This is a genomic window from Pseudomonas sp. PDM03, from assembly GCF_014852385.1.
Lineage (GTDB): Bacteria > Pseudomonadota > Gammaproteobacteria > Pseudomonadales > Pseudomonadaceae > Aquipseudomonas > Aquipseudomonas migulae.
In genome coordinates, this window is record NZ_JACVBM010000004.1 from 57,672 (window position 1) to 113,220 (window position 55,549).

57 protein-coding genes and 1 pseudogene (1 of these 58 running past the window's edge) are annotated in these 55,549 nt (G+C 59.7%); 21 read left to right on the plus strand and 37 right to left on the minus strand.

What is annotated here, in order from left to right; translation table 11 throughout:
- Positions 1–190 precede the first annotated feature (190 nt).
- The 6 genes from IB254_RS08760 (at position 191) to IB254_RS08785 (ending at position 6,711) form a co-directional block, all read left to right on the plus strand.
- Complete coding sequence (locus IB254_RS08760; RefSeq protein WP_192417044.1) at positions 191–1,318, plus strand: glycerophosphodiester phosphodiesterase; 1,128 nt, start codon at positions 191–193, stop codon at positions 1,316–1,318.
- A 185-nt stretch (positions 1,319–1,503) separates the two neighbouring features.
- Positions 1,504–1,809 carry a PepSY domain-containing protein gene (locus tag IB254_RS08765; RefSeq protein ID WP_192417045.1) on the plus strand — a complete coding sequence of 102 codons (306 nt, stop codon included), beginning with the start codon at positions 1,504–1,506 and terminating at the stop codon, positions 1,807–1,809.
- Between the two features lie 185 nt (positions 1,810–1,994).
- Positions 1,995–3,017 carry a transporter gene (locus IB254_RS08770; protein WP_192229145.1) on the plus strand — a complete coding sequence of 341 codons (1,023 nt, stop codon included), beginning with the start codon at positions 1,995–1,997 and terminating at the stop codon, positions 3,015–3,017.
- A 229-nt stretch (positions 3,018–3,246) separates the two neighbouring features.
- Entirely contained in the window at positions 3,247–4,860 is a 1,614-nt protein-coding gene (locus tag IB254_RS08775; RefSeq protein WP_008038529.1) for an inorganic phosphate transporter, read from the plus strand.
- Positions 4,861–5,125: 265 nt separating this feature from the next.
- Positions 5,126–5,992, plus strand: a complete 867-nt coding sequence (locus IB254_RS08780) for a hypothetical protein (RefSeq protein ID WP_008038531.1) — start codon at positions 5,126–5,128, stop codon at positions 5,990–5,992.
- Positions 5,989–6,711 carry a TylF/MycF/NovP-related O-methyltransferase gene (locus IB254_RS08785; protein ID WP_056725897.1) on the plus strand — a complete coding sequence of 241 codons (723 nt, stop codon included), beginning with the start codon at positions 5,989–5,991 and terminating at the stop codon, positions 6,709–6,711. Before IB254_RS08780 ends, IB254_RS08785 begins: the two co-directional genes overlap by 4 nt.
- A gap of 90 nt (positions 6,712–6,801) precedes the next feature.
- Here the strand turns inward: IB254_RS08785 and IB254_RS08790 are convergent, their stop codons facing one another.
- Positions 6,802–7,233, minus strand: coding sequence for a multidrug/biocide efflux PACE transporter (locus tag IB254_RS08790; protein ID WP_008032561.1), 432 nt, complete (start codon positions 7,231–7,233; stop codon positions 6,802–6,804).
- Between the two features lie 90 nt (positions 7,234–7,323).
- On the opposite strand from IB254_RS08790, the gene IB254_RS08795 reads away from it, so the two are divergent.
- Positions 7,324–8,178, plus strand: coding sequence for a LysR family transcriptional regulator (locus IB254_RS08795; protein ID WP_192417046.1), 855 nt, complete (start codon positions 7,324–7,326; stop codon positions 8,176–8,178).
- A 99-nt stretch (positions 8,179–8,277) separates the two neighbouring features.
- Here IB254_RS08795 and IB254_RS08800 read toward each other — a convergent pair whose 3' ends face one another.
- From IB254_RS08800 to IB254_RS08810, 3 genes are all read right to left on the minus strand, one after another.
- Positions 8,278–9,513, minus strand: coding sequence for an RNA polymerase sigma factor (locus IB254_RS08800; RefSeq protein WP_192417047.1), 1,236 nt, complete (start codon positions 9,511–9,513; stop codon positions 8,278–8,280).
- 48 nt (positions 9,514–9,561) lie between these two features.
- Positions 9,562–9,906 (minus strand): YciI family protein, encoded by a 345-nt coding sequence (locus IB254_RS08805; protein ID WP_008032567.1) that lies wholly within the window; start codon positions 9,904–9,906, stop codon positions 9,562–9,564.
- A 67-nt stretch (positions 9,907–9,973) separates the two neighbouring features.
- Complete coding sequence (locus IB254_RS08810; protein WP_008032569.1) at positions 9,974–10,399, minus strand: YybH family protein; 426 nt, start codon at positions 10,397–10,399, stop codon at positions 9,974–9,976.
- 141 nt (positions 10,400–10,540) lie between these two features.
- Between IB254_RS08810 and IB254_RS08815 the strand changes: the two genes are divergently transcribed.
- The gene (locus IB254_RS08815; protein WP_192417048.1) at positions 10,541–11,026 is read left to right on the plus strand and encodes a GNAT family N-acetyltransferase; all 486 of its coding nucleotides are present in this window, start codon (positions 10,541–10,543) and stop codon (positions 11,024–11,026) included.
- Positions 11,027–11,033: 7 nt separating this feature from the next.
- Positions 11,034–11,639 carry a pyridoxamine 5'-phosphate oxidase family protein gene (locus tag IB254_RS08820; protein WP_192417049.1) on the plus strand — a complete coding sequence of 202 codons (606 nt, stop codon included), beginning with the start codon at positions 11,034–11,036 and terminating at the stop codon, positions 11,637–11,639.
- A 134-nt stretch (positions 11,640–11,773) separates the two neighbouring features.
- On the opposite strand, the gene IB254_RS08825 is transcribed toward IB254_RS08820, so the two are convergent.
- From IB254_RS08825 to IB254_RS08835, 3 genes are all read right to left on the minus strand, one after another.
- On the minus strand, positions 11,774–12,262 hold the full coding sequence (locus IB254_RS08825; RefSeq protein ID WP_192417050.1) for a GNAT family N-acetyltransferase: 489 nt from the start codon (positions 12,260–12,262) through the stop codon (positions 11,774–11,776).
- 95 nt (positions 12,263–12,357) lie between these two features.
- The gene (locus tag IB254_RS08830) at positions 12,358–12,843 is read right to left on the minus strand and encodes a GyrI-like domain-containing protein (protein WP_192417051.1); all 486 of its coding nucleotides are present in this window, start codon (positions 12,841–12,843) and stop codon (positions 12,358–12,360) included.
- A 67-nt stretch (positions 12,844–12,910) separates the two neighbouring features.
- Entirely contained in the window at positions 12,911–13,573 is a 663-nt protein-coding gene (locus tag IB254_RS08835; protein ID WP_192417052.1) for a LysE family translocator, read from the minus strand.
- A gap of 141 nt (positions 13,574–13,714) precedes the next feature.
- Between IB254_RS08835 and alaC the strand changes: the two genes are divergently transcribed.
- Positions 13,715–14,932, plus strand: a complete 1,218-nt coding sequence (alaC, locus tag IB254_RS08840) for an alanine transaminase (RefSeq protein ID WP_192417053.1) — start codon at positions 13,715–13,717, stop codon at positions 14,930–14,932.
- Between the two features lie 99 nt (positions 14,933–15,031).
- Here alaC and IB254_RS08845 read toward each other — a convergent pair whose 3' ends face one another.
- A complete protein-coding gene (locus IB254_RS08845; RefSeq protein WP_008038555.1) occupies positions 15,032–16,384 on the minus strand; it encodes a GntP family permease in 1,353 nt (450 codons plus the stop codon).
- An 82-nt stretch (positions 16,385–16,466) separates the two neighbouring features.
- A complete protein-coding gene (locus IB254_RS08850; protein ID WP_192229135.1) occupies positions 16,467–17,000 on the minus strand; it encodes a gluconokinase in 534 nt (177 codons plus the stop codon).
- Positions 17,001–17,215: 215 nt separating this feature from the next.
- Between IB254_RS08850 and IB254_RS08855 the strand changes: the two genes are divergently transcribed.
- The 3 genes from IB254_RS08855 to IB254_RS08865 all read left to right on the plus strand — a co-directional run bounded on the left by IB254_RS08855 (position 17,216) and on the right by IB254_RS08865 (position 19,770).
- Entirely contained in the window at positions 17,216–18,247 is a 1,032-nt protein-coding gene (locus tag IB254_RS08855; RefSeq protein WP_192229134.1) for a LacI family DNA-binding transcriptional regulator, read from the plus strand.
- Positions 18,248–18,415: 168 nt separating this feature from the next.
- Positions 18,416–19,048 (plus strand): glutathione S-transferase family protein, encoded by a 633-nt coding sequence (locus IB254_RS08860; protein ID WP_008038561.1) that lies wholly within the window; start codon positions 18,416–18,418, stop codon positions 19,046–19,048.
- A gap of 158 nt (positions 19,049–19,206) precedes the next feature.
- The gene (locus tag IB254_RS08865) at positions 19,207–19,770 is read left to right on the plus strand and encodes a hypothetical protein (RefSeq protein WP_192417054.1); all 564 of its coding nucleotides are present in this window, start codon (positions 19,207–19,209) and stop codon (positions 19,768–19,770) included.
- 161 nt (positions 19,771–19,931) lie between these two features.
- Here the strand turns inward: IB254_RS08865 and IB254_RS29805 are convergent, their stop codons facing one another.
- The 3 genes and pseudogenes from IB254_RS29805 to IB254_RS08875 form a co-directional block, all read right to left on the minus strand.
- Complete coding sequence (locus IB254_RS29805) at positions 19,932–20,501, minus strand: methyl-accepting chemotaxis protein (protein ID WP_268945229.1); 570 nt, start codon at positions 20,499–20,501, stop codon at positions 19,932–19,934.
- Positions 20,475–21,251: pseudogene (locus tag IB254_RS29810) on the minus strand (PAS domain-containing protein); the annotation flags it as partial. The pseudogene IB254_RS29810 and the gene IB254_RS29805, both read right to left, overlap by 27 nt.
- A gap of 414 nt (positions 21,252–21,665) precedes the next feature.
- On the minus strand, positions 21,666–22,538 hold the full coding sequence (locus tag IB254_RS08875; RefSeq protein WP_192417056.1) for a LysR family transcriptional regulator: 873 nt from the start codon (positions 22,536–22,538) through the stop codon (positions 21,666–21,668).
- Between the two features lie 99 nt (positions 22,539–22,637).
- On the opposite strand from IB254_RS08875, the gene gstA reads away from it, so the two are divergent.
- On the plus strand, positions 22,638–23,240 hold the full coding sequence (gene gstA, locus IB254_RS08880) for a glutathione transferase GstA (RefSeq protein ID WP_192417057.1): 603 nt from the start codon (positions 22,638–22,640) through the stop codon (positions 23,238–23,240).
- 111 nt (positions 23,241–23,351) lie between these two features.
- On the opposite strand, the gene IB254_RS08885 is transcribed toward gstA, so the two are convergent.
- The 4 genes from IB254_RS08885 to IB254_RS08900 form a co-directional block, all read right to left on the minus strand.
- A complete protein-coding gene (locus tag IB254_RS08885; protein ID WP_008033013.1) occupies positions 23,352–24,365 on the minus strand; it encodes an ABC transporter substrate-binding protein in 1,014 nt (337 codons plus the stop codon).
- Positions 24,362–24,895 carry a sigma-70 family RNA polymerase sigma factor gene (locus tag IB254_RS08890; protein WP_008038576.1) on the minus strand — a complete coding sequence of 178 codons (534 nt, stop codon included), beginning with the start codon at positions 24,893–24,895 and terminating at the stop codon, positions 24,362–24,364. Before IB254_RS08890 ends, IB254_RS08885 begins: the two co-directional genes overlap by 4 nt.
- A 233-nt stretch (positions 24,896–25,128) precedes the next feature.
- Positions 25,129–25,920, minus strand: a complete 792-nt coding sequence (locus IB254_RS08895; protein ID WP_192417058.1) for a phosphate/phosphite/phosphonate ABC transporter substrate-binding protein — start codon at positions 25,918–25,920, stop codon at positions 25,129–25,131.
- A 134-nt stretch (positions 25,921–26,054) separates the two neighbouring features.
- Complete coding sequence (locus IB254_RS08900) at positions 26,055–26,996, minus strand: fatty acid desaturase (RefSeq protein ID WP_192417162.1); 942 nt, start codon at positions 26,994–26,996, stop codon at positions 26,055–26,057.
- A 405-nt stretch (positions 26,997–27,401) separates the two neighbouring features.
- Here IB254_RS08900 and IB254_RS08905 point away from each other — a divergent pair, with 405 nt between their 5' ends.
- Entirely contained in the window at positions 27,402–27,818 is a 417-nt protein-coding gene (locus IB254_RS08905) for a GNAT family N-acetyltransferase (RefSeq protein WP_192417059.1), read from the plus strand.
- A 125-nt stretch (positions 27,819–27,943) separates the two neighbouring features.
- Here IB254_RS08905 and def read toward each other — a convergent pair whose 3' ends face one another.
- The 3 genes from def to IB254_RS08920 form a co-directional block, all read right to left on the minus strand.
- A complete protein-coding gene (gene def / locus IB254_RS08910; protein ID WP_008032999.1) occupies positions 27,944–28,483 on the minus strand; it encodes a peptide deformylase in 540 nt (179 codons plus the stop codon).
- A complete protein-coding gene (locus IB254_RS08915; RefSeq protein ID WP_192229124.1) occupies positions 28,480–29,442 on the minus strand; it encodes a YihY/virulence factor BrkB family protein in 963 nt (320 codons plus the stop codon). Before IB254_RS08915 ends, def begins: the two co-directional genes overlap by 4 nt.
- A 170-nt stretch (positions 29,443–29,612) precedes the next feature.
- On the minus strand, positions 29,613–29,804 hold the full coding sequence (locus tag IB254_RS08920; RefSeq protein ID WP_192417060.1) for a CsbD family protein: 192 nt from the start codon (positions 29,802–29,804) through the stop codon (positions 29,613–29,615).
- Positions 29,805–30,004: 200 nt separating this feature from the next.
- Here IB254_RS08920 and IB254_RS08925 point away from each other — a divergent pair, with 200 nt between their 5' ends.
- The gene (locus IB254_RS08925) at positions 30,005–30,382 is read left to right on the plus strand and encodes a hypothetical protein (protein ID WP_008032995.1); all 378 of its coding nucleotides are present in this window, start codon (positions 30,005–30,007) and stop codon (positions 30,380–30,382) included.
- A gap of 164 nt (positions 30,383–30,546) precedes the next feature.
- Here IB254_RS08925 and fadD1 read toward each other — a convergent pair whose 3' ends face one another.
- Entirely contained in the window at positions 30,547–32,247 is a 1,701-nt protein-coding gene (fadD1, locus tag IB254_RS08930; protein WP_008038583.1) for a long-chain-fatty-acid--CoA ligase FadD1, read from the minus strand.
- 382 nt (positions 32,248–32,629) lie between these two features.
- Positions 32,630–34,318: a long-chain-fatty-acid--CoA ligase FadD2 gene (gene fadD2 / locus IB254_RS08935; protein ID WP_192417061.1), complete on the minus strand. Its 1,689-nt coding sequence runs from the start codon at positions 34,316–34,318 to the stop codon at positions 32,630–32,632.
- 215 nt (positions 34,319–34,533) lie between these two features.
- Here fadD2 and IB254_RS08940 point away from each other — a divergent pair, with 215 nt between their 5' ends.
- Together IB254_RS08940 and IB254_RS08945 are read left to right on the plus strand one after the other, a co-directional pair.
- The gene (locus IB254_RS08940) at positions 34,534–35,478 is read left to right on the plus strand and encodes an alpha/beta hydrolase (RefSeq protein WP_192417062.1); all 945 of its coding nucleotides are present in this window, start codon (positions 34,534–34,536) and stop codon (positions 35,476–35,478) included.
- Between the two features lie 41 nt (positions 35,479–35,519).
- Complete coding sequence (locus tag IB254_RS08945; protein ID WP_008032990.1) at positions 35,520–35,990, plus strand: MaoC family dehydratase; 471 nt, start codon at positions 35,520–35,522, stop codon at positions 35,988–35,990.
- A gap of 121 nt (positions 35,991–36,111) precedes the next feature.
- On the opposite strand, the gene IB254_RS08950 is transcribed toward IB254_RS08945, so the two are convergent.
- From IB254_RS08950 to IB254_RS08965, 4 genes are all read right to left on the minus strand, one after another.
- A complete protein-coding gene (locus tag IB254_RS08950; protein ID WP_192229123.1) occupies positions 36,112–36,972 on the minus strand; it encodes an HlyD family secretion protein in 861 nt (286 codons plus the stop codon).
- 10 nt (positions 36,973–36,982) lie between these two features.
- Entirely contained in the window at positions 36,983–37,189 is a 207-nt protein-coding gene (locus IB254_RS08955) for a DUF1656 domain-containing protein (RefSeq protein ID WP_192417063.1), read from the minus strand.
- Positions 37,176–39,164, minus strand: coding sequence for an FUSC family protein (locus IB254_RS08960; protein WP_192417064.1), 1,989 nt, complete (start codon positions 39,162–39,164; stop codon positions 37,176–37,178). The genes IB254_RS08955 and IB254_RS08960 overlap by 14 nt, the downstream gene beginning before the upstream one ends.
- A 157-nt stretch (positions 39,165–39,321) precedes the next feature.
- Complete coding sequence (locus tag IB254_RS08965) at positions 39,322–39,789, minus strand: ferritin-like domain-containing protein (RefSeq protein ID WP_192417065.1); 468 nt, start codon at positions 39,787–39,789, stop codon at positions 39,322–39,324.
- A 204-nt stretch (positions 39,790–39,993) separates the two neighbouring features.
- Between IB254_RS08965 and IB254_RS08970 the strand changes: the two genes are divergently transcribed.
- Positions 39,994–40,230: a DUF3820 family protein gene (locus IB254_RS08970; protein ID WP_003213031.1), complete on the plus strand. Its 237-nt coding sequence runs from the start codon at positions 39,994–39,996 to the stop codon at positions 40,228–40,230.
- A gap of 9 nt (positions 40,231–40,239) precedes the next feature.
- Entirely contained in the window at positions 40,240–41,421 is a 1,182-nt protein-coding gene (locus IB254_RS08975) for an aminotransferase class V-fold PLP-dependent enzyme (protein ID WP_192417066.1), read from the plus strand.
- A gap of 2 nt (positions 41,422–41,423) precedes the next feature.
- Here IB254_RS08975 and IB254_RS08980 read toward each other — a convergent pair whose 3' ends face one another.
- The 4 genes from IB254_RS08980 to zwf form a co-directional block, all read right to left on the minus strand.
- Positions 41,424–42,149, minus strand: coding sequence for an intradiol ring-cleavage dioxygenase (locus tag IB254_RS08980; RefSeq protein WP_192417067.1), 726 nt, complete (start codon positions 42,147–42,149; stop codon positions 41,424–41,426).
- A 278-nt stretch (positions 42,150–42,427) separates the two neighbouring features.
- The gene (locus tag IB254_RS08985; protein WP_008032978.1) at positions 42,428–43,093 is read right to left on the minus strand and encodes a bifunctional 4-hydroxy-2-oxoglutarate aldolase/2-dehydro-3-deoxy-phosphogluconate aldolase; all 666 of its coding nucleotides are present in this window, start codon (positions 43,091–43,093) and stop codon (positions 42,428–42,430) included.
- A gap of 17 nt (positions 43,094–43,110) precedes the next feature.
- Complete coding sequence (gene pgl, locus IB254_RS08990) at positions 43,111–43,824, minus strand: 6-phosphogluconolactonase (RefSeq protein ID WP_192417068.1); 714 nt, start codon at positions 43,822–43,824, stop codon at positions 43,111–43,113.
- Entirely contained in the window at positions 43,811–45,280 is a 1,470-nt protein-coding gene (gene zwf / locus IB254_RS08995) for a glucose-6-phosphate dehydrogenase (protein ID WP_008032976.1), read from the minus strand. The genes pgl and zwf overlap by 14 nt, the downstream gene beginning before the upstream one ends.
- Positions 45,281–45,522: 242 nt before the next feature.
- Between zwf and IB254_RS09000 the strand changes: the two genes are divergently transcribed.
- Positions 45,523–46,383, plus strand: a complete 861-nt coding sequence (locus tag IB254_RS09000; protein ID WP_177318169.1) for a MurR/RpiR family transcriptional regulator — start codon at positions 45,523–45,525, stop codon at positions 46,381–46,383.
- A 147-nt stretch (positions 46,384–46,530) separates the two neighbouring features.
- On the opposite strand, the gene IB254_RS09005 is transcribed toward IB254_RS09000, so the two are convergent.
- The 8 genes from IB254_RS09005 to IB254_RS09040 all read right to left on the minus strand — a co-directional run.
- On the minus strand, positions 46,531–47,385 hold the full coding sequence (locus tag IB254_RS09005; RefSeq protein WP_192417069.1) for a D-hexose-6-phosphate mutarotase: 855 nt from the start codon (positions 47,383–47,385) through the stop codon (positions 46,531–46,533).
- Positions 47,386–47,500: 115 nt separating this feature from the next.
- Positions 47,501–48,847: a carbohydrate porin gene (locus IB254_RS09010; RefSeq protein ID WP_192229117.1), complete on the minus strand. Its 1,347-nt coding sequence runs from the start codon at positions 48,845–48,847 to the stop codon at positions 47,501–47,503.
- 192 nt (positions 48,848–49,039) lie between these two features.
- Complete coding sequence (locus IB254_RS09015) at positions 49,040–50,200, minus strand: ABC transporter ATP-binding protein (RefSeq protein ID WP_192417070.1); 1,161 nt, start codon at positions 50,198–50,200, stop codon at positions 49,040–49,042.
- Between the two features lie 4 nt (positions 50,201–50,204).
- Positions 50,205–51,050, minus strand: a complete 846-nt coding sequence (locus tag IB254_RS09020) for a carbohydrate ABC transporter permease (protein WP_008032971.1) — start codon at positions 51,048–51,050, stop codon at positions 50,205–50,207.
- The gene (locus IB254_RS09025) at positions 51,043–51,951 is read right to left on the minus strand and encodes a carbohydrate ABC transporter permease (RefSeq protein ID WP_084319029.1); all 909 of its coding nucleotides are present in this window, start codon (positions 51,949–51,951) and stop codon (positions 51,043–51,045) included. Before IB254_RS09025 ends, IB254_RS09020 begins: the two co-directional genes overlap by 8 nt.
- Positions 51,952–52,122: 171 nt before the next feature.
- The gene (locus tag IB254_RS09030) at positions 52,123–53,430 is read right to left on the minus strand and encodes an ABC transporter substrate-binding protein (protein ID WP_192417071.1); all 1,308 of its coding nucleotides are present in this window, start codon (positions 53,428–53,430) and stop codon (positions 52,123–52,125) included.
- A 117-nt stretch (positions 53,431–53,547) separates the two neighbouring features.
- Positions 53,548–54,807 carry an AGE family epimerase/isomerase gene (locus IB254_RS09035; protein WP_192417072.1) on the minus strand — a complete coding sequence of 420 codons (1,260 nt, stop codon included), beginning with the start codon at positions 54,805–54,807 and terminating at the stop codon, positions 53,548–53,550.
- Between the two features lie 216 nt (positions 54,808–55,023).
- A protein-coding gene (locus IB254_RS09040) for an ATP-binding protein (RefSeq protein WP_192229115.1) crosses the window boundary here: on the minus strand, positions 55,024–55,549 show its 3' end. Its footprint extends 944 nt past the window's final position; 526 of the gene's 1,470 nt are visible here — the last part of the coding sequence; its start codon lies off the right edge, out of view; it ends in the stop codon at positions 55,024–55,026.

The following is a 55,549-nucleotide window of genomic DNA, read 5'->3' on the forward strand; positions in this document are numbered from 1 at the left end:
ACGCAGGGCAAGATGAAGGGCGTTCCCTCTGCCGGGGAAGCTTCCGGGGCCAAGAGTACTGCAAAGAACCGCACAAATGCGCTGAAAAAATCCGCTTTAAACACGTTTATGTCGGTCTCGCGATAGCGCAAGCAGCGTTCAGTTGTTAAAAGGGACGTCTTTGAAAACACTCTGCGAAAGGATCTCGACCATGCCTGTAACTTTCACCAAGAGCGCCCTGCTGCTGAGCGTGCTGCTCGGCCTCGGCCAGGCGCAGGCCGCCAGCGAGCCAAGCCCTACTTCACTGGCCACCCATGCAGGCATTCCACACCCGGCGGTGATTGCCCACCGTGGCGCGTCCTTCGATGCACCGGAATCCACCGCCGCCGCCTACAAACTGGCGCGCGACCTGGGTGCCGATTACCTGGAACTCGACCTGCAACGCAGCAAGGACGGCGTGCTGTTTGCCCTGCACGACAACAACCTGCAACGCACCACCGACGTCGCCAGCAAATTCCCTGAGCGCAAGGACAGCCCGGCCAACGCGTTCACCATCGCCGAGCTGAAAACCCTCGACGCCGGCAGCTGGTTCAACGCCGCTTACCCGGATCGCGCGCGTCCTTCTTTTGTCGGTCTGAAAATCCTGACCCTCGACGAAATCATCGACATCGCCCAGGGCAATCCGCTGCACAAGCCCGGCCTGTACATCGAAACCAAGGAGCCGAAGCAATTCCCCGGTCTCGAGCGTGACCTCAAGGATAAATTGCAGGATCGCGGATGGCTGAGCCCGGCGGGTTCGAAACTGGCGAAGAGCGAACTCGCCGTCGGCCAGGGCAAAGGTAAGGTGGTGCTGCAAACCTTCGAGAAGAGCAGCCTCGAACTGCTGGAAAAGGAAATGCCGCAAGTGCCGAAGATCCTGCTGTTGTGGGTCGGCGAAGGCAGCATCGAGCCCAAGTCCAAGGTGACGTTCGCCGAGTCCGGCGACAAGGACAAAGCCACGTACTACGCCAAACAGGAACCGAAGGACAAAGCCGAATTCCAGCAATGGGTCGAGTACGCCAAGGCTCAAGGCGCAATCGGCACCGGCCCTTCTGCCGCGCTGACCAAGGGTGGCGACCAGAGCTACTCGGACCTGGTAAAACCATGGATGAACCAGTACACCCACGATCAGGGTTTGCTGGTGCACGTCTACACCATCGATGATGCGGTGGATTACCAGAAGGTCATGGACGCCGGGGTTGATGGCATCTTCACCAACCGTGCCAGCGAATTGTTGAAGTTCTATAAACGTCCGGCGGCGGGCACGGTTGCGCAGTTGTTGCAGAACAATGGGTATTGATCCCAGACCGTGGTGAACGCATCGCCAGCAAGCCGGCTCCTACAAGTTAGGGTCGTTCGCGAATTGTGTGAACGACTCAATCTTGTAGGAGCCGGCTTGCTGGCGATGCTCTTGGAATTAAGGGTGAATTAAGTTGCCCCAGTTAATCTGGCCCCACTTAAACAGCTCACCAAGGAAAGAACCTCATGAAGACTTTGACTGCCCTGTTCACCGCTGCCGCCCTGACCCTCACCGCTGGCCTGGCGCAAGCTGATGTTCGCGTCGACCAGATCCCTGAGCTAGTCAAGAGCGGCAAGATCAAGCCACTTGAAGAAATGAACCAGGAGGCCCTGAAGTTGCATCCGGGTGCGACGATTACCGACACCGACTTGGACAACCACTTCAACGGCTACGAGTACGAAGTTGAACTGCGCACTGCTGATGGCAAGGAGTTTGACGTGGACTTCGACGCCACCACCGGTAAAGTCCTGAGCAACAAACAAGACACCTGATTCATGTCACATAAGAAAGCCGCACGATTTTCGGATCGTGCGGCTTTTTTGCGTCTGTATCCAGCCGATACAAGCGCTCTCTCGCCACGAAAAACCGTCACAAAAACGTCATCACGCCTTGCGATGATGCGGCTCAAGTGAACCTGTGAAACCCGCGACAGGCCGCCTCCTCACAGCGAGACCTCATGAACCACAGCATCGACCAAAGCCATCGCGACCCGGACCTGTTCGGTCTGCTGTACGGTTTCAGTTTTCGCCCCGGCGAGCGCGGTCGGGAAATCGATTCGGCCATGGCGTTGCGGTCCCTGCAACAACCGGACGACAGCGACGAATTTCTCTGGCTGCACCTGAACCTCGCTCATGCCGCGTGCGAGCGCTGGATGAAAAGTCATCTGGAATTGCCCGACGAGTTTTTCGAAGCCTTGCATGAAGGCTCGCGTTCGACGCGCATCGAGCATGTCGATTCGGCGTTGCTGGCGGTGGTCAACGACGTGGTGTTCAACCTCAGCAGCATGGTCTCCTCGGACGTGTCGACGCTGTGGGTGTGTGCGCGCAGTCGGCTGATCATCAGCGCACGCCTGCAACCGCTGCACTCGGTGGACAAGTTGCGTTCCTCGGTGAAGGCCGGTGAGCGTTTTCGCTCGCCGCTGGAATTGCTCGTGCATTTGCTGCGCGACCAGGGCGAAGTGCTGACGCAGATCGTGCGCAAGACCAGCCTCAGCGTCGATCAGATAGAAGATGAATTGCTGTCCTCGCGACTGTCGACCAATCGCGCGGAGCTGGGCGCCAATCGCCGGGTGCTGGTGCGCTTGCAACGGCTGCTGGCGCTGGAGCCGGGCTCGTTGCTGCGCCTGCTCAATCGCCCGCCGCAATGGTTGCAGAAGGAAGACGTGAAGGAGCTGCGCAAGTCCACCGAGGAGTTTGCGCTGATCATCAACGACCTCACGGCGCTGGGTGAGCGGATCAAGCTGTTGCAGGAAGAAATTGCCGCCAACCTCAACGAGCAAAGCAACCGCACGCTGTTCACCCTGACCGTGGTCACGGTGCTGGCGTTGCCGATCAACATCATTGCCGGTTTCTTCGGCATGAACGTGGGGGGCGTGCCGCTATCCCAGGACCCGGAGGGGTTCTGGATCCTGGTGGCCTTGGTTGCGACGTTTACGGTGATTGCAGGGCGTTGGGCGTTTCGCAAGCGCCAGGATTATTAAGCAACCACCCTGCCCTGTAGGAGCGAGGCTTGCCCGCGAATGAGGCGCCGCGGTATGCCTGATACACCGCGTTATCGTTCTTCGCGGGCAAGCCTCGCTCCTACAGGGACGGTGTCAAGTTCGGATCGGTGGTATCAGCAAAAAACCCAAACACTGACCCAACGCAGCCTCCCTGTAATATTTAGCAACGATCATGACCGACACACTTCCCTCCTCAGGATTGTCCGGCATGGCTACTCCTTCCTTTTCCGCTGCCCAGGCGCCCGCCAGCAGTGCCAGACCGCAGCTCGACAAGAAACCCAACCTGTTCACCCTGGTGATTTTCTTCGGTGTGCTGGCCAGTGGACTGTTGTTCACCGCGTACAGCCTGATGCACGACATGAGCGAACTCGGCACGGTGGTCACCACCTGGACGCCGTTTCTGTTGCTGGGCGTGGCGCTGCTGATCGCGCTGGGCTTTGAGTTCGTCAACGGTTTCCACGACACCGCCAACGCGGTGGCCACGGTGATTTACACCAACTCGATGCCACCGAATTTCGCGGTGGCCTGGTCCGGGTTCTTCAACTTCCTGGGGGTGTTGCTGTCCAGCGGCGCGGTGGCGTTCGGCATCATCGCCCTGCTGCCGGTGGAGCTGATTCTGCAAGTCGGTTCGTCCGCCGGGTTCGCGATGATTTTCGCCCTGCTGATCGCCGCGATCCTGTGGAACCTCGGCACCTGGTGGCTGGGCTTGCCGGCGTCGTCGTCACACACGCTGATCGGTTCGATCATTGGTGTCGGTGTGGCCAATGCCCTGATGCATGGCCGCGACGGCACCAGCGGCGTGGACTGGGCGCAGGCCACCAAAATCGGTTATGCGCTGTTGCTCTCGCCGCTGGTCGGCTTTGGTTTTGCCGCGCTGTTGCTGCTGGCCTTGCGCGCCTTCGTCAAGAATCGTGCGTTGTACAAGGCGCCAAAAGGCAACACGCCGCCACCGTGGTGGATTCGCGGCATGCTGATCGTGACCTGCACCGGCGTGTCGTTTGCCCACGGCTCCAACGATGGCCAGAAAGGCATGGGTCTGATCATGCTGATTCTGGTCGGCACGCTGCCCATGGCTTATGCGCTGAACCGCACCATGCCGGCCGATCAGGCTTTGCAGTTCGCCGCCGTCGCCGAAGTCACCCAGCAAGCGCTGGTGAAAAATTCGCCGCTGCCGGCACCGGCCGACCCGCGTGCGGTGTTGTCCGACTACGTGCGCAGCAAGGAGGCCGCGCCGCAACTTATCCCGGCCCTCGCCGCGCTCACCGGCCGTATCGGCGCCGAGGTCAAGGGTTACGGCTCGTTGTCCAAAGTGCCCGCCGAAGCCGTGGGCAACGTGCGTAACGACATGTACCTGGCCAGCGAAACCATTCGCCTGATGGACAAGAACAAAGTCGGCAACTTCGACGCCGACACCAGCGGCAAGCTGCAACTGTTCAAACAGCAGATCGACAATTCGACGCGGTTTATCCCGCTGTGGGTGAAAATCGCGGTGGCGATTGCGCTGGGCCTGGGCACGATGGTCGGCTGGAAACGCATCGTGGTGACGGTCGGCGAAAAGATCGGCAAGTCCCACCTGACCTACGCGCAAGGCGCCTCGGCGGAAACCGTGGCCATGCTGACCATCGGTGCTGCGGATATGTTCGGATTACCGGTGTCGACCACCCACGTGTTGTCTTCAGGAGTGGCCGGGACCATGGTCGCCAACGGCGGCGGCTTGCAGATGAAGACCATCCGCAATCTGCTGATGGCGTGGGTGTTGACCTTGCCGGCGGCGATTGTGCTGTCGGGCAGTTTGTATTGGTTGTTCACCCAAATCTTCTAGTCCCAACACAACCCCTGTGGGAGCGAGGCTTGCCCGCGAAGAACGATAACGAGGTCTAGCCGAATGACCGCGTTATCGTTCTTCGCGGGCAAGTCGGAATGCCGCACCACTCGCTCCTACAGGGGAATTTTTTCGTCTGGAGAATGCTTTTCGTCGCAAATTCAGGGGATTGCGTTTTTATTGATCCTCCGCCCACCGGATTGCTCTTCAGTTTGCTAACGTGTGGCCGACTCTTAAGAGACTCGATGTATTCAGGAGAGGAACCGTGAATCTGTACATCAATCAGCTTCAACACAAAGCTGACTTCAAAGAAGCCATCTATGGCGGTGACATCTTCCTGAACACACAACTGCGCGCCGCCAAAGAGCTGTGCGCGTTCGCCCAGGAAAGCATCACCGCTGCCTTCGACGGCGAGACCAACCACCAGGCGCTGCACACGCTGATGCCGGTGGAAGAATTCGTCGTACTGGTGACGCGCCTCAAGGGCCAGTTCACCAACAGCCTGCGTGCCAAAGAACTGATTCGCAGCTTCACCGAAGAGATCGGTGCCGCCCCCGAAGAATTCATCTTCGACGTACCGCGTATCCGCGTCGTGCCCAACTACGACTACCTGCATGCGGGCGTCAGCTATGCCTACAAGCCGCATCGCGATACCTGGTACGGCGGCGTCGATTGCCAGATCAATACCTGGATGCCGGTCTACACGATCCAGCCTGACCAGACCATGATGATCAACCCGGCCTACTTCGATGCCCCGGTGAAAAACACCTCGGCGCAATGGAGCCTGTCGGACTGGATTGGCGTACAACGTCAACGCGCCAAGGACAACGTCAAGGAAGAGGCACGCCAGCACCCGGTGCCCACCGAAGCGATCAACACCGCGTCCGAAATTCGCATCGCCGGCAACACCGCCGAGATGCTGGTTTTCTCGGGTTCACACCTGCACGGCACGGTGCCCAACTACACGCAACAAACCCGTTTCAGCGTGGATTTCCGCCTGATGCACCTCGACGACCTCAAGCACAAGCGCGGCGCGATCAACGTCGACAGCGCCTGCCCTGATGTCGGCGCAGGTTTCAAAGACTATTTCCACGCCCACGACTTTTCTAATTTCCAAGGAATCGAAGCATGACCAAGCGTCGCATCACGCCTGCCGAGGCCCAGTACAACGAAACCCGTACCAACGTTCTGAAACGGGTCGATGCCGAGTACGTGGCCGACGCACCGTTCGTCTTCGCCAACCGCATCGGCGTGACCGCTGCACTGTCGCGTATGGAACTGTTCAAGAAAGTCGCTGAAGTACCGGGCGCGATCATCGAGTGCGGCGTGTACAAGGGCAATTCGCTGATGCTGTACATGCACTTGTCGATGATCCTGGAACCGTACGCGATCAACCGTTCGATCGTGGGCTTCGACACCTTCGAAGGCTTCCAGAGCATCGACAAGAAAGAAGACCCGGCCGACGTCAACGAGACCATGTTCGCCGACACCGACCAGTCGCTGATCCAGGACATGATCGACGCCAACGACCTGCTGCGCCCGGTCAACCGCATCCCGCGTTGCGAACTGGTCAAGGGCGACATCGTCAAGACCGTACCGGAGTGGGTCAAGACCCGTCCGGACCTGGTCGTGGCCATGCTGATCCTCGACACCGACCTGTACGAGTCGACCAAAGTCGCGCTGGAAACCTTCCTGCCGTACATGCCAAAAGGCGCCATCGTGGTGCTGGACGAAGTCGCTTACCGCAACTTCCCGGGCGAAACCAAAGCCCTGCGTGAAGTGCTCGACCTGAACAAGATCGAGCTCAAGCGTCTGCCGTTCGACAGCTGCGTAGGCTACTTCCACGTCTAACGCTCCCTTGTAGGAGCCGGCTTGCTGGCGATCCAGACGACTCGGTGAAACAGACACACCGCGTTGCCTGAATCGCCAGCAAGCCGGCTCCTACAGAGGTATACGCATCACCATTCGCTCGCGCACTACGTCATACACCCAGTGGTAAACGTAGGTGTACGGCAGGAAAAACAGCAACACCCCGATATCCAGCAAGAACGCCTGCCACAGGCTGACGTTGAGCCACCAGGCAATCAGCGGTACGCCGACCGCCACCAACCCGCCTTCAAACAGCAGCGCATGAACGACTCGCGTCCAGGCGTTGTGCGCAATCTCGAATCGCGTCAGCACGCGGTCAAAAATCCCGTTGAAAATCACGTTCCAGGCCAGGGCCAGCGCCGCAATGACAACGGTGACGACGCCCATGTCGAGCATCGGCTTGTCCATGATCCACGCCAGCAACGGGGTGCAGATCACGATGGCCAGCAGTTCAAAGCCGATGGCCTGGAAAATACGTTCAGTGATGGATTTGTTGGCGTTCATGAGCAGAACTCCCTGAGTGACTGTGGTTGCCATGATCCATCCTCGCACCGATACTTCATAACCAATAACCATCGATCAAGGCGATAGTTCATGGCCTCTCAGGAAGTGTTGCAAGCGTTTGTGCAAGCGGCGACCCAAGGCTCGTTTTCAGCGGCGGCGCGCAAACTGGGGCGCAGTCAGTCGACCATTAGTGCTGCGGTGGCAAGCCTGGAGATCGATCTGAATCTGGTGTTGTTCGACCGCAGCAGCCGCAAGCCCACGCTGACGCCGGCCGGGCACGTGATGTTGCAACGGGCCGAGGAAATCCTCGCGGCCACCAGCCGCCTGGAAATGACCGCCGGCCAACTCTCTCAGGGTGTCGAACCGAAGCTGACCGTGGCGATTTCCGACACCTATCAGTCCGACCGTTTCGAAGCGGCGCTCAGTGCGTTCGAGCAGCGTTACCCGGACCTGGAACTCGAATGCCTGATCGCCGAATGCGATGACCTGGTGGCGCTGGTGCAAAGCGGTCGGGCGCATGTGGCGTTCGCCGAGCAACAGGACAGTTACCCGCCGGACCTGGTCAGTTCGACGGTGCAGGAACGCACGGAAATCGCTTTGTTCGTGTCGCGTGAGCATCCGCTGGCGACCCTGACCGGAATCGATCAGGAGCTGTTGCAGCAGCATCGGGAGCTGCGTCTGGCGACCATCGTCAATCCGTATGAAAGCCGGGCGAAGGGGCGCGTGTGGTCGGCACCGAGTTACTTGATGCTGCTGGAAATGGCTCAGGGTGGATTCGGCTGGGCGCCGTTGCCGCGATGGCTGGTGGGGCGGTTTGGTGCCGGGACGTTGCAGGAGTTGAACGTGCGAGGGTGGCCGAAGCCGCTGTTCGTCGATGCGTTGTGGTCGCGGCTGCATCCGCCGGGGCCGGCGGGGAGTTGGTTGTTGGGCAAGATGTTGGAATGAAGGTCCTGCGGACCTTATCGCCGGCAAGCCGGCTCCTACAAAGGGCAGCGCTGAACCTGTAGGAGCCGGCTTGCCGGCGATGGGGCCGGCGAATTCACCTCACTTTAACGCCCTGATCCGCGCCTCGATAAACCGCCGCTCCGGCATCTGCTGCGTCAATTCAAACGCCCGCTCATACGCCGCCCGCGCCTCCTCAACCCTGCCCAACTGCCGACAAAACTCCGCCCGCGCCGAATGTGCCAGGTGGTAATCCAGCAATTCGCCGCGATTCAGAATCCCTTCAACCAACGTCAACCCCGCCAACGGTCCATCGCGCTTGGAGATCGCTGCCGCGCGATTCAGCTCAATCACCGGCGAAGGCACCGCCGCCAACAGCACATCATACAAACCCGCAATCTGCGCCCAGTCCGTCTCCCCCGCCGTCGGCGCTTCGGCATGCACCGCCGCAATCGCCGCTTGCAGGCAGTAAGGCCCGAATCGCCGCGAGGTCAACGCCCGCGCAATCAGCGCGCACCCTTCGGCAATCAACGCGGCATCCCACAGCGTACGGTCCTGCTCATCCAGCACAATCAGCTCGCCACTCGCCGACGTTCGCGCCGGGCGTCGTGACTCATGCAACAGCATCAGCGCCAGCAGACCCATCACTTCGGGTTCGGGAAGCAATTCCATGACCAATCGGCCGAGCCGGATGGCCTCGCGGGTCAGATCCTCGCGAGTCAGTTCAGCACCGATGGACGCCGAGTAACCTTCGTTGAACACCAGGTAAATCACCCGCAGCACGCTGTCGAGACGCTCGGGCAATTCCGCCAGGGTCGGCACCTGATAAGGGATTTTCGCGTCGCGGATTTTCGCCTTGGCGCGCACGATGCGCTGGGCAATGGTGGCCGGTGCCGAGAGAAACGCCCGGGCGATTTCCTCGGTGGTCAGGTCGCAGACTTCGCGCAACGTCAGCGGCACTTGAGCATCCGCCGCGAGTGCCGGGTGACAGCAGGTGAAGATCAAACGCAGGCGATCGTCTTCCACGTCTTCGTCACTCCAGTCGGCCTGCTCCAGCGCTTCCAGTTGCGCGATCAGCATCGGCCGGGACGCGGCAAACCGCGCGCGCCGACGCAAGCCGTCGATGGCCTTGAAGCGCCCGGTGGACACCAGCCAGGCACGCGGATTGTCCGGCACACCGTCACGCTGCCAACGCTCGACCGCGATGAAAAAAGCCTCGTGCAGAGCCTCCTCGGCCAGATCGAAATCACCGAGCAAACGGATCAGGGTCGCGAGGATTCGCCGCGAGTCTTCGCGGTAAACCTGCTCGACCCGAGCCTTGACCGACACGTCAGCCATCAGTGCCGATGGCCTTCAATCACCCACATCACCACGCAAACCTCCTTATCAGGGATTCAATTGACGAACCGGTCGCACCTCGACACAGCCGACCCGGGCCGCCGGAATATTGCCTGCGACCTGGAGGGCTTCATTGAGGTCCTTGGCGTCGATCAGGTAGAAGCCGGCCAACTGCTCCTTGGTTTCGGCGAACGGGCCGTCGGTGATCGACACTTTGCCGTTGCGCATGCGCACGGTGGTCGCGGTCTGCACCGACTCCAGCGCTTCGGCGGCGAGCATGCGGCCGCTGCCCTGGATCGATTCGGCGTAGGCCATGCACTCGGCGTCGTTGGGACTTTCGGGCAGCGAGTGCAACTCCTGTTCGTTGCTGTAGACCAGGCATAAATACTTCATGGGGCTCTCCGGATCGAACTGATCAACTATGGCTGCAGTTTGGCGCGTGGGGGGCACTTCCCGACGATCAGGGCTGCAGACCGAACAACGCGGTACCGCTCGTCATGTCGAACGGCGCCGACCAGTGTTCATGGACGATGCGCCATTGCCCGGCCTCGCGCCGATAGCAGCCGGTCACGCGCATCCAGCAGGCCTGGGTTTCGCCCTTCTCGTTGGTGCCGCCGCAATGGGCCAGCCAATGGGCGAAGGCGATGTGCTCGTCGGCCACGATGTTCATCTGGTCAAAATCAAAGGTGTGCGGGCCCTGGCACATTTCCATGCATTCCAGCCAATGCGCGCGGTAGGCCGCCTTGCCGCGAAACTGCAGGGCCTTGACCGCGTCGTAGGAGACGATGTCCTCGGCATACAACGCCATGATTTTCTCGAGATCCTTGGTGATGACCGCCTGACGATAGGTGTCGATCAGGGCCTGGATTTCGTGGGTAGCGTTCATGGTGGTTCTCCGTGTTTTTTGTTGTGAAGACACCCTTAGTCGTCCGGCAAGACGCCAGATCGACAGTCAAATTAAAAATAATCCATGGGCGCAAACTCGCTAGAATCCGAGGCTCATTTCTGTTGGAAAAAGGACACTCCAGTGACAACCCGACTCGTGCCTTACGAAAGCCTGAACGCGAAGCAGCGCCAAGAGGTGGAGGCCATCGAAGTTCATCAGGAACAGATCAAGTTCTCCGGCGACATCCACGGTGCGTTGCACACCCTGCTGTCCAAACCCGGCCCCGGCGTCAAAGGATTTGCCCTGCTGGTCGAGGATGTCCCGGTGGCTTTCCTGCTGCTCAAACGCCCGCCAGTGCTGCCGGCCTGGGCCGACGAACACAGCGCCACCCTGCATGCGTTGCAAGTCGATCAGCGTCAACAGGGCAAAGGTTATGGCAAGGCCTGCCTGCAAGCCTTGCCGGAAGTCGCGCGTCAGGCGTTTCCGGAAATACGGGGGCTGGAGTTGTCGGTGGATGCGGACAACGAAGCGGCCATCGCGCTGTATGCAAAATTCGGCTGGGTCGACAGCGGCGAGGCCTACAAGGGCCGGATCGGTTACGAACGGCGCATGGGTCTGGTTTTCTGAGGTGGTTATGCTCGACAGCATCGAAGCACTGGAAGCAATTTACGGCCATCCCCACGACCGCGCCGTGCGCAAGCAAATCGCCTTTTTGAACGAGGACTATCAAGCGATGGTCCGCGCCTCGCCGCTGGTGATCATCAGCTCGGTTGGCCCCGACGGCTTGGACGGCTCACCTCGCGGCGACACGCCGGGTTTCGTGCGAATCATCGATGAGCGCACCCTGGCGATCCCGGATCGCCCGGGCAACAACCGCATCGACACGCTACGCAATGTGGTGTTCGATCCGCGGGTGTCGCTGTTGTTCATCATCCCGGGGATCGGCGAGACGTTACGGGTCAACGGCACAGCGCAGATCAGCAATGAGCCGGCCTTGCTGGAAAGCTTCGCGGTCAACGGCAAATCGGCGCGCACGGTGATGCTGGTGACGGTGGAGGCGGCGTTTTTTCACTGCTCGAAAGCGATTGTGCGTTCGGATTTGTGGAACCCGCAGAAGCACCTGGATCGCTCGGCGCTGCCGACGGCGGGAGCGTTTCACAAGCGGTTGAATGATGGGCAGTTTGATGCCGAGACGTATGACCGGGAAGCGCCGGTGAGGGTGCGGGACAGCCTCTACTGACACGAATCCTGACCATTGTAGGAGCCGGCTTGCCGGCGATGGCGGCGTATCAATCAACATTGACGGTGCCTGACACACCGCTATCGCCGGCAAGCCGGCTCCTACAGGGGATCTTCTGCGTTTGGTAGATGGGGTTACAACGCCAACACCATCTCATGCCACGCCATTCCGCCATGGTCCGACGCGGAAGGTTTGACGTAGGCAAATCCGAACCCGGCATACAACGGAATGTGCCGCTCCTTGCACATCAGGTTGATGCTGGTCTTGCCCAGCCCACCCGTGCGCTCGATGAACTCGCCCATCAGACGTTTCGCCAAACCCTTCCCCTGATAATCCGGATGCACCACCACCGACATGATCACCACGTGCGGGCCGGCCGGGTCGTGGCCGATCAGTTCCTTGAACGCTTCGTCCGACATTTCCACCTGAAACGCCGCACCGGAGTTGATGAAACCGGCTACAACGCCATCCACTTCGGCGACGATGAAACCTTCAGGCCAGGTGGCGATGCGCGTAGCGATTTTTTCTCGGGTGGCAGCTTCGTCACCTTCGTAGGCAACGGTTTCGATGGCGTAGCAGCGGTCCAGGTCAGCGGGGGTGACGTGGCGGATGACGGTGTTCATGGCGGCTCGGAATCAGCGGGGAAAGGCTGGGGATCATAAATCAGCGTCAGGACGACATCGAGAGGCGAATCGCTGATCCGCCTCTCAATCAGGCATTACGCCTTGAGCGGTAGCCAGATTTCCAGCACGCCGGTGTTGAGCTTCGGGTTGAAGTCTTCGCTGTAGCGTTCGAATTCCGGGGCGTCCGCCGCCTCTTTACCGGACTGCGGCAACCAGGTTTTCCAGATGTACTGAAACGTCGCGGGCAACTGGTCCAGCGCGCCTTTGTGCTCGAACACCGCGTAATGCTGGGGTTGGACCTCAACCCAGCGGTACTTCTCGGGCAGGTCGTCGAGTTTGTCGATCTCGACGCCGGCGATGTATTCGAAGCCGCCCTTGCCATCCGGATTGCAGCAGATGCCGTAGGTCACTTCGCTTTTTTGACCGGGAATTTTGCCAATCTCGGGAACGAATTTCTCCCAGAGTTTGGGAATGCCTTGCGTGGTCTGCTGGGTAAATCGTCCACCAAACCCCGCAATGAGCAGGAAGTGCCCATGTTCGAAACGTGGTTCCGGCATTTCGCCGCGTGTCTGCTCATCCATGACTCGACTCCTTGGTACAAAAAGTGGGTTCGGCTGGGAGTATAGAAGCCAAACCCGATTCGCCCAATTACAGCGTATGCAACGCCTCGACCGCGCCAGCGCCAACAAACTCGTTGTACCCCGATAGGATCACGTACACCGCGAAATAGCAGAAGATCGCCGCCGATGCCATGTACGAATAACGCAGCAGCTTGTCGCCCAGCAACTTGCCGCCATGGCTCGCGGCAAAGCACAGGCCTGCCGACCACAACAGTCCGGCACAGAGAAATCCGCCGAGGAACAATGCCGAGCTGAGCGCCCCGCCACCGCCGGACCGCGCGATCAGCGTGCCGCCTACCGCCGCGAACCAGAGAATGGCGCTGGGTGACGACATGGCGAGGAAGATTCCGCGAAAGAACTCCTTGCGGTGCGAGTTGTGGCCCACGTCGGCGGTCTCGGCCAACAGCGCTTCATGGTGGATCGCCGAATAGATCATCTTCGCCGCGAAATAGATCAGCAACGCCGAACCACCAATCCACAACACCCAGCGCACGGTTTCGTATTGCAGCAAAACGGTCATGCCGGCCAAGGCCAGTACGGCGTAGATCAGGTCGCCGACGCAGGTGCCCAACCCCAGCGCAAAGCCTTGAAAATAGCCGCGCTGCATGGCCAGCGTGATCATCGCGATGTTGGCTACGCCGATGTCCAGGCACAGAGAAAGGCTCAGCAGAAAGCCGCTGCTAAATTCCATCGACCGATTTCCTTCGGAAAAAAAATTATTTACGTGGAGGCTGGACAGTCTGCCACAGCTGCCCTTACATTCCGCCACAGGTCACCGCAGTGACCAGCGTCGCTCGGACGGTTCCGGGCGCTTACGTTATCCGAGGCAACAATGGCCGAACAAGGTTCGCCGCGCCGCTTTGCGCGCATAGATCGACTCCCCCCTTACGTATTCAACATCACCGCCGAACTGAAGATGGCCGCCCGTCGTCGTGGCGAAGACATCATCGACTTGAGCATGGGCAATCCCGACGGCCCGACGCCGCCGCACATTGTCGAAAAACTCGTCACCGTCGCCCAGCGCGAAGACACCCACGGTTATTCCACGTCCAAGGGCATTCCACGTCTGCGCCGGGCGATTTCCAACTGGTACAAGGAACGCTACGAGGTCGACATCGACCCGGAAAGCGAAGCCATCGTGACCATCGGTTCCAAGGAAGGCCTGGCGCACTTGATGCTCGCCACCCTGGACCAGGGCGACACCGTGCTGGTGCCGAACCCGAGCTACCCGATTCACATCTACGGTGCCGTGATTGCCGGCGCCCAGGTGCGTTCGGTGCCGCTGATTCCGGGCGTGGACTTCTTCGCCGAACTGGAACGGGCGATTCGCGGCTCGATCCCGAAACCGAAGATGATGATCCTCGGCTTCCCGTCCAACCCCACCGCGCAGTGCGTTGAGCTGGATTTCTTCGAGCGCGTCATCGCCCTCGCCAAACAGTACGACGTACTGGTGGTACATGACCTGGCCTACGCCGACATCGTCTACGACGGCTGGAAAGCCCCGTCGATCATGCAAGTGCCCGGCGCCAAGGACATTGCGGTGGAGTTTTTCACCCTGTCCAAGAGCTACAACATGGCGGGCTGGCGCATCGGCTTCATGGTCGGCAACCCGGAACTGGTCAACGCCCTGGCGCGGATCAAGAGCTACCACGACTACGGCACCTTCACACCGCTGCAAGTCGCGGCGATTGCCGCACTGGAAGGCGATCAGCAATGCGTGAAAGACATCGCCGAGCAGTATCGGCAGCGGCGCAACGTGCTGGTCAAAGGCCTGCATGAACTGGGCTGGATGGTGGAAAACCCGAAAGCGTCGATGTACGTCTGGGCGAAGATTCCCGAAGCGTATTCGCATCTTGGCTCGTTGGAATTCGCCAAGAAACTGCTCGCCGAGGCCAAGGTCTGCGTCTCGCCGGGTGTCGGGTTCGGGGAATATGGGGATGATCATGTGCGCTTCGCGCTGATCGAAAACCAGGACCGGATTCGTCAGGCCGTGCGCGGGATTCGCGGGATGTTCAGGGCGGATGGTTTGGTCGCAAAAACCAACGCCTGACCTGTAGGAGCCGGCTTGCTGGCGATGCAGGCGACTCGGTTTAACTTCTTGACCGAGTCGATGCCATCGCCAGCAAGCCGGCTCCTACAATAGTGTTGCTTAGACGAACAACGACAGCAGCAGGATAAAGCCCAGGCCAACCACCGACAGGATGGTTTCCATCGCCGTCCAGGTCTTGAAGGTTTCCGCTACGGTCATGTTGAAGTACTGCTTCACCAGCCAGAAACCCGCGTCGTTGACGTGAGAGAGAATCAACGAACCGGCGCCGGTCGCCAGCACCAGCAGCTCACGGTTCACACCCGGAATCATCCCCACCACCGGCACCACGATGCCTGCGCCAGTAATGGTCGCCACGGTTGCCGAACCGGTCGCAATACGGATCACCGCCGCCACCAGCCAGGCCAGCAGGATCGGCGAGATTTGCGCGGCCACCGCCATGTTGCCGATGACATTACCCACGCCGCTGGTCACCAGCATCTGCTTGAAGCCACCACCGGCACCGATGATCAGGATGATCGCGGCGGTTGGCGCGAGACTCGCATCCAGCCATTTGAGCATCTGGTTGGAACCAATGCCCTGCTTGTAACCGAAGGTGTACAGCGACAGTAGCAACGCCAGCAGCAGGGCCGAGATCGGGTGACCGATCAGGTCCATGAAGGTGCGGAAGAAGTTGCCGTCCGGCAGCACCACGTCGGCGAAGGTCTTGAGCAGCATCAGGAACACCGGCGACAGCACGGTGATCAAGGTGATGGAGAAGCTCGGGAGATCGGCAGAATCGTTCTCACGCGCCAGTTGATCCACCAGCTCCTGGTTCGGATGGCCGGGAATGTACTTGGCAATGAAGGTGCCGTAGATCGGGCCAGCGATGATGGCCGTCGGCAGTGCGACGATCAGGCCGTACAGAATGGTTTTACCGATGTCGGCGCCAAACACGCCGATGGCCAGCAGCGGACCCGGGTGCGGCGGAACAAGACCGTGCACGGCGGACAGACCGGCCAGCAGCGGGATACCGATCTTGATGATCGACACGCCGGTACGCCGGGCGACGATGAACACCAGCGGGATCAGCAGCACAAAACCGATTTCGAAGAACAGCGGAATGCCGACCAGGAACGCGGCGAACATCATTGCCCACTGCACTTTGTCCTTGCCGAACGCACGAATCAGCGTCTGGGCAATCTGATCCGCCCCGCCCGACTCGGCCATCATTTTGCCGAGCATGGTGCCCAGCGCGAGGATGATGCCGACGAAACCGAGCACGCCACCGAAGCCGTCCTGGAACGCCTTGATGATGGTGCCGATCGGCATGCCGGAAGTCAGCCCGAGAAAGGCTGCGGCAATGATCAGGGCAATGAACGGGTGAAATTTGAACTTGGTGATCAGGACGATAAGCCCGATCACCGTGACCACTGCATCGAGCAGCAGGAACGTCTCGTGGGACATGCCAAACATTAGGGGTGTCTCCTGGTTGTTGTTGTTATTAAAACGGGTAATTCGAAAGCCATAAGGACAGCGCTATCTCTTCAAGCAAAATTTAACCGGCGCGTTTCAGGCCGTGTTCCAGCCACCAGGCGTGGGCTTGCTTCGCCAACTGGTCGACGCTGTGGTTCGAGGCGTCGAGGGCCAGGGTCAGCGGCTCGCCAACCGGGGATTCAAGGGTGGCGAACTGGCTGTCGATCAGGGTCGACGGCATGAAATGGCCCGGCCGATGGGAGACACGATCGGCCGCCACTTCAGGCGTGAGCTCAAGGAACACAAAACCCAGGCCCGGCAAGGCGCTGCGCAAAACTTCGCGGTAACTGTGTTTGAGGGCCGAGCAGGTCAACACCGGGCGCTGGCCCGTGGCGTCGACGCGGCGCAATTCATCGCACAGGCTGTCGAGCCAGCCAGCACGGTCGTCGTCGTTCAGGGGGATACCCGCGCTCATCTTTTCGATATTGGCGGCAGGGTGGAAAGTATCGCCTTCAATGGCAGTCGCGCCGCTGAGCTGGCACAAGGCTTCGCTGACGCAGGTCTTGCCGCAACCGGCAACGCCCATGATGACCAGGGCGGTGATGGGATGATTCATGTAACACCTCAGCGCGCAGACAGCGCTACCTTTGCCAGTTATGACACTAGACGAAAAGTAGAAGTTGCCGACGCCTTCTTGTCATTTTTGTGGGTTGCAGCATGTTCGTTCCGGACGCCGAAAAGCGAGGTTCAGGCAAAACTCGCTTACGCATTTGCAGCTGCATCGGGACAGCGCTACCTTAGTGCCTTGAATTTTGTTTGGCAAGCCGCCCGATGACCTCTTCTAAAAACGATAAAAATACGCGAACCACTGGCCGTCCTACCCTCAATGAAGTAGCCCGACTGGCCGGCGTCAGCCCCATTACCGCCTCCCGCGCCTTGCGCGGCGTGAGCACGGTGGCCACCGAACTGGTGGAAAAAGTCCAGAAAGCCGCGCTTGAACTCAACTACGTGGTCAACCCCGCCGCCCGAGCGTTAGCCTCGGCCCAGAGCCATTCCGTGGTGGTTTTGGTGCCGTCGCTGTCCAACTTGCTGTTCATCGACACCCTGGAAGCCATTCATCAGGTTTTACGACCGAAGGGCTTCGAAGTGCTGATCGGCAACTTCCATTACTCGCGTGATGAAGAAGAAAACCTGCTGCGCAATTACATGGCCTATCAGCCGCGCGGTTTGCTGCTGACCGGGTTTGATCGCACCGAAAGTTCGCGGCGGATGATCGAGGCGAGCAATATTCCCTGCGTGTACATGATGGAACTCGACAGCGCTGCGGGTCTCAATTGCGTGGGTTTCTCGCAACTGGCGGCCGGCGAAACGGCGGCGGAGCATTTGCTGTCCCGCGGTCGCAAGCGTCTGGCGTACATCGGTGCGCAACTGGATCAGCGCACATTGCTGCGTGGCGAAGGATTTCGCAAAGCCCTGCAAAAGGCTGGTCGCTATGACCCGGACCTGGAAGTGCTGACGCCCCGCGCCTCCTCCGTCGGCCTGGGTGGCGAGCTGTTCCTGCAACTGATCGCCAGTCATCCCGATGTCGACGCAATCTTCTTCGGCAACGACGACCTGGCCCAGGGCGCGCTGCTGGAAGCGATGCGCTGCGGGATCAAAATCCCCGAACAAGTGGCGGTCCTCGGTTTCAACGACTTGCCGGCCTCGGCGCACATGGTCCCGCGCCTGAGCAGCATCAATACCCCGCGCGAGGCAATTGGCCGGCGCGCGGCAGAGCAGATGCTGACGTTGATGGCGGGCAACACCGTGGCGAAACCGGTGCAGGACATGGGGTTCGAATTGAAGGTGCGCGAAAGCACGTAACCCTGTAGGAGCCGGCTTGCTGCGGGCGGCGTTCCGACGATGGCATCACCGCGTTGTATCTTATGAACCGAGGTGATGCGATCGTCGGAACGCCGCCCGCAGCAAGCCGGCTCCTACAGGGGTATTCTGACCATTCCAAAAGCGTCTGACCGCTGTAGGAGTATCTCAATGGAACATGCACTGAAGATCCTGGGTAAGGCCTCGTCCATCAACGTCAGAAAAGTCCTGTGGACCTGCGACGAGCTGGGCCTTTCCTACGAACGCGAGGACTGGGGTAGCGGGTATGCGTCGACCCACAGTCCCGAATTTGTCCGGCTCAACCCCAACGCACAGGTGCCGGTGATCATCGATGAAGCCGGCGTGCTGTGGGAGTCCAATACCATCTGCCGTTACCTGGCCGGCAAACACCCGCACGCAGAATTGCTGCCACATGAACCGGCGGCGCGCGCCCGGGTGGAGCAGTGGATGGATTGGCAAGCCACCGATCTCAATTCGTCCTGGAGCTACGCATTCACGGCGCTGGTACGCAAAGACCCGGAGTTCCAGGACGCGCACCGGATCGCCACGGGCTTGCGCGGCTGGAATCAGAAGATGGGCATCCTCGAGCATCAGCTCGCGACCACCAAAGCCTATGTTGCCGGACCACGGTTCACGCTGGCCGATATCGTCATCGGGCTGTCAGTCAACCGTTGGCTGATGACGCCGATGGATCGACCGGACTTCCCGGCCATCGACGAATATTTCCAACGCCTGGCGCAACGCCCCGGGTTCCTCAAACACGGCTGCAACGGCCTGCCTTGATCGGTCGACCTCTGCCGTCGGGCGGCAAAGGTTGACCGCAACTCTTTCGTTTCCTGCTCAAGAAAAAATACAACTCATTGAAAATATTGGGCTTTATTGCTTGGGCACGCTAATTGCTCAAGTCGCTGCACCGCAAACACCTACAAGGTCTACTCATCATGTTGGTCAGTGCAAAGCAAAACCTAATGACGCCGCTTCCCAAAAAGCCGGGCGACGAACCGACTGCGGATGCCGCCGCGGGTCTTCAAGGTGGCCTGCAAGCCGTGTTGATGCAGAGCGTGCAAAACAATATCCAGCTGCAAAACGTGAAGAACGATGGGAAGGTCCTGGCGTCTGCCTCCAGGCTCGCCACGGAACAGGTCAACGCCGCCAATAAAATCAGCGACAACGTCGATGAAGCGTTCGCCAAGACCCGCGTCGCGCTGCAAGCCACCGATGCTTCGACAGTGCCAAAGGCCGGTGAAAGCACCGCCATGGCCGACTTCAAGGACTACATGAGCAAAACCCCGGAACAGCGGTTGCGCGACAGTATTCTGAAGGAGATGGGGATTACCGAAGAAGACCTGAAAGCCATGCCGCCGGAGAAACAACTGGCGGTCGGTAAAGAGATTGCCGAGCGTCTGCAAGACAAGATAAAACTGGCGCAGGCCGAGAAAGAAAACGGCAGCAGCAGTGAGAAAAGCGGCGCCCAGGTGGTCGACAAGTTCCTCGCATCGCTCTGACCACGCGGATGCTTCTGTAGGAGCGAGGCTTGCCCGCGAAGAGGCCGTCACATTCAACATTAATGTCGACTGACGCACCGCTTTCGCGGGCAAGCCTCGCTCCTACAGTTCATGGGTGAACCCACAATCCAGAATCCGTTACGATTCCCTGTAGGGGCGTTTCAATTCAATTGCAGCGTTGAATTGAACTGGCTGATCGCGTCCACCACATGCCGCGAGCCTTGCTGGATTTCCAGGATCACCTCCCCCGCCTCGTTCGCCAGTTCCACCCCAAGGCCGGTGCGGCTCAAACTCGACTGCATGCTCGACACCGCGCTCAACGACAAATCGTGGTTTTTGCGCACCACGTCGACAATCTCCAGCGTCGCCTGGCTCGTGCGTGCAGCGAGGCTGCGAACCTCATCCGCCACCACGGCAAACCCTCGGCCGTGCTCCCCGGCCCGCGCCGCCTCGATGGCCGCGTTGAGCGCCAGCAGGTTGGTCTGGTCGGCAATGCCGCGAATGGTCTGAACGATGGTGCCGATGATGTCGGACTGTTTGCTTACCGCATCGATGCTCAGCGCCGCTTCGTTCAAATCCCTGGAAATGTCCTGGATGATCTGCACCGTCTGCTGCACCACCTGAGACCCCTTCTGCGCGCAGGCGTCGTTCTGCACTGAAGTGCTGTGGGCCGACTCCGCAGCCGTTTGCAGCGTGGTCACTTGCTGCGTGATATCGCTGGCGAACTTCACCACTTTGTACAAACGGCCCTTGGCGTCGAACAACGGGTTGTAGGACGCTTCGAGAAAAATCGTATGACCGTGCTTGTCTCTGCGTTCGAAACGGTGCGAGTGATATTCGCCACGATTCAGTGAAGCCCAAAACCCTTTGTAAGACGGCGATTCGGCTTCGGCGCGGTGGCAAAACAGACTGTGATGCTGGCCGACAATTTCGTTGAGCGCGTAATGCGTGGTCTTCAGGAAGTTTTCATTGGCGGTGATCACATTGCCAGCGGGGGTGAATTCGATCACCGCCATCGAACGACTGATTGCCGCGAGCATGCTTTCGTTTTCGTGTTCCTTGTTCACCCTGTCCGTAATATCGGTGGCGACTTTGATCACACTGCTGACTTGCCGGTCGACACCGAAAACCGGCATGTAACTGGCTTCGAGCCAGATCTCCTTGCCGCCCTTGTTCAAGCGCAGGAAAGTCCCGCTGAGCGACTCGCCACGGGCCAGGTCACGCCACAATTTGGCGTAGGCTTCGCTGCGATAAAACGTTTCCTCGCAAAAGATCCGGTGATGTTTGCCGCGCACTTCTTCGGCGCTGTAACCCATGGCTTTGCAGAAGTTGTCGTTGGCATCGAGCACGATGCCGTCAGGGGTGAATTCAATCATCGCCATCGAACGACTGACGGCCGCCAACTTGGCGTTGGCCTCGGTCAGCGCACAGCTGTAGCACTCGATTTCCTGCAGGTCAGCCTTGTGATGTAGGTTAAACATGGTCGTATCACCCTAAGCGCGCTCGTTTGATTGATGAAAGTTCTTCGGTCTTTCAACGTATCCACCACAACGTTCCATGGAACAGGCACACGCATTCCTCCACGGGAGGAATTGTCAGGTGATCAATGATGTTGAATCGGAGAGTCCATGTGGCAACGCTCTTATCAAGACATCCGTCTCTTGATAGCCCGGGACCGGGCCAGCCCTAACGTTTTCATAAGTAACTCCCTTTGCCGTAAAACTCCTTGCCGCTCGCATCGGTGCCTTGGGTTGCGCACTCTGGAAGCGTGCATGCCGGCCTTCACATGGCGACCGACATGGTTCGTCAGGACTGAGCATAGCCAGCCGCAATAGGCTTGCAAGGCCACTAGTCGGCCAGTATTGGGGACAAAAACGGTTCAGCAAACGCTTGATTTATTGTTCAGCCAACATGCTCAACAATGCCTGCACCGCCGCAGAGGGTTGTTTGTTTGCAGCGACCACCAAGGCAAACTCACGATCGATACGCGGTTTGACCGGCACCACACGCAGCCCCTGGAGATGGCTGGGCAAGGTCATTTCCGGCACCAGGGTGACTCCGATGTTTTCGCGCACCAGCGTGAACGCACTGCTCCACTCGCGGACCTCGACACGAACGTCACGCAGTTGCAGACCGGCATCGGCGGCCAGGCTACGGGCGTTGGTCGAACAGCCGCCCGTGGCCAGCACAAACGGCTGGTCTGCCAACTCCGCGAGGGTGACGCCTTGTTCAATCGAGCGGCGTGCCAAGGGATGGCCGCCGGGCAACACCGCGACCCAGGCATCGCGCCCCAAACGCCCGGCATTGCGCTCCGGCGCCGGGTTCAGCACCACACCCACATCCACCAGGCCGGCGCCGAGCAGTGCTTCCACTTCATCGTCGCTGACTTCCAGCGCGACCACCTGAATGCCGGGGTAAAGCCGGCTGAATGTGCGCAGCAGCGGCGGCAGAAAGGTTGCCAGCACCATGGGGAAACTCGCCAGGCGAATCGTCCCGCGCTGGATGTCTTTCGCGGCATCGACGGTGCTGCGGATGTTTTCCAGGGCGCCGAGCATGGTCCGGGCCTGCTCGATGACCGACAGGCCGATAGCGGTCGGCAGTGTTTGGCGATTCTCCCGAGTGAACAGCTGCACGCCGAGGGTTTCTTCGATCAACGCCAACGCCTGGCTCGCGCCTGACTGGGTCATGCCGACCCGTTCGGCAGCGCGGGTAATGTTGCCCGTATCGGCCACTGCCACCACCATTCGCCAGTGCATCAGATTCATCATGGCAGTAGCATTCCTTATGGCAGTTTTCTGAAAGATTAATTTTACCGAGGGCGTCGCGCACTATGACACTGGCACAAATCCTCAACCAGAGCCCTGCCGATGAAGTTGTATTACGCCCCCCAAGCCTGCTCGCTGGCACCGCACATTGTGCTGCGTGAACTGGACCTGCCGTTCGAGTTGATCCGCGTCGATAACCGCACCAAACGGACCGCGAGCGGTGCCGATTTCCTCACCATCAACCCGAAGGGTTACGTCGCAGCGCTGCAACTCGACAACGGTGACGTGCTGACTGAAGGCCCGGCGATCCTGCAATACCTGGCGGACCTGCGACCCGAGGCGAACCTGGCGCCCGTGAACGGGACGTTCGAGCGAGTGCGGTTGCAGGAGTGGCTGAATTTCGTTTCGACGGAGATTCATGGCGGGCTGGGTTGGCTGTTCAACGCGCAGTTCCCCGAGGAGGTGAAAGCGCTGATCAAGGAGAAGTTGTTCAAGCGCTTTGCGGTGTTGTGTCAGACGCTGGAGCGCCAGGATTATCTGCTGGTGGGTGGGTTCAGCGTTGCCGATGCGTATTTGTTTACGGTGTTGCGGTGGGCGCCGTTGTTTGCGATTGATTTGGATCAGTGGCCGGTGTTGGCGCGGTTTCAGGCGCGGGTTGATTTGCGTCCGGCGGTGAAAGCGGCGTTGGCCGTGGAGTTGGTGTAGGTCTTGAGACCATCGCGAGCAGGCTCGCTCCCACAGGGTTCTGTGTCCTGCCGCAGATCCATTGTGGGAGCGAGCCTGCTCGCGATAGCGGTGGAACAGGCACTAGAGAATTTACAGGCTCGCACTCACCTTGGTAGCCACCTCACCCGGCACCCAACCCTTCCAGATCTGCGGCTGATCGCGCAAAAACGCTTCCGCCACCTGACGCGGTTGTTGGCGTTTTTCGCTCATCTGCGCCAGCGTCTGGTTCAGCAGATCGATCGGGAAATCGACTTTCTCGAAGAACGATACCAAGTCCGGATACTGCGTCTTGAACGGTGCAGACACGCCGATCGCCAGGCTCGCCGGCATCGAGCGCGTGCCTTTGGGGTTTGGGTTGTTGGCGTCGGCCAGGGTCTTCCAGGCTTCGGCGTCGAACGGCGGCTCTTCGAGTTTCACCAGTTTGAAGCGACCCAATAGCGGCGTCGGCGACCAGTAGTAGAACAACACCGGTTTGCCGCGACGGATCGACGAGGCCACTTCGGCATCCAGCGCCGCGCCGGAGCCGGTGCGGAAGTTGACGAAGCTGGTGGTCAGGTCGTAGGCCTTGAGTTTCTGACTGTTGACGATCTCCGAAGTCCAGCCGGTCGGGCTGTTGAGGAAGCGTCCGCGACTCGGGTCTTCGGGGTCGCGGAACACGTCTTTGTAGCGCGCCAGATCGGCGACGGATTTCAGCTCCGGCGCCAGCGGTTTGATCCCGCGCTCCGGGTCGCCCTTGATCACGTATTCCGGCACCCACCAGCCTTCGGTGGCGCCTTTGACGGTGTCGCCCAGCCCGAACACTTTGCCTTCCGACGCCGCCTTGACCCACGCCGGACTGCGCCCGGCCCACTCTTCGCCGATCACTTGAATGTCGTTCTTGGCCAATGCCGCTTCGAGGCTGACGGTGCTGCCCGGCAAAGTGTCGGTCGGGTAACCGTAACCTTTTTCGACGATCAGCCGCAGGATCTCGGTGATCAGGCTGCCGCTTTCCCAGGTGATGTCACCGAAATGGATCGGCTTGGTTTGTTCCGCAGCGGGAACGTGGGTCGCCACAAGGCTCAGGGCCAGCAGCGAACTGCCGAGCAGGGTTTTGATCGATTTCATGCGGACCTCTGGTGCAAGGGTTCATTGGCGCTGTGCTGGGCGCACAACGCTTGGGAGCGGGTCATGTAGACGCTGACGGAACGCTGGGAAATGCCCAGTTCGGCAGCGATTTGCGGGTACGTCAGGCCATCGATGCGCGACAACAGGAACGTCGCCCGGACTTTGCCCGGCAAACGCTCAAGCGTTCGGTCGAGGCGGTGCAACGCCTGGGTCAGTTGCAGCAATTCCTCGGGCGAGGACGCTTGGGGCTGATCGAGGTGTTGCAGTTGATCGAGGTGCTGACGCTCCAGATCGCGGCGGCGCCAGAGTTGATAAATCAACCGGCGGGCGATGGTGGTGAGCAAGGCGCGGGGCTCGCGGATCGGGGTCAGACCCGGCGATTCGAGCAGTTGCGCGAAGGTCTCGGCGGCGATGTCTTCAACGCTGGAACTGGCCCCGAGAAACTGGCGCAACCGAGCGCACAGCCAGGGGTAATGGGCGCGGAACAATCCGCCCACGTCGTTTCGATGGGATACGTCGGTGCCGGACATAGAGGCTCCAAGGGTTAGGGTCGCTGAATGTCCGGTGGTCCGGTGAGGCGAATCCTAGCAAGGAGCCTTATTCTTTAATAATACTTAAAATGCATTTTTATATTCCATTAAGGAATTAAAGTGGTATTTGATGGATCGCCTTCGCGGGCAAGCCTCGCTCCTACAGGTGCAGCGCTAGACCTGTAGGGGCGAGCGGTGCGGCGGTCCGACTTGCCCGCGAAGGCGATCTCCAGTCAACGCAACCGCCCAAACCCCAACGCCTCGGCTTCCTGCTGATAGTCGAGAACGATTTGATAGTCACTCTCGCTGGCCGGCAACACCTCGTGTAACCCGAGGACTTCGGCAACATCGGGCAACTCCCGCAATGTCTCGTTCATCACCTGCCGCAGCGCCTCCACCTGTTCATCGGTCGCCGTCGCAACGGTGATATACGGCAAGGTCGGACTGAACGCGCTACGCACCACCACGCGCAATCCCGCCACTTCCTCTTCGGCGTGCCGCGCCAGGTAGGCGAAGGTCACGCTGTCGATGGCGGCGAGGTCGGCTTGATCTTCACGCAGCCAGCGCAGGCTCTCGCGGTGGCTGCCGCTGATGCCGACGCTGGCGAAGAACTGCCCGTCGCGGTGCAACGGCGCGAGTCGTTGACGCAGCAGGTTCATGCCGCTGTTGGAGTCTTCGCCGTTGATCACGCCACGGCTGCCGAAAAACGCGGGCAAGGTCCGGCGTGAATCATCGGCACGACTCAGCAGCAGGCTGCAATGGTTGCCGCCGCTGCTGTCCGGCAGTTCGTAACGAGGCCGGCCGATAACCCGAACCTGGCCGCGCAATGCGGTCATCAACGGATAGCCGCAGGTTTGGGTCAGCAGCAACTGCGGGGACAGCCACAGGTCCATCAGCGACAGCCCTTCGGCGTTGCGGCGGGTGGCGCCCAGACGTTCGAGGATTCGCGTCAGCCAACGCTCGTTGGCCTCGCGGATGGGTTCGGGGGCGACGTACATCAGTAATTCGGTGATGTGTTGAGTCATCAAAATCTTCCATACAACGAAAATCTACTGTAGGAGCCGGCTTGCTGGCGATGGCGTTGTGTCATGTTGTATCAATGGGACTGATACACCGCTATCGCCAGCAAGCCGGCTCCTACAAGGGGATGCATTGGCAATCAGTGGAAGGGGTGTTTCGGGCTGTCGATCGCCTTTATCCCGTTCTCACGCCACAACTGAGCATAACCCTGCACCAGAAACCCGCCGCTGCGCGCCACCCATTGCTCGCGGCGCGCATGGTAGGCGCGGGGCAAGTCGTACCAGGGCAGACCCGGCAAGTCGTGATGCACCAGATGAAAATTCAGGTTCAGGAACAGCCAGCGCCATGGCCAGCCGGCTTCATTGAGCACGGTGCGTTGCTCGGGTTGAGCATGGGGACGGTGCTCATAGTAGGAGCGGATCATTGCAATCGACAGCGCCGGCACGCTGATCAGCAACAGGTAATGCCACACCGGCACCACGCTGTAATGGGCGATGAACAGCAACATCGACACGGTCAGTGCGCCGTGGGTCAGCCACATCAACCAGGCCTGTCGATCACCCGATCTCAGGCGCTGCAGTTCTTCGCGCGCCAGCGCCAGCAAGGCCAGCGGCGCACCGATGATGAAGCGTCCGAGTACGGTTTTGTTCAACCAATGCAGGCTCTGTTCGAACACGGAACTGCCCTGCCACCGCTCGGCACTCAGGTAACGGCTTTCCGGATCGATGCCCGGCAAGGTCAGGTCTTCGTCGCGGTGATGCAGCAGATGGCTGTCGCGATACAACGTGTAGGGATACCAGACGGCGAACGGTGCGTAGCCGAGGATTTTGTTCAGCGTGGTCCAGCGGGTGGGATGACCGTGGAGCAATTCGTGCTGCACCGACAACCACAGCACCACCAGCGGAATCAGCAGCAACGTGCTCCACCAGACGCCCAACCGATCGCTGGCCAGCATGATGCTGAACCAGCCGCCGTACACGCCGATCAGCAGCAACCAGGTCGGCCACTCGGTGCGAGCGGTCAGGCGTTGGCGCAACGTTTCGATTTCTTCTCGGTGGGCACTATCGAAGTAATGGGGCATGGCGTTGCTCAGATCGGGGACCAGTCCCCTTCTGTGCAATGGCATCGGGAAATCTTGCAGATTATTTTTTCGCTGTCTGTAGGAGCCGGCTTGCTGGCGATTCAGGCAACGCGGTCTGCCTGACACACCGAGTGGTCTGAATCGCCAGCAAGCCGGCTCCTACAGGGGGAAGTGCGTTTCAGGCTTACCGCTTAATGGCCGAACACACCCACCTTCTTGGCCTTCTTGTCCGCGCGTTTTTCATCGGCGGTTTTCGCCGGTTTCTTCTTCGCTGCTTTTTTTGAATCCATGCCTTTGGCCATGATACGTACTCCACACATACAGGATGTGAGATCAGGTATACACCTATCCCCGGCCGCCTGTTCTTTTATAATCGCCCGCTTTGCGCACACACAGACCCAACCCATGCCCGACACCCAGTACACGTTGCTCGACGAGCCGTTATGGCCCCTGATGAACAAGTTTTATCGCGCCCACCAATCGTCGATGAAAGCGGTCCGCGACGCTCAATTGTGGGTGGCCAGGCGCAACGAGATCATTGCGGCGCTGTGCTTGCGTCCGGTCTCGGGCGGGCATTGGTTGACCGGTTTGTTTGTCGATCCGGCCTGTCGTGAACAAGGAATCGCAGCGACGCTGATTGCCGAAGCGGTGAGCGGTCTTGACCAACCGGTGTGGCTGTTCTGCCACCCGGACTTGCGGGGTTTTTATGAGCGTCGCGGGTTTACCTTCGATCCGCCCATGCCTTACGCGATGGTCGAACGCTTGAGCCGCTATGCGCGCAGCAAACCGATGATTGCGATGGGGCTGGGGCCGGTCAGGTAGACATGGAGATCAACTGTAGGAGTGAGACCGGCTTGCCGGCGATTGCGGTGGGTCAGTCACCAACAGTATTTACTGTCACGGCCCCATCGCGAGCAGGCTCGCTCCTACAGGGTTTGACGGTGAGGTCAATCGTCGGCGTTGGGATCGAGGTCCGGAAACATCACTTCGGTGAACCCGAATTTGCTGAAGTCGGTAATCCGCGACGGGTATAACCGGCCGATCAGGTGATCACATTCGTGCTGCACTACACGGGCGTGAAACCCTGAAGCGATGCGCACGATCGGCTCGCCTTTCGGGTCGAAACCTTCATAGCGAATTTGCTGGTACCGACTCACCGCGCCGCGTAATCCCGGCACCGACAGGCAGCCTTCAAACCCCTCTTCCATCACCGGGCTCAACGGCGTGATCAGCGGATTGATCAGGATCGTCTGCGGCACCGCTTCAGCGTCCGGATAACGCTCGCTGTGCTCGAAGCCGAAGATCACCAGTTGCAGGTCGACGCCGATCTGCGGCGCGGCCAGGCCCACCCCGCCGACGCTTTCCATGGTCTGGAACATGTCGTCGATCAGTTGCCACAGCTCGGGGCTGTCGAACATCTCGGCGGGAACCGGCGGCGCAATGCGCAGCAGGCGCTCGTCGCCCATTTTCAGGATTTCACGGATCATTTGATGACTTCGTCAGTGGGTGGTTTCACCGAGTGATCCCGGCCCAGCCCGGAAACGTGGTGTTTCTCTTCGTGGACAGGACCGTGTTCACCGGCGACTTTTTCGCCAGGGTCTTTGCCTTCGCGCGACATGTGTTCGATCACCGCATTCATCTCCGCACCGAGCAACAACACCGCCGCGGAAATATAGAAGTACAGCAACAGCACGATGATCGCGCCGATACTGCCATACATGGCGTTGTAGTTGGCGAAGGTCTTGACGTAAAACGCAAAGCCCAACGACGCGATGATCCACACCACCACCGCCAGCACCGAGCCTGGGGTGATGAAACGAAACTCCTGTTTTACGTCGGGCATGACGTAATAGATCAGCGCCACGGCAATCATCATCAGGATCACGATGACCGGCCAGCGAGCGATGGTCCAGACCGTGACAATAAAGTCTTCAAGGCCGACCTGCGCGGCGATCCAGCCCATCACTTGCGGCCCGAGCACCATCAGCGCGGCGGCAATCAGCAACATCCCGGCAATACCGATCGTGTAGAAAACCGACAGCGGAAAACGCTTCCAGAACGGCCGGCCTTCGACCACGTCATACGCGGCGTTCATCGCGCTCATCATCAGTCGCACGCCGGCCGAGGCCGTATACAGCGCGATGACGATACCGACCGAGAGCAAGCCACCCTTGGATTGCTGGAGCTGGTCGATCACCGGGTTCACCTGCTCCAGCGCCTGGGGCGGCAGGACCAGTTCCGATTGCAGGCGCAGCCATGAGAAGAAGTCCGGCAAGTGCAGGAAACCGATCAGGGCAATCAGAAAAAGAATGAAGGGAAACAACGAAAACAGCATCTGATAGGCCAACGCCGAGGCATAGGTCGACATCTCGTCGGCGACGAACTCGGTGACTGTGCGCACCATCACGCGATGGAGGGGCACACCTTTCATGTCCGGGAAAATCATTAGCGTCTCCTTTCGCCGCAATGGGGTTGAAGTCGTGGCGACTCAGGGGCCGTTTTCTACATCAAAGTAGCCCAATTGGCGACTTTGAAACAATTTCTGTGCGCAAGTTCAGGCTGACACAAAAACGGCCATCCGTGGATGGCCGTTTCTGATTTTGACCAACAACCCAATCAAGCCTTATCGACGCCTTTCTTGATTGCGTCCTTGGCTTTGCCCACTGCTTGCTGAGCTTCGCCTTTCTTTTCCTGCAGTTTGCCTTCAGCTTGCAGTCTGGTGTTGTCAGTTGCCTTGCCGACACCTTGCTTGACGTTGCCGACGGCTTCGTTAGCCAGGCCTTTTACTTTATCGCCAGTGCTGCTCATGGTGTTTCTCCTGTGAACAAATCAATGAGATAAGTCGTTACACAAGGATTGACCGGGGGCGTTTGCGCGGAGTTTCATTTATTTTCAGCGCGACATTTCATCGTTCCGTGCAGGTTGGGCTTTATGTTTGCCGACCAACCCCCGAGAATGCGCAACGTATTCAGGCCACGGCCCTGAAGATCCAATCCCGTAGGAATGTTATGAAACTCGATAAAAAGCAGGCCATTGCCCGCAGAAACCAGGAACTCGGCGGTGCTGTGCTTGGCGTCAACAACTGCCATTTCGCCGAATTGAACCGTAACCGCAACATCTGGTGGTTCGATCTCCCGGTGGCGCGCCTGGCCATTGGTCAGTACGAATGGATTCACCTGCTGATGCACACGCCGGACACCGACGAACTGCTGCACCTGAAAGTGCCGACGGTGTTCCTGCGCGAGAAACTCGAAGGGCTGGTGGTGCGTAACCAGGGCAAGCGCAAGGCTGCGCTGAGCCTGGAACTGAGTGCGGACAAGGATTCGTACCTGCAGGACATGCGCCCGGCGGGCACCAACGTCAATTTCGCGCCGTTCCGCCAATAACATTGTAGGAGCCGGCTTGCTGCGGGCGGCGTTCCGACGATGGCGGTCTATCTGACACATCAATGTGGACTGATGCGCCGCAATCGCCAGCAAGCCGGCTCCTACAGGTCATAGACCTGTGTCAGGCGCAAAAAAAAGCCCCGCATCTGCGGGGCTTTTGTTTGTTACGCGCCTACTTTCTTCGCGTTGATCTTCTTCAGCTCTTCATCACGCAATTCCCGACGCAGGATCTTGCCAACGTTGGTCGTCGGCAGCGCATCGCGGAACTCGACGGCTTTCGGCACTTTGTAGCCGGTGACGTTCGCACGCATGTGCTCCATCACTTGCTCTTTGGTGAGGGTCACGCCCGGTTTGGCGACGATGAAAATCTTGATCGCCTCGCCCGACTTCTCGTCCGGCACGCCGATGGCCGCGCATTGCAGCACGCCCGGCAGGGTCGCGAGCACGTCTTCGAGCTCATTTGGGTACACGTTGAAACCGGACACCAGGATCATGTCTTTCTTGCGATCGACAATGCGCATGTAGCCGTCAGGCTGGATCAGCGCGATGTCACCGGTCTTCAACCAGCCTTCGCTGTCGAGCATTTCGTCGGTGGCTTCCTGACGCTGCCAGTAGCCCTTCATCACCTGCGGACCTTTCACGCACAGTTCGCCGATTTCGCCCAACGGCTGTTCAACGCCGGCATCGTCGATGACTTTGCACAGGGTCGACGGCACCGGAATGCCGATGGTGCCGATCTGGATATTCTGGATCGGGTTCACGGTGGCCACCGGGCTGGTTTCGGTCATGCCGTAACCTTCGCAGATGGCGCAACCGGTGACCGCTTTCCAGCGTTCGGCCGCGGCCAGTTGCAGGGCCATGCCGCCCGACAGAGTGACTTTCAGCGCCGAGAAATCCAGTTTGCGGAAGCCTTCGTTGTTGCACAGGGCCACGAACAGCGTGTTCAGGCCGACGAAGCCGCTGAACTTCCACTTCGACAGTTCCTTGACCATCGCCGTCAGGTCGCGCGGGTTGCTGATCAGGATGTTGTGGTTGCCGATCAGCATCATCGCCATGCAATGAAAGGTGAAGGCATAGATGTGGTAAAGCGGCAGCGGCGTGATCAGGATCTCGCAACCTTCATTCAGGTTGGAACCCATCAGCGCCTTGCACTGCAACATGTTGGCGACGAGATTGCGATGGGTCAGCATTGCGCCCTTGGCCACGCCGGTGGTGCCGCCGGTGTATTGCAGCACTGCCACGTCGCTGCTGGCCGGGTTGGCTTCAGCCACTGGCTGGCCATGGCCCTTGCTCAACACGTCGTTGAACTTGATGGCTTTGGGCAAGTGATACGCCGGGACCATCTTCTTCACGTACTTGATGACGCTGTTGATCAGCAGGCGTTTGAGCGGCGGCAGCAGGTCGGCGACTTCGGTGACGATGACGTGCTTGACGCCGGTTTTCGGCACGACGGCCTCGGCCAGATGCGCCATGTTGGCCAGGCAGACCAGGGCTTTGGCGCCGGAGTCGTTGAACTGGTGTTCCATTTCCCGCGCGGTGTACAGCGGGTTGGTGTTGACCACGATCAGCCCGGCGCGGATGGCACCGAACACAGCGACCGGGTACTGCAAGACGTTGGGCAGTTGCACGGCGATTCGATCGCCCGGCTGCAAGTCGGTATGCTGTTGCAGGTAAGCGGCAAAGGCACCCGACAATTCGTACAGTTCACCGTAGGTGATTGTCTTGCCCAGGTTACTGAATGCCGGCTTGTCGGCGAAGCGTTGGCAGGACTGTTTCAACACTGCCTGAATATTCGGATACTCGTCCGGATTGATGTCGGCAGCAATCCCGGCAGGGTACTTATCCTTCCAGAAGTCTTCGATCATGGAAGCCCACTCCTCAGCAACGCGAATTCAAATACCGCATTTGATGCGATTATTATTGGTGTTTGATTATTGGTGAGTCTGGCTTTTTACAGAGGCCGAGAGGTCACAAAGCGCGCCGAGAGTAGCAGCTTTGCCAAGGGCCGACTAGAGCCAAAAGCGGCCTCTACAGTCACATTAGTGACTCAAGAATGACAAGCGGTCATTTTAGAGCAAAAAACCTATATGTCGCTGAAAGCCCCGAAAATCGGGGCCTCCGCCTTAAAAGCATCGCGGGCAAGCCTCGTTCCTACAGGTTTTGTGTCGTTCATTACCTTATGAACAACACTGACCTTGTAGGAGCGAGGCTTGCCCGCGAACCGCGCGAAGCGCGGCCATTTATCGACTAAGCGATATCCCGCAACTCCCGCCGCAGAATTTTGCCCACCGGCGTCATCGGCAGCGACTCACGCAACACGATGTGCTTGGGCACTTTGTACGCGGTGAAGTTTTCCTTGCAGTAGGCCTTCAGCTCTTCAAGGCTGACCCCCGACTCACGCGCCACCACAAACAACTTCACCGCCTCGCCCGAACGTTCGTCCGGCACACCGATGACGGCGCAGTTGGCGACTTTCGGGTGAGCCATCACCACGTCTTCGATCTCGTTCGGGTACACGTTGAAACCCGAGACGATGATCATGTCTTTCTTGCGATCGACGATGCGCACAAAACCGTCCGGGTCGATCACCGCGATGTCGCCGGACTTGAACCAGCCTTCGGCATCCAGCACTTCGGCGGTGGCTTCGGGTTTCTGCCAGTAGCCCTTCATGATCTGCGGGCCCTTGATGCACAGTTCGCCGCGCTCGCCCAACGGTTGCTCAACGCCCTCGTCGTTGATGACTTTCAGCGTGGTGCCCGGCACCGGCAGGCCGACCGTGCCGATCCGCGATTTGTCGCCGTACGGGTTGGTGCACGCCACCGGTGAGGTTTCAGTCAGGCCGTAACCTTCGGTGATGCGGCAACCGGTCAGTTGCTCCCAGCGCTCGGCGGTGGCCTTGACCAGCGCAGTGCCGCCGGAGTTGGTGAGCTTGAGGCTGGAGAAATCCAGGGTCTTGAAATCCGGGTGGTCCATCAACGCGACGAACAGCGTGTTGAGCCCCAGCAACGCCGAGAACCGCCAGTTTTTCAGCTCCTTGATGAAGCCCTTGATGTCTCGTGGATTGGTGATCAGCACGTTGTGGTTGCCGGTCACCATCATGCACATGCAATTCGCCGTGAATGCATAGATGTGGTACAGCGGCAGCGGCGCGATCATCACTTCCTGCCCTTCGCGCAACAACGGCTGGCCGTCGTCACCGAACTGGCTGAGGCAGGCGCGTGCCTGCTGCATGTTCGCCACCAGGTTGCCGTGGGTCAGCATCGCGCCCTTGGCCAGCCCGGTGGTGCCGCCGGTGTATTGCAGCACGGCGATATCGTTGAGGCCGGCGTTCAACGGCTTGATGCCCAGGCCCCGGCCCAGACGCAGCGCGCTCCTGAAGGAAATGGCCTGCGGCAAGGCGTAGTCCGGGACCATTTTCTTGACCTTGCTGACCAGCGTGTTGACCAGCCAGCCCTTGGCGGCAGGCATCAGGTCGCCCATCTTCGCTTCGATCAGGTACTGGATGTCGGTGTCGGCCAGCACTTCCTGGACCTTCTGCCCGAATACGTTCAGGTAAACCAGTGCCCGGGCACCGGAATCCTTGAACTGATGACGCATTTCCCGCGCGGTGTACAGCGGGTTGGTGTTAACCACGATCAGCCCGGCGCGCAACGCGCCGAACACGGCAATCGGGTAATGCAGGACGTTGGGCATCTGCACCGCGATGCGATCGCCGGGCTCCAGGTCGGTATGGGCTTGCAGGTAACCGGCGAACGCGGCGCTGTAGCGTTCCAGTTCGGCGTAGGTCAGGGTGACGCCCATGTTGCTGAAGGCCGGGCGGTCAGCAAATTTTTTGCAGGAACGCTCGAACACCTCGATCACCGACTTGTAAGCCCCTTGATCGATGTCCAGGGGTACGCCGGCCGGGCGTTTGTCATTCCAGAAATCAGGTTGCATTGTTCTTGTCCTCTTTACCTGAACCTATCCGGGGCCGCTTTTGTGTCACCTTTGAAAAAGCGGAGCTTCACGGACACTAGCAGCTATGGCGAATCAGGCAAATATGCCAACAACCGTCATTGACCGTGTGAATCTCGGTGCCGTGGTGCGGCCTGATCAGACGGCAAGCGCAGGATGCGCTATACAATGGGCCGAGCCCATGCAAAGGAATCGCCATGATCCACGACACCTTCTGGCTGACCGCGAGTGACCGCAGCCGCCTCTTCGTCAACCAGTGGCTGCCCGCAGCGCCGTTGAAAGCGGTGATCCTGCTGGCCCACGGCATGGCCGAACACAGCGGTCGCTATGCGCGCCTGGCAGAAAAGTGCTGCGAACAGGACTACGGTGTGTACGCGCCGGACCAGCGTGGACATGGCAAAACTGCCGAAAACGGGACACTCGGTCATTTCGCCGACGACGATGGCTGGTGCAAGGTGGTCGGCGACCTCGCCAGCCTCAATCAGCACATTGGCCAGCATCATCCCGGCGTGCCGATTGTGCTGCTCGGCCACAGCATGGGCAGCTACATCGCCCAGGCTTATCTGCTGCATCACAGCGCCAGTCTGCACGGCGCGGTGCTCAGCGGTTCGAACTTCCAGCCTGTGGCGCTTTATCGCGCGGCGCGGCAGATTGCCCGCCTGGAACGACTGCGCCAAGGGCCGAAGGGCCGTAGTGCGCTGATCGAATGGCTGTCGTTCGGCTCGTTCAACAAGGCCTTCAAACCAGCCCGCACCCGGTTCGACTGGCTCAGCCGCGACCCGACGGAGGTCGATCTGTACGCCAACGACCCGCTCTGCGGATTTCGCTGCACCAACCAACTGTGGATCGATTTGCTCGGCGGCTTGCAGCAAATCAGCAAAGCGTCCAATCTCGCTCAGATCGATCCGGGCCTGCCGTTGCTGGTGATTGGCGGTGAATGTGATCCGGTGAGCGAAGGCAAGCGTCTGAAAGATCTGGCCGATGCGCTACGCGCCGCGGGCAGCCAGAGCCTGCAACTGACGATTTATCCGCAGGCACGGCACGAACTGTTCAACGAGAGCAACCGCGATGAGGTGACGGCCGATGTGCTGGGCTGGATCGCACAAGCCCTGAGCCACCGCCGCCCGCCCCGATCCGAATAGTTTTTTTGTGGTTTTTTTATTTGTCACAGGAATTGAAACAGATGACCCAGGTTACCAACACCCCGTACGAAGCCCTCGAAGTCGGCCAGACCGCCAGCTACAGCAAGACGGTCGAAGAGCGTGACATTCAGCTGTTCGCCGCCATGTCGGGTGACCACAACCCGGTGCATCTGGACGCCGAATTCGCCGCCGGCACCATGTTCAAGGAACGCATCGCGCACGGCATGTTCAGTGGCGCGTTGATCAGCGCTGCAGTTGCCTGCGAGTTGCCTGGGCCGGGGACTATTTATATCGGTCAGCAGATGAGCTTTCAGAAGCCGGTGAAGCTTGGCGACACGCTGACGGTGCGCCTGGAGATTCTGGAGAAGTTGCCGAAATTCCGTGTGCGCATTGCCACCCGCGTGTTCAACCAGCGCGATGAGTTGGTGGTGGATGGCGAGGCGGAGATTCTGGCGCCGCGTAAGCAGCAGACCGTGACGTTGACTAGTCTGCCGGCGATCAGCATCGGCTGAGTACGGCGCTTAACTGTAGGAGCCGGCTTGCTGGCGATGCGTACGCCTCGGTATCTCAAGGAAACCGCGTTGATCCCATCGCCAGCAAGCCGGCTCCTACAGTGGCTGCGATCTTTTGATTTTATCGCCCCTCCTGCACCTGCACACTCGCTGTCATCCCCGAACTCAAATTGATCCCCTCGGGCACCTTGTCCAGTTTGATTCGCACCGGAATCCGCTGCGCCAGTCTCACCCAGTTGAATGTCGGTTCCACCTCCGCCAACAACTGCCCATCCGGTGTGGTGTTGCGATCGGTAATGCCGCGACTGATGCTTTCCACCTGCCCTTCCAGCGCCTCTCCCGCGCTCATCAACCAGACCTTCACCGGATCGCCGACGCGAATCCGCGGCAGTTTGGTTTCTTCGAAATACGCCTGCACATAAAACGTTGAATCATCGATCAACGCCATCACCGGTTGCCCGGCATTCACGTAATTGCCCTGGGCCAGACGCAGGTTGGTGATGTGGCCGCTGCGGGGCGCGTGGACCTGACTGCGGGCAAGATTGAGTTCGGCGACCTTGGCTTCGGCCTGGGCTTCACGCAGTTCGCCACGAGCGATACCGGCGTTGATTTGCGCATTCTCGCGCAGCTCGGCACTGATCGCTTGCGGGCCGAGGCTGGCACGACGGCTGGCTTCGCGTTCGCGCAGGTTGAGTTGCTGCTGACGGGTTTGCACCACCGCTTGCGCCTTCTCCAGCGCCGCTTCGAAACGGTCGCGGTCGATGCTCAGCAACAGATCGCCGGCCTTCACCGGCTGGTTGTCGAAGGCCTTGAGTTCACGCACCCAGCCCGACACATCCGGGGCGATGACCACCACGTCGGCACGAATCCGCGCGTCCCGGGTCCACGGCGTGAGCATGTAGTACTGCCACAAATGGAAACCGGCAAAAATCGCCAGCGCCACCAGGCACAGGGTTACCGCGACACGCACGGGTGTACGCATGTTCAACTCCTTATAAAGGTCCGAGGACGACGGTGATCAGGGTCAATACACAGACGTACAAGGCGCAATCGAATAACGCTTCGTGCCAGATCCTGCGACCGGCCGGGGTCAGGCGCAACAGCAGGCGCAAGACCCCGGTGACCAGCAGCGCCAGCACCACATAAATCAGAAACGGGCTGAGCAGCACGCCGCCCACCGACCATTCACGCAAGCCCATGGCTTTGCTCCTGTTGATGGCACCAGGCGCGCCAGCTGTTCTGCAATTGCAGCACCGCGCCCTGGGCCAGTTTCACCGGATCGCTGGGTGGCAACGCGTACAAGGTTTTCAGGAATTCTTCGCTGGGTTGTTCCAGCGCATCCGCGCAGTGGCCGGCCGGGCCTTGTTCGAGGATGCTCTCCAGTTGTTCGAGATAACGTCGCTGCGCTGCATTGACCGGTGCCTGCGCCGCCGCCAGGCTCAAGCGCAAATGCAGCAGCTCGTCGCCAATGTCGAGACCGAGCAAGCCGTCGTCCCAGCGGCTGCGCGCCGGCTCCGGCAGCTCCGGGTAGTGCCGCGCCAGTTGCAGCAAGCGGTCGGCCATGCGTCCGCCGAACCAGCTTTCGGCGCCGCGCAGGTTGCGCCGGGTCAGGCGCACCAGGTCGTCGAGGGTCGCCGCCAGCAAACGCCGACCATGCCACGTCGGGTTGCGCAGGATCAGCAAGTGGAAGGCCAGCACCGCCGCCCCGACGCCCACCACCATGGCTTGAGCGCTGTTGAAGAACGTCGCGACATCAAACTTCATCGCGTTGAGCGGTGATACCAGCACGATGAAATGCAGACAGAACGACGTGGCCGTGGCGCCGATCTGCGGCCTGGCCATGCCCAGCGCACCGAAAAACAACGGCACGCCCATGCCCATGCAGAGCAGCGCAAAACCACTCCATTGCGGCAGCAGAATCTGCCCGACGAAAAACGCCGCCGGGATTGCCAGAAATATCCCGCGCATGAAACTCATGCCGATTTGCGCGCCGTTTTCGCGACTGGCGAACAGGCTGCACACCACACACGTCAGCACCAATGCGCCCGATGCGGCGGGCCATGCAGTGGCCAGCCAGAAACACGACACCACCAGAAACGCCAAGGCACTGCGCGCGCCGAACACCAGCGCCAACGACAGGTCGCGGTGCGGTGTCAGGGTACGCGGCGGGTCGACGGTTTCCTTGCCCTCCTCCACCGCCGTCAATGCCGCGCTCGCCGCCATCGCGGTATCCATCAGCAAGGTGAAACGGACCAGACAGTAACTCTGCGCAGAGCTGATCTGCGGGTCATGGCTGGCGTCGAGCAAGCGCGGGCGCAAGGTTTGCAACATTGCGGTGTCCGGGCTGGCGAGCGCTTGCTGAACCTCCGTCATCCACGGCATCAATTGCTCGGCTTCCTGCGGTTCAAGCTGCTTCCATTGCCGGCGCACCGAACGAGCAATGCGCAGCAACATCAACAGTTTCTGGCTCAATCCGCTGATAGCCCGCGCACGCTGCCGACCCAGCCCGCCTTCGAACCAGGCATGTTCGCGCTGGGCATCCACCGCGACGATGCGGCCAAGGATTTCCAGCAGTCCTTTGCGCGCCTGACCGTCGCCGGCCAGGGTTGCGCGTGCGGCGTTCATCCCACTCTGCCACGCCGTTCGCGCCTGATCCGCCAATTGCCGTTCGACGCGCATCGGCCATAGCAGCGCGCTGGCGGCGGTGGCGCAGAGAATGCCCAGACAGATTTCCGTGCAGCGCGCCACGGCTTGGTCAAACACCGTCAGCGGGTGGCTGATGGCGGGTAATGCGATGATCGCCACCGTGTAACCGGCCAGCACAAACGAATAGGACCAGGCACTGCGCAGCAGCGTCGAACTCGCCGTACACAACCCGAGCCACAACGCCAATGCCAGCAGAAACAGCCACGGCGTCTGGGCGAACAGGCCCATGAACACTACCGACATGAACGTCCCGATCAGCGTCCCCAGCAGCCGCGCCAATCCCTTTTGCACCACCATCCCGGACAACGGCTGAGCGACGATGAACGCTGTCATCAACGCCCAGGCCGGTTGCTCCAGGCCCCAGCGCAATGCCAGCCACAATGCCAGGCCGCCACCGAGTAACGTCTTGATCGCGAACTGCAAGGCGCGGCGGTCAGGCGCGAATAAAGCCTGCAAAGTGATAGGCACGTAAAGCACTCTTGAAAGGACGATTTAACGATAGTCGGGTTCATCGAAGTGACCGGTAAATCAAATTATTAGCTAGCTATCTATCAGGCGTCCAGCACTAAAACCCAGGCACAAAAAAACGCCAGGCTGGCTGGCGTTTTTGACAGGCTTTGCGTGCTTACGAGCGTGCGCGAGCCTGGTTACGCAGGGCTTTCACCTGATCGTGATTGCGTTGCACGCCGTGATACTGACGTTCAACCAGGTCACGAATGCCCACCAGGTTGTGCTTGTTGATTTTCTCGATGGCTTCTCGGTAAGCCTTCAGTGCATGGTCTTCACCGCGTTCGGCTTCGTTCAGCACGGCTTCTTCGTCCTTGCCGGTGAATACTGATTTCACGTCGACCCAGCGGCGGTGCAGGTCACCACTGACGCTGGTGGAAGTTTCCGGATCGCCGCCCATCGAACGCACCGCAGCCTGCAGTTCGGAAGCCGCAGTGGCGCAGTCGGCGGAGCGAGTGATGAACAGTGTTTTCAGTTCTGGATGCTTGATGTCTTCAGCGCAGGTCTTGAACCCTTCCTGACCGTCTTTGCTGGTTTCAATCAGGTCGTTGAGTACAGAGATCGCTTCTTTATTAACGTCGGTCATTTTTCAATTCCTTGCGGGTTGATGAAAGATGCAATAGGTATTGCACCCTGCATGCCAGCCTTGAACTGATAATTTATTTGTTAATTTTCAACAACTTAACTTTAATGAGAAAATCTGTATCCGTTTTTTTTGCATGATCTGTCAATTGGCCTGCATGCAGAATGCCTGTATTTTCCAAGGCTGTTGAATCAAGACGATCGATTGATGAACCCTGAAAAACTCGAACTGCTGATTACCCGCGAAATGCCCTTCGGCAAATACAAGGGCCGCATCATTGCCGACCTGCCCGGCCCCTACCTGAACTGGTTTGCCCGGGAAGGTTTCCCCCATGGCGAACTGGGCGGACTGCTGGCCCTGATGCAGGAAATCGATCACAACGGCTTGTCGGAACTGCTTGAACCGCTGCGCGCCAAACACGGCAAACCCGCCCCTCGCCACTGAGCCGTCCCCATGCCCGATAACACCCGCCGTGCCCGTGATGAAATGTTCTGGCAAACCTTTGCCGACCGCTATGCCGTCGAACCCGGCCCGATCAACCTCGAGAACGGTTACTTCGGCCGCATGTCGCGCACGGTGATCGAGGAATACCAGCGCAACATCGAACTCATCAACCGCGGCAACTCGGTGCATGTGCGCCAGCGTTTCGAACAGGGTGAAAACCTGGCGATCGTGGAACGTCTCGCCGACCTGATGGGCGTAACACCCGAATCCGTCGCCTTCACCCGCAACGCCTCGGACGGTTTGCAATCGCTGATCCGCAATTACAATCGCCTGCAACCCGGTGATCAGGTGCTGATCTGCGACCTGGAATACGACACGGTCAAAGGTGCCATGCGTTGGCTGGCCCGGCATCGCGGCGTGGAAGTGATCGAGATCGAACACGCCCACCCCGCCAGTTTCGACAGCCTGTTGGCGACTTACCGCGACGCCTTCGTGCGTTACCCAAAGCTCAAATTGATGGCACTGACTCACGTCACTCACCGCACCGGCCTGGTGATGCCGGTGCAGGCGATTGCGGCCGCCGCCAGGGAGCACGGGATCGACGTGATTCTCGACGGCGCCCATGCGCTCGGCCAGATCGAGTTCAATCTCGATGACCTCGGCATCGCGTTCGCCGGTTTCAACCTGCACAAATGGATCGGTGCGCCGCTGACCCTGGGCTTCATCTACATCGCCCCGGAGCGCCTCGCCGACATCGACCCGGACATGGGCGAGATGCATTTCCCGATCACCGACATTCGCGCCCGTACGCCGTACAGCACGCCCAACATCCCGGCATTGCTGACCCTGCCACTGGTGTTCGAAGAACATCGGGCGATGGGCGGTTCCGCTGCCAAGGGCGCCCGGCTCAATTACCTGCGCAACCGCTGGGTCAGCGCCGTACGTGACTTGCCGGGCATCGACGTCATGACTCCGGACGATCCGCGACTGTATTGCGGCATCACGTCGATGCGCTTTACCCGGCATGCCGACCAACAAGCAATGGCCGGGAGGCTACTCAAGGACTTCAACCTGTTTACCGTGGCGCGCAGCGGCGCAGCGAGTGGTCCGTGCATCCGCATCACGCCGGGGCTGACCACCACTGCAGCAGACATGGATGCGCTGAGCGAGGCACTGAACGAGCTGCGCTGACGTCACACGGTGTACTTGTCGAAATCCTCCGGCTTGAGCTGTGATGAAATCGCGAACGTGTCGATGCCAATGGTCATCTGCCCGAAAAAACCGTCTTCTTTCGAATCTCGACCGAGGGTGTGAACGTTCAGGGTCGAGGCTTCGCCGCCCATGCTGGTGTAGAAATAGTCCTCGTCGTTGGTCAGCGCGGTGACGGTTCGGCCGCTGTATTCCCTGGCATTGAGCACCGAACGCGAGGCCACTTCGGGGAAGTACAGTTGGCCGACCCAGGCAACGTGGCGCTCTTCGAGATAGTTGTTGCCGGCGGTCACTCGAATCGCGACGTGTATGTGCAGCGCGCGACCGGCATAGAACCCCGGATAGATCGTGGTGAAACGCACGATGCCCTTCTGGTCGGTGAATTGCCCGCCGCGCAGATAAGTGTCGTCGTCGGTACGCGGGATCGCGCCGATATCGCCGACATCGACTTCCTTGTCCGGGTTGACCTTGCTCCACCCCGAATAGGCGCCTCGGGCATTGCAATGCCAGATATCGACGATGGCCCCGTTGACAGGCTCACGGGTCATTGCATCGATGATCGTCAACCGCAGCACCAGCGGAATACCGTCCAGGCCTTCGCTGATGTTTCGTCTGATCAGTTTCGGGTTGCGAAAATACGGACCGGCGATCTGTTCGGGTGACAGCAGGTAAGCCGGTTGTGCGGATGTCACTGAGGTGTTGTCGTCCATGACGTTCTCTCTTCCATAAGATGAACGCAGGTTAACGCGGGACCAGTGGCGAGATGCGGTAACTATGTATCGCATGATGTCCTGTAGGAGCCGGCTTGCTGCGGGCGGCGTTCCGACGATGGTATCGACTCGGTGCATCTGACAGACCGCGTCGATACCATCGCCAGCAAGCCGGCTCCTACGGAAAATGGTTTTCCATTGGGCAAAAAAAAACGGTGCACCGACCAAGCGCACCGTAAAGCCGTAGAACACACAACGAAGTGTTGGGTAAAAGCAGGTCAGTCCAGCAGCGCCAAGGCCTCGGCGGTGCATTCCTGAATGCGGGCCCAGTCGCCGTTCTTGATCCACTCCGGATCAAGCATCCAGCTACCGCCCACGCACATCACGTTTTTCAACGCCATGTAGCTCTTGATGTTGGCCGGGCCGACGCCGCCAGTCGGGCAGAATTTCACTTCGCCAAACGGGCCGCCCAAGGCTTTGATTGCCGCAACGCCGCCGCTGACTTCCGCCGGAAACAGCTTGAAGCGGCGATAGCCCAGACCGTAGCCTTCCATGATGCCCGAGGCGTTGCTGATGCCTGGCAGCAGTGGAATCGGGCTGGCGACACTGGCTTCGAGCAGGTCACGGGTGATGCCCGGCGTCACGATGAATTGCGAACCGGCGGCTTCGGCAGCGGCCAGCATCTGGCGATCGAGCACAGTGCCGGCACCGGTCACCAGTTCCGGACGCTGCTCGCGCAGGATCTGGATGGCCTTGAGGCCGAACTGCGAACGCAGGGTCACTTCCAGGGCTGTAAGACCACCGGCGGCCAGGGCGTCGGCCAATGGCAGCACGTCCTGTTCGCGAGCAATGGTGATCACCGGCAGAATCCGCGCCTTGGCGCAGAGGCTGTCGATCAGGGCAACTTTGTCCGCCATGGAAACGGTCGGGGATGGGGTTGTCATAGCGGCTGTTCCTTGGCTCATGGGCACCAGTAAATCTCTAACGTGGGTTGCAGAAAGGCGCGCACCGGCATTTCGGCGACATCGTCACCGGCCAGCGCGAAACTCAGGGTGGTCAGCTTGGACTGACCGGAAATCGACAGAATCTTGTGTTTGGCCGAGGCCAGCAGCGCACGACTCATGGTCAGGCGCTGATGCGGCACAGTTGGCGCCAGCATCGGGTAGCAACGACGCTTGCCGTCGGTTTTCAAGGCATCGGTCAGGTTCGGGCTATTCGGGAACAGCGACGCGGTGTGGCCGTCGTCGCCCATGCCCAGCACCAGCACGTCAATCGTCGGCAGCTCGGCGAGCAGGCGATCAGCCTGTTCGGACGCTTGCTCCAGGTTCGCGGTGGCGCTGTACAGGCTCAGGAACTGAGCCTTGGCCGCCGGGCCTTGCAACAGGTAACGCTTGAGCAGACCGGCATTGCTGTCGGCATGTTCAACCGGCACCCAGCGCTCGTCCGCCAGACTGACCACCACGTTCGACCAGTCCAGCGTCTGCTTGGCCAGGTGCTGGAAAAACGCCACCGGACTGCGCCCGCCGGACACCACCAGCGTGGCCGTGCCTCGAGCATCGATCGCCTCGCTCAGTTGCCTGGCCACCTGCAGTGCCAGGCCTTCGGCCAGCAGCACCGGGCTTTTGAACGCATGGGCGCTGACGCCCTGCGGCAGTTTCAAATCAGATATCGCCATACCACGACCTCCCGTCCCGCGTGATCAGAGCAATGGAGCTCATTGGTCCCCAGGACCCGGCCGCGTACGGCTTGGGCGCATCACCGGATTTTTTCCACCCGGCGATCAACTGGTCACACCACTTCCACGCGGCTTCGATTTCATCTTTACGGACAAACAGGTTCTGATTGCCACGCATCACTTCCAGCAACAACCGCTCGTAGGCATCGGGGATCCGTGCGCTGCGCCAGGTGTCGGAAAAATTCAGCTGCAACGGACCGCTGCGCAGCTGCATACCCTTGTCCAGGCCTTGTTCTTTGGTCATCACACGCAAGGAAATGCCTTCGTCCGGTTGCAGGCGGATAATCAGCTTGTTGCTGATCTGCAGGCGCTGCTCCGGAGCGAAGATGTAGTGCGACGGTTCCTTGAAGTGGATGACGATCTGCGACAGCTTTTGCGGCATGCGCTTGCCGGTACGCAGGTAGAACGGCACGCCGGCCCAACGCCAGTTGCGGATGTCGGCACGCAGGGCGACGAAGGTTTCGGTGTCGCTCTGGGTGTTGGAATTCGGTTCTTCCAGGTAGCCGGGAACTGATTTGCCTTCGCTGTAACCGGCGATGTACTGGCCGCGCACCACTTGCGTGGTCAGGCCTTCCGGGCTGATCGGCGCCAGCGCCTTGAGCACTTTGACTTTCTCGTCACGGATGCTGTCGGCGGACAGGTCGGCCGGCGGGTCCATGGCGATCAGGCAGAGCAGTTGCAGCAGGTGATTCTGGATCATGTCCCGCAGCTGACCGGCCTTGTCGAAGTAGCCCCAGCGACCTTCGATCCCGACCTTCTCGGCCACGGTGATTTCCACGTGGGAAATGTAATTCTGGTTCCACTGGGTTTCGAACAGGCTGTTGGCGAAACGCAGGGCGATGAGGTTTTGAACGGTCTCTTTGCCCAGGTAGTGGTCGATGCGGTAGGTGCGGTTCTCCGGGAAGAACTGCGCCACGGCGTCGTTGACCTTGCGCGAGGATTCGAGGTCCGAACCGATCGGCTTTTCCAGCACTACGCGGGTGTTCTCGGCCAGACCGACCTTCGCCAGGTTCTCGCAGATCGCGCCATAAACGGCGGCCGGCGTGGCGAAATAGGCAATCACCCGCTGGGCGCTGCCGGCCAGTTCGGCCAGGGCGAGGTAATCGTCAGCCTTGAGGAAATCGACGTGCAGATAGCTCAAACGAGACAGGAAGCGCTCGACCACCGCCTCGTCCAGCTCTTTGGCACCGACGTAGCGGCGCAGCTCGGAAGCGATGAACGCCAGATGCTCCTGTTCGCTACCGGGCTCACGGGCCAGCGCGATGATGCGCGTGTCCTCATGCAGCAGGCCTGCGCCATCGAGTTGATAGAGGGCAGGAAACAGCTTGCGCAGGGCCAGATCGCCAAGCGCGCCGAACAAGGCAAAGGTGCACGGTTCAACCGTAATCGAAGGCATGATGTTTGTTCTTTTATCAAGTTAAGCTACAAATACCTTTTTTCAAGGCATCGCTCAAGAGAAAATGTAGTAATAACCACAACATTTTCGCAAAATACAGATTCCGAGTGGTGGTCGGTTGGTGCCATAAGTAGGATAGGCCACCGCTTGGGGCCCTAACAAAGGCCAAATTTGCATAGCAACACCCTTATTTGCATCGCAGTGCACTCGTGTAGGTGCACCAAGGAAATCATATGGACCGCGTGCGAAATTTACTGGAACAGATCCAGAATCGCCTTGAAGACCTGAACAAGGCGGAACGCAAAGTCGCCGAAGTGATCCTGCTCAACCCACAGCAGGCCACCCGGTTCAGCATCGCCGCCCTCGCCCAGGCCTCCAAGGTCAGCGAGCCGACGGTCAACCGTTTCTGCCGTTCGTTCGGCGTCAGCGGCTACCCGGAACTCAAGCTTCAGCTCGCCCAGAGCCTGGCCAGCGGCGCGGCGTATGTCAGCCGTGCGGTCGAGGCCGACGACAATCCGGAAGCCTATACCAAGAAGATTTTCGGCAGCGCCATCGCGTCGCTGGACAGTGCCTTGCAGGCGCTTGACCCGAACCTGATCAGCCGCGCCGTCGACTTGCTGATCCAGGCCCGGCAGATCCACTTCTTCGGCCTCGGCGCCTCAGCCCCGGTGGCGCTGGATGCGCAACACAAATTCTTCCGCTTCAACCTGGCCGTCACCGCCCATGCGGACGTACTGATGCAGCGCATGATTGCCTCCGTGGCCCACACCGGCGAGTTGTTCGTGATCATTTCCTACACCGGTCGCACCCGCGAGCTGGTGGAAGTGGCGCGTATCGCCCGGGAAAACGGTGCATCAGTGCTCGGCTTGACCGCTGAAGGTTCGCCGCTGGCCAAGGCCAGTACCTTGAGCCTGAACATTCCGCTGCCGGAAGACACCGACATCTACATGCCGATGACTTCGCGGATCATTCAGCTCACCGTGCTGGACGTGCTGGCGACCGGCATGACCTTGCGCCGTGGCGTGGATTTCCAGCCGCATTTGCGCAAGATCAAAGAGAGTTTGAATGCGAGCCGGTATCCGATTGGGGATGAGTTTAATTAACACCTTCGTTGTCTGACCCGGCCTCATCGCGAGCAGGCTCGCTCCCACAGTGGATCTCCATTGGTCGCAACATTTGTGACCACCACAAATCCTTGTGGGAGTGAGCCTGCTCGCGATGGCGGCCGCCAAAACACCGCGGATCCTGATCTAAACCCCGACCCGCGCCTGCAAACTCAAATGCGCCTTCTGCCCCGGCGCCAGGCTCAAGCTATCGGTCCCGCCGCTCGCCGCTTCCACACACACAAACTCGGAAATCTCATTCCAGCTCACCCCCAGCAATGGACGCGTCCCCGGATGCCAGACCACCGTGTCCGCATCATCCCCGGTATCGATGCACAATTGCCGCTGCCAGGCGTGGTCCTTGAGTTGCAATTCGCCGTCATGCTGGAACACCCGCTGGCAGCCGCCCTCTACCCGCAACTCGCCTTCCTGCTGGCAAACCTGGCGGTTCAACTGGTCGTAACCTTGCGCCCCGTCGAGCCCAGACAGCGCTATCTCACCGACATCACCAATACGCCAATAGGCGTGCAATGCCTGGCTCAATTGGCACGGCAGGCTGTCCTGATGCTCGGTGCTCAGGCGCAACTCCATGCGCTCGCCAAGGTGGGCGTGCAGGTCCACTTGCCAGTCACACAACTGCAATTGCCAGTGCAGGCGCACGCCGTCTTCGTCATGACTGCTGTCGAGCAGCTTCCAGTCCAGCAAGCGTGCCCAGCCATGGGACGGCCAGGCGTTTTCGCTCGGATGGCGGCCATACCACGGCCAGCACACCGGCACGCCGCCGCGAATCGCACCGACATGCGGCCACTTCGCCGCGCACCAGAGCCAGGGCTTCTGGCCTTTGGGCTGAAAGTGCAGCAACTGCGCGCCCTGACGACTGAACACCGCCTGACACAGCGGGTGATCGATCACCAGAACGTCGCGCATCTGATAGCGCTCCCACGCAAACACCGGACGTTCGCGCAAGGATTTGAAGAAGCGTTGTAGCGGATGCTCATGCATGTGCCACGGTCCTGAAAATCAGCTGTCACCGGGGTGTGCCGCCCCCCAAAAAAAAGCGGACAGCCTGGGCTGTCCGCAAAAATGCGCACATAGAGAGGAGCTTATCGCAACAGCGTTAGAACACCGACTGAATTTTCAGGCCGGCGACCAGCGCGTTATCGACTTCATCCACACCGCCCGGGTGAGTGATGTATTGCAGGTTAGGACGCACGGTCAGCCAGTTGGTAACGTGGAAGCCGTAGTTGATCTCGTAGTTGTACTCGGTGGTACGCAGTGGCGAGAACCGTGGATCGTTGTAGTCCGTGACATTGTTGGCGGCGTTGACCAGCTCGGCGTTTTTCTTCACGTCATCGTTGACATGGATACGCGCAAAACCGATACCGACGTCATCTTTCGGACGAGCATCGAACGGGCCTTTGTACACAAACATCAACGACTGGTAGTTGTCGACGAAGTTGGTGTCCTTGTCGTGGAACGTGGCGTTGGCCGAAACGGTCAGGCCGCGGCTCTTGTCACCGTTGTGGTCGGTCAGCTGTTGCTGCGCCACGAACCAGTAGCCGGACTTGCTGTCGTGGCTGCGGTAAGCGTTGCCGCTGGTGGCAGCATCAGCACCGTTGTCGTCTTCACGAACGTCATTGGCATCAGCCGTGCTTTTGTAGTAACCGACACGGTATTCGCCCGGCAGGTTGTTAGGGTTAGGCAACCAGACCAACTCCACCGGCAGGACGGTGCCGTTGGTACCACTACCGCTGAGCTTGAAGCCGTTACCGTGCTCCAGTTGCGACGTGTTCTGGTTGTACGCGCCGATCTGCGCATAGAACTCAGGCGAGATGTTGTACTTCACGCGAACCGCAGCCTGCATGACCGGCCAGTTGTACCAGATGTTGGTCGCCCAGTTACCCACCTGGGAACCGCAGAACGCCAGGTTCTGGAACTCGCAAGGGAAGGTGTTGAAGTCTTCGCCTTCGCCGAAGTAACCGGCCTTGACGTCCAGTTTGCCGTCGAGGAACTGGTGTTTGATCCACAACTGGGTCAGACGGACCATATGGCCACGCCCGTAGACTTCCTGGGAAGAACTCAAGGTGCCGGCACGCGGGTCGCCGACACGGTCATTGGAGATGTTCTCGCCGTTACGGTTGGTCAGCTGGATCTTCGCCTGGGTGTTATCCCAGCCCCACAGTTTTTGCAGGTCCAGTGCCACGCCCAAACCAAACTGGTCGGCATAACGCGCTGTCTTGTCGTCGTTGAAGCCGCCGTGAAGGTTGCTGCCCACTTCACCGACGTAGTCCATCTTGATGTCGATGCCTTGCTCGATCAGCTTGGTCCGCTCACCACCCCAATCACCGGTCATCCATTCGGAATCGGCGCTGAACGCGTCAGCCGCGTGCACACTACCGGCCAGCATCATTGCCGCAATTGCCGACAACTGGCAGATAAGCTGAGCGTTGTTGTTCTTCTTCATCCCTACATCCTCGTTTTATTGTTATTAACTGTTTTTATCTAACGCGGTTACATCGGTTGCGGCGGATAACAGGCCATCCACCGCATATCCCCCCTGTAGGAGCCGGCTTGCTGGCGATGGCGGTGTGTCAGTCGAAATTTGCGTTGAATGACACACCGCCATCGCCAGCAAGCCGGCTCCTACATTTGATCTTCAGCGGCCTTTAAATTGGGTTACGTTGGCGCTGTGAACTTCGGTTTTTGGCAGACCGGCCACCCCCAGGCGCTCCCCGGTCTTGGCATCGAACAGCAGCACTTTCGATGGATCGAATTGCAGGGTCAGGGTCTCGCCCACGGCCGGCGCAACGTCCGGTGCCAGGCGGCAGCAGACTTTGGTGTCGTTGAGATTGACGAACACCAGCGTGTCCGGACCGGTCGGTTCGGTGACCTGCACTTCGGCGCGAATGGTCGGCAAACCATTCGGCTCGCTGCCCGCCAGGACGATCTGCTCAGGGCGCATGCCGAGGATCACTTCGCGATCTTCCAGACCGGCGTCCTGCATGCCCAACGGCAATTCGCAGCGCGCCTGACCGCTGTCGAGCAGCGCCAACAGACGACCGTCCTTGCGTTGCAAACGCAGGGGAATGAAGTTCATCGGCGGCGAACCGATGAAGCTCGCCACGAACAGGTTGGCCGGGTTGTTGTAGATGTCTTTCGGCGTGCCGAACTGCTGAATGATCCCGTCCTTCATCACCGCCACTTTGTCGCCCAGCGTCATCGCTTCGATCTGGTCGTGGGTCACGTAGACCGTGGTGGTTTTCAGGCGCTGGTGCATCAGTTTCATTTCGGTGCGCATCTCGACGCGCAGCTTGGCGTCGAGGTTGGACAGCGGTTCGTCGAACAAGTAAATCTTCGGCCGCCGCGCCAGGGCACGACCCATCGCCACACGCTGTTGCTGACCGCCGGAGAGCTGGCCGGGCTTGCGGCTCAGCAGGTGCTCGATCTGCAACAGCTTGGAGACGCGAGCGACTTCTTCGTCGATTTCGGCGGCGGGCATTTTGCGAATCTTCAGGCCGAAGGCGATGTTGTCGCGCACGCTCATGGTCGGGTACAGCGCGTAGGACTGGAACACCATGGCGATGTCGCGATCCTTGGGGCTCATGCCGCTGATGTCGGCGTCATCCACCAGGATCGCGCCGCCGCTGATGGTTTCCAGGCCGGCGATGCAGTTCATCAGCGTGGATTTACCGCAGCCCGACGGGCCGACCAGGATCAGGAATTCCCCGTCATCGATCTTCAGTTCGATGTTTTTCAGGGTGTCCGGCAAACCGGCGCCGTAGGTCTTGTTGACGTTGCGTAATTCGAGAGTTGCCATGTTTCTACCCCTTGACCGCGCCGGACGTCAGCCCACGCAGGAAATACTTGCCAGCGAATATGTAGACCAGCAGTGTCGGCAGCCCGGCGATCATCGCGGCGGCCATATCAACGTTGTATTCCTTGGCCCCGGTGCTGGTGTTGACCAGGTTGTTCAGGGCCACGGTAATTGGCTGGGCATCGCCACTGGCGAAGACCACGCCGAACAGGAAGTCATTCCAGATCTGGGTGAACTGCCAGATAAGGCAAACCATCACGATCGGGATCGACATCGGCAGCAGGATCTTCCAGAAAATCGTGAAGAAGCCTGCGCCATCCAGGCGTGCAGCCTTGACCAGCGCATCCGGAATGCTCACGTAGTAGTTACGGAAGAACAGCGTGGTGAACGCCAGCCCGTAGACCACGTGCACCAGCACCAGACCGGTGGTGGTGTTGGCCAGGCCGAACTTGCCGAGGGTGAACGAAGCCGGCAGCAACACGGTCTGGAATGGCAGGAAGCAGCCAAACAGCAGCAGGCCGAAGAACAACTGTGAGCCACGGAAGCGCCACATCGACAGCACGTAGCCGTTCATGGCACCGATGAAGGTCGAGATAAAAACCGCCGGCACGGTGATTTTCACCGAGTTCCAGAAGTACCCGCCGACCACGTCCCAGGCCTTGATCCAGCCGATGCCGTCAATGACGGTCGGCCAGCTCAGCAGGTTGCCGGTACGGATGTCTTCCGGGGATTTGAAGCTGGTCAGCAGCATCACGATCAGCGGAATCAGGTACACCGCAGCAGCCAGCAGAAGCGTGGCGTAAATCGCGATGCGGCTGAAACTCAGCGTCGGTTTTCCGAGTTGATTAGTCATGGCGTTTGCCTCGCAGCTCGGAGTACAGGTACGGCACGAGGATGGTCAGCACGGCACCGAGCATCAGCATGGCGCTGGCCGAACCGATGCCCATCTGGCCACGGCTGAAGGTGAAGGAATACATGAACATCGCCGGCAGGTCGGACGAGTAGCCGGGACCGCCCGCCGTCATCGCCGCCACCAGGTCAAAGCTCTTGATTGCGATGTGCGCGAGGATCATGAAGGCGCTGAAAAACACCGGGCGCAGGCTCGGCAGGACGATCTTCAAATAGATGGTCGGCAGGCTCGCACCGTCGACTTGCGCGGCACGGATGATCGACTGATCGACACCGCGCAGACCGGCCAGGAACATCGCCATCACAAACCCGGAGGCTTGCCACACGGCAGCGATCACCAGGCAGTAAACGACGCGATCCTGATCCACCAGCCAGTCGAGACGGAAGCCTTCCCAGCCCCAGTCACGCAGCATTTTGTCCAGGCCCAGGCCTGGGTTGAGCAGCCATTTCCAGGCGGTACCGGTGACGATCATCGACAGCGCCATCGGGTACAGGTAAACGGTGCGAATGAAGCCTTCCTTGCGAATGCGCTGGTCCAGCAACACCGCGAGGAACACGCCCAATACCAGGCTGATGCCGATGAACATGCCGCCGAAGAGCGCGAGGTTCTTGCTCGCGACCCACCAGCGATCGTTGTCCATCAAGCGCATGTATTGCTGCAGGCCGACCCATTTGTAGCTCGGCATGAAGCTGGAATTGGTGAAGGACAGTACGAATGTCCAGATGATGTAACCGTAGAAACCAACCAACACGATGAGCATGCTTGGCGCGAGTACCAACTTGGGTAACCAGCGTTGCAGCGCATCGAACGGTGAGGCTTTGCTGAAAACCGCCACAGAGCTCATCGGGATAATCCATTGGAGAAGTGAGTATCTGTAGGAGCGAGGCTTGCCCGCGAAGGCGGCGTAACTGTCGACAACTCTGTTGAATGTCAGACTGCTTTCGCGGGCAAGCCTCGCTCCTACAAGGGGAACGGTCCCAGAAAATTGCCGCAGGCGAGCCCGCGGCCTCAGGGATTACTGGGCGGCTTTGACAGCCGATGCCAGTTGGGCGCTGGCCTTGGCCGGGTCAGCGTCCTTGTCGTTCATGAAGTTGGTGACCACGTCGAAGATCGCGCCTTGCACGGCCAGGGAAGTGGCCATGTTGTGCGCCATGCTTGGTTGCAGGCCGCCGGTTTTCTCGTCCGCCAGGAAGTCCTTGGCAGCGGTTTGAGCGCAGGCGTCGAAACCGAGCTTGTCCATCTCGTTCAGCATGTCGGTACGGACCGGGATCGAACCTTTGTTGATGCTGAAGACTTTCTGGAAGTCGGTACCCAGAGCAACCTTGGCCAGGTCTTGCTGGGCGGCGATGTCACCCTTGCGATCAGCTTTCAACTTGAATACAGCCATCGAGTCGATGTTGTAGGTGAAGGCTTTTTCGGTGCCAGGGAACGGCACGCACTGGTAGTCCTTGCCGGCGACTTTCTTCGCCGCAGTCCATTCGCTTTTCGCCCAGTCGCCCATCATCTGCATACCGGCCTTGCCGTTGATGACGTCGGCGGCAGCGATGTTCCAGTCACGACCGGCGCGGTTCGGGTCCATGTAGCCGGTGAGTTTTTTCAGCTCGGTGAACGACTTGGTCATTTCCGGCCCGGACAGGGTTTTCTGATCCAGGTCTACCAACGCTTTTTTGTAACCATCGGCGCCCATGACCGAGAGCACCACGTCTTCAAACACGGTGCTGTCTTGCCAAGGCTGACCACCGTGGGCGAGCGCGATGAAGCCGGCGGCTTTGAGTTTGTCGCCGGCGGCGTAGAATTCTTCGAGGGTGGTCGGGGCTTTGTCGATCCCGGCTTTCTTGAACACTTCAGGATTGATCCACAGCCAGTTCACACGGTGAATGTTCACCGGAACGGCCACGTAATCGCCTTCGTATTTGACGGTGTCGGAGACTTTCTTGATCAGCAGGTTATCCCAGCCTTCGGACTTGGAAACGTCTTTCAGGGTGTCGGTGCTGAGCAGGCCAGTGCTGCCCCACTCCTGGATGTCCGGCCCCTTGATCTGGGCAACGCCTGGCGGGTTACCGGCGACTGCGCGGCTTTTCAGTACGGTCATGGCCGTGGAACCGCCACCACCGGCGACTGCGCCGTCCTTCCAGGTGAAGCCGTCTTTTTCGACTTGAGCCTTGAGGACATCGACCGCTGCTTTTTCACCACCCGACGTCCACCAGTGAACAACTTCCACCGAACCTTTGGAATCGGCGGCAAGGCCACTGAGAGGAAATGCACTGAGGGGAAGCAGCGACGCGAGAGAAATGACAGTAGCGAGGCGAGAAATCGCATTCATCTAGTAGTACCTTTCTTGTTGTTATGCATGCAAGTCTGGTGCTTGCGCTGCATAGGATTTTAAACAGGAGTCATCCCCTCGCAGGTAACGAAGGGACGCGTGAATGTCACCGCATGGTTACATAGAACCGCTCTGGGACAGACTCGCCAAGGCACTGGCCATGCTCGGTGCCAGCGGCAGGCGCGGAATCAACACGGCTTGCCAGGCATGATAGAGATCGGGTTTGCCGGCCCAGATATCGGCGCTCGGACGGTTCTGCGGATCGAGCTCGTGATACCAACTGCCCTCGCAGCGGTCGATGAAATGACTGTCACAAAATTCCCAGAACAGTCGGTACCAGCTTTCGTATTGCGCCTCGCCCGTACGTTTAAGCAACGCACTGGCGGCGGCGCTGGCTTCGCAATGGGTCCAGTGCAAACGATGGCGAACCACCGCGCGGTTATCCCAATCGAGGGTGTAGACAATCCCGGGTAGCCCATCGACATCCCAGCCGTGGCGGCAGTTGTGCTCGAAGAGTTTTTGCGCGTCAGTGGCGAGCCAACCGGGCGTCAGCATCCCGGCCTGTACTCGCGCAGCTTCGAGGTGCAGCAACAGCCGGGCCCATTCGAAGCCGTGACCCGGCGTGGTGCCGTAAGGACGAAAACCGTCGGCCGGGTTGTCGTGGTTGTAGTCGCGCAACGGCTGCCAGTCGCGGTCGAAATGCTCGACCACCAGGTAATCGTTGGCGGCTGCGTGACCATGGATCACGCGCTCGACGATCCGTTGCGCGCGGCACAACCAGCGATTGTCTTGCGTGACATCGGCCAACGCGAGGAAGGCTTCGGTGGCGTGCATGTTGCTGTTGGCGCCGCGATAACTTTCCTCTTCACGCCAGTCGCGATTGAAGGATTCGCGCATTGCGCCCTCCTCCTCACTCCAGAAATACGAGTCGATGATGTGGATCGCGTCATCGAGCAAGGCCTGTGCGCCGGGACGCCGCGCCACCACGGCGGAACTGGCGGCCAGAGCAACGAAAGCGTGCAGGTAAGCGGCCTTGCCGGTGTTGTCTTCAAGGGGATGCGCGGTGGCGAACCAGCCACCATGCTCGGCATCACGCAACGGCCCGCGAAGGGCATTGATGCCGTGATCCACCAGCTCGGCAAAACCCGGCAAGCCCTGGATGTGCGCCATGGCGAAGCTGTGGGTCATGCGCGCGGTGTTCATGGTTTCGGCATGGGCGCTGGCCGGCAGACAGCCCTTTTCGTCGAGATTGCCGAAACCCTCGGGGAGCTTCGACGCCTTGGCGAATGCCAGCAGGCGCAAGCCTTCGGAAGCGAGCCATTGCTGATGGGACGGTGCGTTCAGCCAACTGCTGAAGGCGGGTTGGAAGGTGTCCATGGGGTGCCTTTTTTGTTGTTATGACTGCGGGCAGTCTAAACAACGGGCGGTGGCGGGCTTGTAACGAAGGGGGCGAGTTATGTCACCGAGTGGTGACAATTGCAGGGCGTGGCGTCTATTTGCTTTTGTAGGAGCCGGCTTGCTGGCGATCAACGATAACGCTGCGTGTCAGACACGCCGCTATCGCCAGCAAGCCGGCTCCTACAGGGTTGTGTGTCAGTCGATTGATCGAGGCAATTGGAGCGTCACCCGCAACCCACCTTCACGCAGGTTTTGCAGGCTGACTTCCCCGCCATGGCTATGGGCAATGTTGCGCGCAATGCCCAACCCCAACCCATAACCCTGCTGCTGCCCGGCCAGGCGAAAGTGCGGCTCGAACACCTGCTCCAGCCGCTGCTCCGGTACACCCGGCCCTTCGTCATCGACATGCAGGACAAACGCGTTCTCGTCGTCATCGATGTGCAGGTGCGCGTTCTGACCGTACTTCAAGGCGTTGTCGATCAGGTTGCCGATGCAGCGCTTGAGCGCCAGCGGTTTGCCCGGATACGCCGCCAGCGCCCGACCCTGCTGGGTCACGCGACCATTGCCATTGGGCGCCAGATACGGCTCCACCAGGCAATCGAGTACATGATTGAGGTCCACCTGCTCGATGTTTTCGTGGATGTCGGTGTCTTTCACGCATTGCAGCGCGCCTTTGACCAGCAGCTCCAATTCATCGAGATCACGACCGAATTTGGCTTGC

What these genes read in the sequence shown, in the direction of transcription:
- IB254_RS08760 (WP_192417044.1), top strand. Translation starts at nt 191, where the DNA reads ATGCCTGTAACTTTCACCAAGAGCGCCCTGCTGCTGAGCGTGCTGCTC.
- IB254_RS08765 (WP_192417045.1), top strand. Translation starts at nt 1,504, where the DNA reads ATGAAGACTTTGACTGCCCTGTTCACCGCTGCCGCCCTGACCCTCACC.
- IB254_RS08770 (WP_192229145.1), top strand. Translation starts at nt 1,995, where the DNA reads ATGAACCACAGCATCGACCAAAGCCATCGCGACCCGGACCTGTTCGGT.
- IB254_RS08775 (WP_008038529.1), top strand. Translation starts at nt 3,247, where the DNA reads ATGGCTACTCCTTCCTTTTCCGCTGCCCAGGCGCCCGCCAGCAGTGCC.
- IB254_RS08785 (WP_056725897.1), top strand. Translation starts at nt 5,989, where the DNA reads ATGACCAAGCGTCGCATCACGCCTGCCGAGGCCCAGTACAACGAAACC.
- IB254_RS08790 (WP_008032561.1), bottom strand. Translation starts at nt 7,233, where the DNA reads ATGAACGCCAACAAATCCATCACTGAACGTATTTTCCAGGCCATCGGC.
- IB254_RS08795 (WP_192417046.1), top strand. Translation starts at nt 7,324, where the DNA reads ATGGCCTCTCAGGAAGTGTTGCAAGCGTTTGTGCAAGCGGCGACCCAA.
- IB254_RS08800 (WP_192417047.1), bottom strand. Translation starts at nt 9,513, where the DNA reads ATGGCTGACGTGTCGGTCAAGGCTCGGGTCGAGCAGGTTTACCGCGAA.
- IB254_RS08805 (WP_008032567.1), bottom strand. Translation starts at nt 9,906, where the DNA reads ATGAAGTATTTATGCCTGGTCTACAGCAACGAACAGGAGTTGCACTCG.
- IB254_RS08810 (WP_008032569.1), bottom strand. Translation starts at nt 10,399, where the DNA reads ATGAACGCTACCCACGAAATCCAGGCCCTGATCGACACCTATCGTCAG.
- IB254_RS08820 (WP_192417049.1), top strand. Translation starts at nt 11,034, where the DNA reads ATGCTCGACAGCATCGAAGCACTGGAAGCAATTTACGGCCATCCCCAC.
- IB254_RS08825 (WP_192417050.1), bottom strand. Translation starts at nt 12,262, where the DNA reads ATGAACACCGTCATCCGCCACGTCACCCCCGCTGACCTGGACCGCTGC.
- IB254_RS08830 (WP_192417051.1), bottom strand. Translation starts at nt 12,843, where the DNA reads ATGGATGAGCAGACACGCGGCGAAATGCCGGAACCACGTTTCGAACAT.
- IB254_RS08835 (WP_192417052.1), bottom strand. Translation starts at nt 13,573, where the DNA reads ATGGAATTTAGCAGCGGCTTTCTGCTGAGCCTTTCTCTGTGCCTGGAC.
- alaC (WP_192417053.1), top strand. Translation starts at nt 13,715, where the DNA reads ATGGCCGAACAAGGTTCGCCGCGCCGCTTTGCGCGCATAGATCGACTC.
- IB254_RS08845 (WP_008038555.1), bottom strand. Translation starts at nt 16,384, where the DNA reads ATGTTTGGCATGTCCCACGAGACGTTCCTGCTGCTCGATGCAGTGGTC.
- IB254_RS08850 (WP_192229135.1), bottom strand. Translation starts at nt 17,000, where the DNA reads ATGAATCATCCCATCACCGCCCTGGTCATCATGGGCGTTGCCGGTTGC.
- IB254_RS08855 (WP_192229134.1), top strand. Translation starts at nt 17,216, where the DNA reads ATGACCTCTTCTAAAAACGATAAAAATACGCGAACCACTGGCCGTCCT.
- IB254_RS08860 (WP_008038561.1), top strand. Translation starts at nt 18,416, where the DNA reads ATGGAACATGCACTGAAGATCCTGGGTAAGGCCTCGTCCATCAACGTC.
- IB254_RS08865 (WP_192417054.1), top strand. Translation starts at nt 19,207, where the DNA reads ATGTTGGTCAGTGCAAAGCAAAACCTAATGACGCCGCTTCCCAAAAAG.
- IB254_RS08875 (WP_192417056.1), bottom strand. Translation starts at nt 22,538, where the DNA reads ATGATGAATCTGATGCACTGGCGAATGGTGGTGGCAGTGGCCGATACG.
- gstA (WP_192417057.1), top strand. Translation starts at nt 22,638, where the DNA reads ATGAAGTTGTATTACGCCCCCCAAGCCTGCTCGCTGGCACCGCACATT.
- IB254_RS08885 (WP_008033013.1), bottom strand. Translation starts at nt 24,365, where the DNA reads ATGAAATCGATCAAAACCCTGCTCGGCAGTTCGCTGCTGGCCCTGAGC.
- IB254_RS08890 (WP_008038576.1), bottom strand. Translation starts at nt 24,895, where the DNA reads ATGTCCGGCACCGACGTATCCCATCGAAACGACGTGGGCGGATTGTTC.
- IB254_RS08895 (WP_192417058.1), bottom strand. Translation starts at nt 25,920, where the DNA reads ATGACTCAACACATCACCGAATTACTGATGTACGTCGCCCCCGAACCC.
- IB254_RS08900 (WP_192417162.1), bottom strand. Translation starts at nt 26,996, where the DNA reads ATGCCCCATTACTTCGATAGTGCCCACCGAGAAGAAATCGAAACGTTG.
- IB254_RS08905 (WP_192417059.1), top strand. Translation starts at nt 27,402, where the DNA reads ATGCCCGACACCCAGTACACGTTGCTCGACGAGCCGTTATGGCCCCTG.
- def (WP_008032999.1), bottom strand. Translation starts at nt 28,483, where the DNA reads ATGATCCGTGAAATCCTGAAAATGGGCGACGAGCGCCTGCTGCGCATT.
- IB254_RS08915 (WP_192229124.1), bottom strand. Translation starts at nt 29,442, where the DNA reads ATGATTTTCCCGGACATGAAAGGTGTGCCCCTCCATCGCGTGATGGTG.
- IB254_RS08920 (WP_192417060.1), bottom strand. Translation starts at nt 29,804, where the DNA reads ATGAGCAGCACTGGCGATAAAGTAAAAGGCCTGGCTAACGAAGCCGTC.
- IB254_RS08925 (WP_008032995.1), top strand. Translation starts at nt 30,005, where the DNA reads ATGAAACTCGATAAAAAGCAGGCCATTGCCCGCAGAAACCAGGAACTC.
- fadD1 (WP_008038583.1), bottom strand. Translation starts at nt 32,247, where the DNA reads ATGATCGAAGACTTCTGGAAGGATAAGTACCCTGCCGGGATTGCTGCC.
- fadD2 (WP_192417061.1), bottom strand. Translation starts at nt 34,318, where the DNA reads ATGCAACCTGATTTCTGGAATGACAAACGCCCGGCCGGCGTACCCCTG.
- IB254_RS08940 (WP_192417062.1), top strand. Translation starts at nt 34,534, where the DNA reads ATGATCCACGACACCTTCTGGCTGACCGCGAGTGACCGCAGCCGCCTC.
- IB254_RS08945 (WP_008032990.1), top strand. Translation starts at nt 35,520, where the DNA reads ATGACCCAGGTTACCAACACCCCGTACGAAGCCCTCGAAGTCGGCCAG.
- IB254_RS08950 (WP_192229123.1), bottom strand. Translation starts at nt 36,972, where the DNA reads ATGCGTACACCCGTGCGTGTCGCGGTAACCCTGTGCCTGGTGGCGCTG.
- IB254_RS08955 (WP_192417063.1), bottom strand. Translation starts at nt 37,189, where the DNA reads ATGGGCTTGCGTGAATGGTCGGTGGGCGGCGTGCTGCTCAGCCCGTTT.
- IB254_RS08965 (WP_192417065.1), bottom strand. Translation starts at nt 39,789, where the DNA reads ATGACCGACGTTAATAAAGAAGCGATCTCTGTACTCAACGACCTGATT.
- IB254_RS08970 (WP_003213031.1), top strand. Translation starts at nt 39,994, where the DNA reads ATGAACCCTGAAAAACTCGAACTGCTGATTACCCGCGAAATGCCCTTC.
- IB254_RS08975 (WP_192417066.1), top strand. Translation starts at nt 40,240, where the DNA reads ATGCCCGATAACACCCGCCGTGCCCGTGATGAAATGTTCTGGCAAACC.
- IB254_RS08980 (WP_192417067.1), bottom strand. Translation starts at nt 42,149, where the DNA reads ATGGACGACAACACCTCAGTGACATCCGCACAACCGGCTTACCTGCTG.
- IB254_RS08985 (WP_008032978.1), bottom strand. Translation starts at nt 43,093, where the DNA reads ATGACAACCCCATCCCCGACCGTTTCCATGGCGGACAAAGTTGCCCTG.
- pgl (WP_192417068.1), bottom strand. Translation starts at nt 43,824, where the DNA reads ATGGCGATATCTGATTTGAAACTGCCGCAGGGCGTCAGCGCCCATGCG.
- zwf (WP_008032976.1), bottom strand. Translation starts at nt 45,280, where the DNA reads ATGCCTTCGATTACGGTTGAACCGTGCACCTTTGCCTTGTTCGGCGCG.
- IB254_RS09005 (WP_192417069.1), bottom strand. Translation starts at nt 47,385, where the DNA reads ATGCATGAGCATCCGCTACAACGCTTCTTCAAATCCTTGCGCGAACGT.
- IB254_RS09010 (WP_192229117.1), bottom strand. Translation starts at nt 48,847, where the DNA reads ATGAAGAAGAACAACAACGCTCAGCTTATCTGCCAGTTGTCGGCAATT.
- IB254_RS09015 (WP_192417070.1), bottom strand. Translation starts at nt 50,200, where the DNA reads ATGGCAACTCTCGAATTACGCAACGTCAACAAGACCTACGGCGCCGGT.
- IB254_RS09020 (WP_008032971.1), bottom strand. Translation starts at nt 51,050, where the DNA reads ATGACTAATCAACTCGGAAAACCGACGCTGAGTTTCAGCCGCATCGCG.
- IB254_RS09025 (WP_084319029.1), bottom strand. Translation starts at nt 51,951, where the DNA reads ATGAGCTCTGTGGCGGTTTTCAGCAAAGCCTCACCGTTCGATGCGCTG.
- IB254_RS09030 (WP_192417071.1), bottom strand. Translation starts at nt 53,430, where the DNA reads ATGAATGCGATTTCTCGCCTCGCTACTGTCATTTCTCTCGCGTCGCTG.
- IB254_RS09035 (WP_192417072.1), bottom strand. Translation starts at nt 54,807, where the DNA reads ATGGACACCTTCCAACCCGCCTTCAGCAGTTGGCTGAACGCACCGTCC.